This window comes from Corynebacterium sp. HMSC059E07 (assembly GCF_001814395.1).
In the GTDB taxonomy this organism is placed as follows: domain Bacteria; phylum Actinomycetota; class Actinomycetes; order Mycobacteriales; family Mycobacteriaceae; genus Corynebacterium; species Corynebacterium hesseae.
In genome coordinates, this window is record NZ_KV816329.1 from 208,600 (window position 1) to 249,092 (window position 40,493).

Consider the following 40,493-nt stretch of genomic DNA (forward strand, 5'->3'; position numbering starts at 1 on the left):
CCTTGCTATCTTGCCGGGCCACGGCCCAACATCGACGATGCGCCGCGAACGCGCGACTAATCCGTTTCTCCGTGCGGCGGGGGATGTACTCTAAAGGGCGTGAGTGATAAGAAGCAGTTCAAAGCCCTGTCCGCGCCCAAGGGTGTGCCGGACTACGTTCCGCCGCAATCGGCCATCTTTGCCAAGGTTCGTGAGACCTTCGTGCATCAGGCACATCTGTCCGGCTTCCAACACATCGAACTCCCCGTCTTTGAGGACACGTCGCTGTTCGCCCGCGGCGTGGGGGAGTCCACGGACGTCGTGTCGAAGGAGATGTACACCTTCGCCGATCGCGGCGACCGCTCCGTGACTCTGCGCCCCGAAGGTACCGCGGGTGTTATGCGCGCAGTTATTGAGCACAACCTCGACCGCGGTCAGTTGCCGGTCAAGCTCAATTACTTTGGCCCCTTCTTCCGCTACGAACGCCCGCAGGCTGGCCGCTACCGCCAGCTGCAGCAGGTCGGCGTCGAGGCCATTGGTGTCGATGATCCAGCGCTGGACGCGGAAATCATCGCGCTAGCGGACCGCTCCTACCGCAGCCTGGGGCTTAGCCAGTTCCGTCTGGAGCTGACCAGCTTGGGTGACCACGACTGCCGCCCGGCCTACCGTGAGAAGCTGCAGGAATTCCTGTTCAAGCTGGACCTCGACGAGGAAACCAGGGCTCGCGTGGAGCTGAACCCGCTGCGCGTGCTCGATGACAAGCGCCCGGAGGTCCAGGAGCAGCTTGTCGACGCCCCCCTCATGCTCGATCACCTCAATGCCGAGTGCCGCGAGCACTTTGAGACGGTCACTGGCTTGCTCGATGACATGGGCGTGCCCTACACCATCAACCCGCGCATGGTCCGCGGTCTTGATTACTACACGAAGACCTGTTTCGAATTTGTCCACGATGGCCTCGGCGCGCAGTCCGGCATTGGCGGCGGCGGCCGCTACGACGGGCTCATGGCTCAGCTCGGCGGACAGGAATTGTCCGGTATCGGCTATGGTCTCGGCGTAGACCGCACGGTTTTGGCTCTGGAAGCCGAGGGCGTGGAGCTCGACGGCGTCGAAGAGCGCGTGGCCGTTTATGGCGTTGCTTTGGGCGCTGCGGCGAAGCAGAAGATGGTCAGCATCATTAATGACCTGCGCAAGGCCGGCATTTCCGCGGACATGTCCTTCGGCGACCGCGGCCTCAAGGGCGCGATGAAGGGCGCTGATCGCGCCAACGCCCGCTTCGCACTCGTCCTCGGTGACCAGGAGCTAGAGTCTGGCACCGTGGCGCTGAAGGATCTGCGCGCGCACGAGCAGCACGACGTCCCGGTGGGGGACGTCGTCAAGCAGCTCAGCGCAGTGGTTTAGCACTCCACCTGCGAGACGGTGAAGCCCATCGTCTTCGCCAGGCCACCGAGCGAGGTCTCCTTGTACTTGGAGAGCATGTCGCGTCCGGTTTCGGCCATGGTGCGCACCGCGTTATCGAGGGTAACGTGGTGCGTGCCCTCACCCATGAGCGCAAGGCGCGCGGCGTTGATGGACTTGACCGCGCCGATGGCGTTGCGCTCGATGCAGGGAATCTGTACGAGGCCGCCGACGGGGTCACAGGTCAGGCCGAGGTTGTGCTCAAGGGCGATCTCGGCGGCATTTTCCACCTGTTCCGGTGTTGCTCCGAGTAGTTCTGCCATGCCAGCAGCTGCCATGGAGGACGCTGAGCCAACCTCGCCCTGGCAGCCCACCTCGGCGCCGGAAATCGAGGCATTGGACTTGATGATGATACCAATGGCACCTGCGGTCAGCAGGTAGCGGCGGGCATCGGAGCGGGTGAAATCGGCCTGGAAGTCACGCGCGTAGTGCAGCACGGCGGGGATGATGCCACACGCGCCGTTAGTGGGGGCGGTGATGACGCGGCCGCCGGCGGCATTCTGTTCGTTGACGGCAAGCGCGTAGAGGTTGACCCATTCCATCGCGGACAAGCCACAGGACTCGTCGTTTTGCTTGGCCAGAAGTTGTTGGTACATGCGTGGCGCGCGGCGGTTCACGCGCAGGCCACCGGGAAGGATTCCCTTGGAGGAAATGCCCTCGGTCACGCACTCGCGCATGATATCCCAGACCAAGTCAAGGTGCTGGTAGACGTAGTCGAGACCGCCTTCTTCGCGGTGCAACACGGCCTCGTTGGCGGCGACGATTTCCCAGATAGCTTTGTCATTGGCCGCGCACAGGTGAAGCAGGTGTTCGCCGGACTGGAACTCATAAGGAACGGTGTCTTCAGCGGTGGCCGCGGCGACACCGGCTGGCACACCGGTGTCAGTTTGGAGCTGGGCATCGTATTCCTCGCGGGACAGGATAAAGCCGCCGCCGACGGAGAAGTACTCTGCATTCTCGGCGAGTACCCTGCCGTTCTCGTCCCAGGCCGTAAAGATGAGGCAGTTCGGGTGTTCCGGCACCGGTTCGTTGTTGAATTCGATGCTGTACTGCACTTCGCCTGCGGGGCCAGAAATGGTGCCCTCGGTGGGGATAAAGGCATCGGCGCGTGGCTCTGCGTCGAGTGGCACGGACAGCGGATCCCATCCGGCGAGGCCCAGAATCACGGCGCGATCCGTGGCGTGGCCGCGGCCGGTAGCGGATAGGGAACCGCGCAGTACGGTGTGGACCTTGGCCGGGTGTTGATCAAGCGCCTCGAGGAAGGCCTTAGCCGCGCGCATGGGGCCGACTGTATGGGAGGAGGAGGGGCCGATTCCGATGGAGAAGATATCGGTCACGCTAATTGTCATGTGGGGGTGAAACCTCCTTGGGAGCGTTAGATAAGTGTCGCCTTACGATAGTACCGAGAGCCCTCCGCAACCGCTTAGCTCGGCTGCCCGTCGTGGCGGGAAAGCAGCGCGCGGAATCCTGAAGGGTCTGGATCGACGTCCTGTGATAGCTCCCCCTGGGGCGCTTCCTCCGCTTCGCCGAGCCTCCCGGCAAGTCCAGAGACCCGGTCGAGCGGGCGCACCATGAGGTCCGCTAGCTCCTCGGCGGCGCGTTCTATGCGTTTGTCATTGCGCGCGCCTTCTGCAGTGCCAAAGTCTTCCGTGGCCTGGAAGATCCCGGTGGGGACCACTGTGGCATGCAGGTAGTTAAGCAGCGGGCGCAGAGCATAGTCGAGCACAAGCGCGTGCCGGCTCGAGCCGCCAGTGGCAGCGATGAGCGTGGGCAGTCCCTCCAGTGAATGCGGCTCTAAAGTGTCGAAGAACATCTTGAACAAACCCGAATAACTGCCCTGGAACACCGGGCTGACGGCGATGAGACCGTCCGCCTTGGTCACAGCAGTCTGTGCGGCATGGAGGCGGGGTGTGGGTGAAACCCAGTTGGTCATGGCTTCTGCCAACTCTCCGGCAAGCTCGCGCAGCTCGACGACGGTCACGTCGACGCCTTCACCTCGGGCACTAACGCGGGCGGTGGTGGCGGCGGAGAGGGCGTCGCCAAGCGCACGCGTCGAGGAGGGTGATGAGAGTCCAGCCGTAACGAGTACGAGAGAGCGCAACTACTTCTCCTCTCCAGGGTTGACCAGCGCGTGCGGGGCATAAGCGCCGAGCGTGGCATGGGTGGGCGGGTCAGAAGGTACATGATCTGGGCGGCGTTCCTCAAAGCGGCGGCGAAGCTCGGGCACCACCTGGGTACTAAGGATTTCGATTTGCTCGAGCACCACCTCCTGAGGCAGTCCAGCGTGGTCGATGAGGAAGAGCTGGCGCTGGTAATCACCCACCCAATCTGCGAACTGTAATGTGCGCTCCACTACCTGTTCTACGGTGCCTACGGTGAGCGGGGTCTGTGCCGTGAACTCCTCCAAGGAGGGGCCATGACCGTACACCGGGGCACTGTCGAAGTAGGGGCGGAAGAAGTCCTTTGCCTGCTGCTCCGTGGGCGCGATGAAGACATGCCCGCCGAGGCCCACGATGGCCTGGTCGGCGCGGCCGTGGCCATAGGACTCGTAGCGATTGCGGTAGAGGTTCACCATCTTCGCGGTGTGCTCCTTGTTCCAGAAGATGTTGTTGTGGAAGAAGCCATCGCCGTAAAAAGCTGCCTGTTCCGCAATCTGTGGGGAGCGAATGGAGCCGTGCCAGACAAAGGGTGGGATGCCATCGAGAGGCGCGGGCGTGGAAGTAAAACCCTGCAGCGGGGTGCGGAACTTTCCTTGCCAGGACACGACGGGTTCGCGCCAGAGGCGGCGCAGCAAGTGGTAGTTCTCCACTGCGAGGGGAATGCCCTCACGGATGTCCTTGCCAAACCACGGGTAAACCGGGCCGGTGTTGCCGCGGCCTAGTATGAGGTCGACGCGCCCATCTGCCAGGTGCTGGAGGAATGCGTAGTCCTCGGCGAGGCGAACAGGGTCGTTGGTAGTGATCAGCGTGGTGGCAGTGGAGAGTTGAAGGTTCTTAGTCTGTGCCGCAATGTATGCCAGGTGGGTGGTGGGTGCCGAGGGCACAAAGGGTGGGTTGTGGTGCTCGCCGGTGGCGAAGACGTCGAGGCCCACCTCTTCTGCTTTGAGGGCAATCTCCGTGATAGCGCGGATGCGCTCGGCCTCGGTGGGGGTGCGTCCGGTGGTCGGGTCCTGGGTGACATCGCCGATGCTAAAGACTCCAAATTGCATGACATCCTCCTTTCTATGTCATGTCAACAAGGTTAGGGAGGGGAGTTATTCCCATTCGACTGCAGCAACCAATGTCGCGAGGTCGGCAGGCGTAGCAATGGATACCGGGCGCTGGGAAGGTTTGCCGTGCTCGGTGAGGAGGACCGCGCCGGGGTGGGTGCCGTCTGCCGCAGGGTCGGTGAGGGCGTCGATGACCTCTTGCGCGCTGGCGGTGCGGGGCAGGAACTCTGCGCGGTCCTTGCGCTCTGCGAATTCCAGCACAGTGCTAATCGACGCCGCGTTAATCACACCGTCGTCACCGAGATCTGCCGCAACCCATCGGGCAATGACGTTGGTGGTGAGAAGCGCCTGGTAAGTCCCAGACTCATAGATTGGGATCTGGGAATAGCCGGTCGTGTCAATAAGCTTCAAGGCCTCCATGATCGGGGTGTCAGGGGCAAGGGTGGTCACGTTACGGCTAGCGAGCAGAGCCTGCGCTGTGGGTGGATCCGTGAGCAGGCGTTGCAGGTTTTCGAGCTGCTTGATGACGTGAGGGTGTGGGGTAGCGATGGGCTCACCGCTGAAGTAGCGGCCATGGGCGATGGCGTTGCGGAGGTTGCTAAAGTCCTTCAGCTGTTCTGCTTGGCGCTTGCTTAAAAGGTGTTTGTCGTGGGCGCGATCAACAATCCACCAGAAAGAATCAGAGTTCTTTGCCCCGATAGCTTGGCGGAGGAACTGCTCAATGTCATTAAAAGCGGAAAAGAATCTGGCCAGGGAGTTGTCGCTCATGCCGCCTAAGTGTACGGGTTCTCGGATATGTGCTTAAGGCTCAAGCGATAAGAAAAATCTCGCCGTGAGCAACCCCGGTGGTCGGGGAAACTCACGGCGAGAATGCGGTATGCGCGATGCGTTGACCTTTAGAAGACGACGCGCAGGATGGCCACCGTCGCCGCAGCGATGGCGGCGGCCGCCGGAAGGGTGATGACCCATGCCAAAGCGATGGGCTTCATCAACTTCCAGTTGGCGGCGTGGTTCACAATGCCGACACCAAGGACGGCACCGATGAGGATGTGGGTAGAGGACACCGGCAGGCCCAAGAGGGAAGCAGCCATGACGACGGCAGCAGCGGCCAGCTCGGCAGCGAAACCGGAGGAGGGGTGCATTTGAGTGAGGCCAGAACCCACGGTCTGGATGACGAAGCGGCCGATGAACCAAAGGCCGGAAACCAAGGCGATGCCCATGGCTACCATGACCGGCAGCGGCACGGAAACTTCATCGGAGATCTGGTTGGTCTGCAAGACATCGAAGACTGCAGCGAAGGGGCCGATGGCGTTGGCGATGTCATTGGAACCGTGCGAGAACGCAAAGGCGGAGGCGGTGAAGACCTGCATCCACGAGAAGAGGAGGAAGGTAGAGCGCTTCAGGGACTTTTTCTTCAGGGAGCGGGCAAAGATGAAGACGGCCATCCAGACTATGGCTCCAACCATGCCCATGACTAGGAAAGTTTCTAGGGCGGTGACATCGATGCCGGTGTGCTTCAGGCCCTTGAAGAGCAACATCGCGGAGATGATCACGGCACCCAGAGCTGCGAGCAGTGGAACCCAGTTCTCGAGCGCGCGGTGTGCATTGACATCCTCGAGATCCTTGTTGAGGTTGTGCAGATCGCGGTAGTAGTCGGACTCGAGAGCCTCTGGGTCGTAGTCCTCTTCGGCGGTAAGGGCGGCGTCGCGAGCCATCGCATTTGTATAGGAGATCTGCTGCAGCTCGTTCATGCGCTCGAAGCGGGTTTTGTGTTCCTTGCGCAGCTCGGCGCGGCGAAGTTTGATGTCACGCAGGCGTTCGTCCGCGGCGTCGTTGTACACCAAGATGGAAGACTTGATCCACTTGAAAAGGAGGTATGCGGCAATACCGCCGAGAACCGGAGAAAGCACCCAGGAGAAAGCGATTGTGCCGATTCCGCCCCATTGCACCATGTCCATGCCGCCCTTGCCGGTGATGAAGCCGACGGTCAGAGCGGCGCCGACGATGCCGCCGACGATGGAGTGGGTGGTAGAAACCGGCCAGCCCATGCGGGTGGCTACCAAAAGCCAGATGGCAGCGCCGAGGAGTGACGCCATCATGATGTAGACAAATTCCATCGGGTCGAGGCCATCGATGGCATCGAGGTCCACGATTCCGGAGCGGACCGTATCAGTCACCTCGCCGCCGGCGAGGATGGCTCCGGATACCTCAAAGACCGCCGCGACAGCGAGGGCCTGCTTCATGGAGAGGGTTCCCGCGCCCACGGAGGTACCGAAGGAGTTGGCGACGTCATTGCCGCCAATGTTGAAGGCCATAAAGACAGCGAAGATAATTGCTGTAACAAGGACTACCTTGTTGGTTCCCTCAGCAACTTCTCCGTTGCCCCAAATGATGAAAAAGATCAGGGTGACAGCCGTGATGGCGCCGAAGAACAGGTGCCAAATCCAGTCCTTGTTCTTGCCATTCATCGACTCAAGATCAGGCATCGTCGGCGTGGCGGTGCTCAAAACGTCGTTCCTTTCATGAAGAGAACGCTGCGTGATGAGACAGCGTGAGCAGGCCGCGGGCGGGGCGCATTCGGCGTTGGCGCGGGCAGCACCATACCTACCGCGGTGCAGGTGATAATGACATCACGCGCAGTTCTTTTATGCTTTTAAAGACAGAGCGGAACCCACCACGAACCGGCGGGAACTTGACTACCTTAAAGCATTAAGGTGTACGGCAGGTAAACACCTGGTGTATGTGAATCTAATTTGGGCTAATGTGGCACATTTGGGGGTGGTGCGACCTTGGGGTGGGCGCTTCTTAAGACCCTAAGACTTGTAAACCTCACGGCCCAAGGTGTCGCACTGCTCCATTTTGCCGGAATTATAACCGGCGAGGAACGACTGCGCGCGGTCTTCGGAAGAGCCATGCGTCCACGTATCGGGGCGTACTTCGCCGCCTGAGCGGCGCTGAATGTTGTCATCGCCCACGGCGCGTGCAGTGTTGACGGCATCAGTCACCTGCTGCTCGGTAATGGTTTCGAGCAGGGCATCGTCACCCTTGTCGGCGTAGTGCGCCCACAGGCCGGCATAGCAATCGGCTTGCAGCTCAATCTTCACCGCGTTGGAATCCTCGCCGGGTTCGTTGTAATTCGACAGGCTGAGAGTTCCTTCCAGCTTTTGAATGTGGTGGCCGAATTCGTGGGCCACGATATACATCTGGGCTAGCGGGGCATTCTCACCGCCGAAATTGCGGAGCTGGTCGAAGAAGGCGGTGTCGAAGTAGGCCGACTCATCCGCCGGGCAATAGAACGGGCCCGTGGCGCCCGAAGCCTGACCGCAGCCAGACATGGTGGTGTTGTTGAAGATGACGCGGCCCGGTTCGACGTACTTGATGCCAGCCTGATCCGGCAACTGCTGGGCCCAGACCTTGTCCACGGACTGGGCTGCAAACATGACGCGGCAATCGTCATACTTGTTGCCGTCTTCAGCGGTTTGGCAGTGCGCAAACGCGTCCTCCCCGCTTTCTTCGGGGCCGACCTGGGCCTGGTCGGCCTGGGGATCGCTTCCGGTGATGGCGCCGGGATCGCCGCCGAGAAGGAGATAGAGGCCGATGAGAAGGAGTGAACCAATGCCGCCGCCGGTAGCGATCATGCCGCCGCGGCCTCCACCGCCGGAGCTTGCTCGCTTACCATCAAAATTGGCGCCAGATTTAAAAGTCATGCTCCAGATTTTGCCACATGCTGGTGGTGGTGTCTGCTCGATAGTGGGTGCACCGCCATGCGCGCGGTGCTCACCCTAGCGCTGAGCAAGTCCGGTGCGGGCGGTAGACTTGGGCCGTTCAAGTACTTGCATCCCTCGGCGCGTGCTGTCTACGCGTGGCGTGAGTGGGTGTGAGCGTCAACGATGAGAAGGGATTGAACGAGAGTGCTGCGTACACATTTGGCAGGCGAACTGCGCAAGGAGTTGGCGGGGGAGACCGTCACCCTGACGGGGTGGGTCGCACGCCGTCGCGACCACGGTGGTGTTATCTTCATTGACCTGCGTGACCGCTCCGGCGTTGCCCAGGTTGTTTTCCGCGAGACCGAGGTAGCTGAGCGCGCCCACGATCTGCGTTCCGAGTACTGCGTCAAGGTCACTGGCGTCGTGGAGCCCCGCCCGGAGGGCTCGGCCAACCCGAACCTGGCCTCCGGCGAGATTGAGGTCAACGTCACGGACCTGGAGGTACTCAACAAGTCCGCAGCGCTGCCGTTCCAGATTGATGATCCGTCCTCCTCCGGTGAGGTCGGTGAGGAGACCCGCTTGAAGTACCGCTACCTGGATCTGCGCCGTGAACGCCAGCATGAGGCACTGCGCCTGCGCTCGGCCGCGAACCGCGCTGCCCGCCAGGTCCTGGACAGCCACGATTTCACTGAGATCGAAACCCCGACCCTGACTCGCTCCACCCCGGAGGGCGCCCGTGACTTCCTCGTGCCGGCGCGCCTGAAGCCGGGCAGCTGGTACGCACTCCCGCAGTCCCCGCAGCTGTTCAAGCAGCTGCTCATGGTCGCCGGAATGGAGCGCTACTACCAGATCGCTCGCTGCTACCGCGATGAGGACTTCCGCGCTGACCGCCAGCCGGAGTTTACGCAGCTCGACGTCGAAATGTCCTTCGTGGACCAGGATGATGTCATTGCTCTGGCAGAAGAGATCGTCTCCGCCCTGTGGAAGCTCATCGGCTACGAAATCAAGACCCCCATCCCGCGCATGACCTATGCCGATGCCATGAAGTACTACGGTTCCGACAAGCCGGACCTGCGCTTCGACATCAAGATCGTGGAGTGCACGGACTTCTTCAAGGACACCACCTTCCGCGTCTTCCAGAACGAATACGTCGGTGCCGTCGTCATGGAAGGCGGAGCCTCCCAGCCGCGCCGCCAGTTCGATGCATGGCAGGAGTGGGCAAAGCAGCGCGGTGCGAAGGGCCTGGCCTACATCACCGTTGCCGAGGACGGCACCTTGGGTGGCCCGGTGGCCAAGAACATCACGGATGCCGAGCGCGAGGGTATTGCCGCCCACGTCGGCGCCAAGCCGGGCGATGCCATCTTCTTCGCTGCCGGCGAGACCAAGGCTTCCCGTGCGCTGCTGGGCGCAGCTCGCGGTGAGATTGCGAAGAAGCTCGACCTCATCAAGGACGGCGACTGGGCCTTCACCTGGGTCGTCGACGCACCGCTCTTCGAGCCCTCCGCCGATGCCACCGCCTCGGGTGACGTGGCTTTGGGCCACTCCAAGTGGACTGCAGTCCACCACGCCTTCACTTCGCCGAAGCCGGAGTACCTGGATAACTTTGACCAGAATCCGGGAGAGGCCCTGGCTTATGCCTACGACATTGTCTGCAATGGCAATGAGATTGGCGGCGGTTCCATCCGTATCCACGACCAGGATGTGCAGAAGCGCGTCTTCGACGTCATGGGCATCGGCGAAGAAGAAGCGCAGGAGAAGTTCGGCTTCCTGCTCGACGCCTTCCAGTTCGGTGCTCCGCCACACGGCGGCATCGCTTTCGGCTGGGATCGCATCGTCTCCCTGCTGGGTGGATTCGAATCGATCCGCGATGTCATCGCCTTCCCGAAGTCCGGTGGCGGCGTCGACCCGCTGACCGATGCCCCCGGCACCATCCCCGCCGCGCAGCGCAAGGAGACCGGTGTGGACTTCAAGCCGGAGAAGGCTGCGAAGGCAGCCCAGGGTGAAAAGGCTGGGAAGGAGTCCTAAAGGCCCCACACCATGGGTGTACCTCATTGGGTCGACAACAAGTGGAAGCAGGCAAGCAAGTGAATCCGACGGGACACGAGTCCATGAATAATTCTGTGGCTGATGCCGTGGTAGCAGAAGCCTCACAGATGATTTCGCGGCGCTATGGCGGGGAGCCTGAGCTGAGTGACGTTGAGCAACTCACCGGCTCGGGCAATGCCGTGGTACTTCGTGCTCGGACGACTCCCAGCGCCTTCTTCCCGCATCGTTCGGTCGTCATCAAGTACAACCCGGTCACCGGGCACACTATTGATGACGCCGCGCTTCTCCGTGAAGTGGTGGCCTATCAGTTCACCACGGCGCTGTCTGAGGAGGTTCGTCCAGGACCTGTGTTGCTCGCACACGACGTGGACAAGCGCATTCTCGTGCTGTCCGACGCCGGCGAAGGCGACACCCTGGCGGACACCCTTGCGCGCAGCGGTGATGAAGACCGCGGCGAGCTGCTCAGGGCTCTGGGCAGCGCGTTGGGCAAAATGCATGCTGGGACCGCCGGGCGCGAAGAAGACTATGACGCCCTGCTCAAGCGCCAGTTACGTCGGCATCCCGAATACGCTGAGCACCAGGCATTGCGCGATGATTCCTTGCAGAGCTCCATTCTGATTGGTGCGGACATCCTCAGTGAGGCAGGACTGGAACCGCCGGAACACGTCCGCACATTGGCCCGTGCCGCCATGCAGAGTCTGAGTTCTGGCCGCAACCGCGCTTTTACTCCCTTCGACCTGTCCCCAGACAACATCATCGTCGGCTCAACGCTGACCTTCTTGGACTATGAGTGGGCCGGTTTCCGCAACGTCGGCTTTGACGTGGCCTGCGTGGTGGCCGGCTTCCCGCAGTTTCTTTTCTCTCGGCCGATCACTGATGCCGAGGCGGGGCTTTTCATCCATGCCTGGCAGCGCCGCATTGTCGATGTCTGGCCGCAGCTCGCCGATGAGAAGACGCTGCACGAGTTGCTCGTGTCCTGCCTCATTGGTTGGGCTCTGTCGAGCGTGACCACGATGTACGCCGGCGGGATCGAAGGGGTTGTCGCGTTGGCGGAGGGCAACGCTGAGATCTACCGTGACCCGCACCGTTCTCTGCTTCGGCGATCCGACCATGGTCCGTTCAGCGAGGATGAAATACTGATTCGGCGCGATCTTTATGAGACCTTCGAAGCGCTGTCGCGGTTTGCCGCGCAATGTAGCAATGACGGGTGCTCCGCGGTCGCCGAGTTCGGGCGAGCCGTGGCCTCTCGACTCCAGGAGTCCTGATGGGGCAGGAGTCACTCTTCGGCGATGACCAGTCAGCGCCAAGCCTGCCGGGTGGCCCCGATATGTTTGCAACCCACCCCGGTTCGCCGCTGGCCGCGCGCATGCGGCCGCAAAGCCTCGACGAAGTGGTGGGGCAGAAGCACCTCCTGGAGCCGGGAACCCCGCTGCGTAGGCTGGTGGAAGGCTCAGGCGAGGCCTCCGTCATCCTGTACGGGCCGCCGGGAACCGGAAAGACGACGCTGGCCTCACTCATCGCATCTTCCTTGGGAGATAACTTCATTGGGCTTTCCGCCCTAGACTCCGGCGTGAAGCAGGTTCGAGAGGTGATCTCCCATGCCCGCCGTGAGCTGATTCAAGGGCGCCGCACCGTGCTGTTCATCGATGAGGTGCACCGCTTCTCCAAGACTCAGCAGGACGCGCTGCTCGCGGCCGTCGAAAATCGCACCGTGCTGCTCGTGGCCGCCACTACCGAAAACCCTTCCTTTTCCGTCGTGGCGCCGTTGCTCTCGCGTTCCTTGTTGCTGCACTTGGAGCCGCTGGACGACGCCTCCCTGCGCACCCTCGCCGAGCGCGCATTGACCAGCGAGCGGGGATTGGCGGGAAGGATCACCGCAACGGACGATGCTCTAGACCAGCTGGTGCTGCTCGCCGGGGGCGATGCTCGGCGCACACTGACCTATCTTGAGGCGGCGGCCGAGGCAGTGCCCGATGGCGGTGAACTCACCGTTGAGGTTCTCAAAGAAAACGTCAATCGCGCGGTGGTGCGCTATGACCGCGACGGCGACCAGCATTATGACGTGGTCTCCGCGTTTATTAAGTCCATCCGCGGTTCCGACGTGGATGCCGCGCTGCATTACCTGGCCCGCATGATCGAGGCAGGCGAAGACCCGCGTTTCATCGCCCGCCGGCTTATCGTGCATGCCTCCGAAGACATCGGAATGGCTGATCCCACCGCGCTGCCCACTACCGTGGCCGCAGCGGAGGCCGCGGCCCTTATCGGATTACCCGAGGCGCGTATTCCGCTGGCTCAGGCGACAATCCATCTCGCTACGGCACCGAAATCCAATTCCGTTATCAACGCCATCAACGCGGCCCAGGCCGACGTTCGTGCCGGCAAGAGCGGGCATGTGCCCGCGCACCTGCGCGACGGCCATTATGAGGGAGCGAAACGCTTGGGCAATGCGGTGGGCTATCAATACCCGCATGATGATCCGCGCGGTGTACTGTCCCAGCAGTACTTGCCCGAAACGCTTGCGGATGCAGAGTATTATCACCCCACCGACCATGGCGCGGAAAAGCGTGTGCGCGAGTACCTGGGAAGGCTGCGGGACATCATCCGGGGGCGGCGTCGCTAAGCACAGCACCGGACGGGTAAAGTTGAGCGCTGACTAGAAACCATTCAACAGTGAAGGAATTTTGCTCGTGAAGACTCATGAGATCCGGGAACGCTTTACCCAGCACTTCGTCAAGGCCGGCCACGAGGCCGTCCCCAGCGCGTCGCTGATCCTGGATGACCCGAACCTGCTCTTCGTTAACGCCGGCATGGTTCCCTTCAAGCCCTACTTCCTGGGCCAGCAGAACCCGCCTTTTGCTAACGGCACGGCGACCTCTATCCAGAAGTGCGTGCGCACCTTGGACATCGAGGAAGTGGGCATCACCACCCGTCACAATACCTTCTTCCAGATGGCAGGCAACTTCTCCTTTGGCCAGTATTTTAAGGAAGGCGCTATTAGCCACGCCTGGAACCTGCTGACCACCTCCGTCGACGAAGGCGGTTTGGGCCTCGACCCGGAGCGTTTGTGGGTCACGGTCTACCTCGACGATGATGAGGCAGCCGATATTTGGCACAACAAGATCGGCGTGCCTACCGAGCGTATCCAGCGCCTCGGCATGGAAGACAACTACTGGTCCATGGGTATTCCCGGGCCGTGCGGTCCGTGCTCTGAGATCTACTATGACCGCGGGCCGGAATATGGCCAGGATGGTGGCCCGATTGCGGATGATAACCGCTACATGGAGATCTGGAACTTGGTCTTCATGCAGAACGAGCGCGGCGAAGGCATCGGCAAGGGCAACTTCGAGATCGTGGGCGAGCTGCCCAAGAAGAACATTGATACCGGCATGGGCATCGAGCGCGTGGCCTGCATCCTGCAGGGCGTGGACAACGTCTACGAGACGGACCTGCTGCGCCCGGTCATCGACGTAGCCGAGGAGCTTACCGGTGCGAAGTACGTTCCGGATGCTCCGAAGGAAGACCTCATTCGCTTCCGCGTGGTGGCGGACCACTCGCGTACCGGCATGATGCTCATTTTGGACGGCGTTACCCCCGGTAACGAGGGTCGCGGCTACATTCTGCGTCGCTTGCTGCGCCGCATCATCCGCTCCGCCAAGCTGCTTGGCGCGAAGGGTGAGACCATGGAGCGTTTCATGAACACCATCATGGACACCATGACCCCGTCCTACCCGGAGATCGCCGACAACCGCGAGCGTATCCTGCGCGTTGCCGTGGCGGAGGAGAAGGCCTTCCTGAAGACGCTGGAGTCAGGCACCAAGCTTTTCGACGAAGCCGTGGAGGAACTGAAGAGCACCTCTCGTGCGGCCACCCCGAAGGTCCTCTCCGGCGAGAAGGCTTTTGAGCTGCACGATACCTATGGTTTCCCCATCGACCTGACCTTGGAGATGGCTCAGGAAGCCGGTTTGACCGTAGACATGGAAGGCTTCGACGCCGCCATGGGCGAGCAGCGCCGCCGCGCCAAGGCCGATAACCAGGCCAAGAAGCATGGTCACGCAGACTTGTCTCTGTACCGCGATTGGGTGGATAACCACCCGACGTTGTTCACGGGCTATGAGACCCTGGAATCTGAGGCCAAGGTCATCGGCCTTGTGCGCGATGGTCAGAAGGTAACCGAGGTCGAGGCAGGAGATACCGTCGAGGTAATCCTGGACCAGTCGCCGCTTTATGCTGAAGCCGGTGGCCAGACCGCCGACCATGGTCGAATCTTCGCGGGCGAGACCCTCCTTGAGGTCAACGATGTGCAGAAGATTGGCAAGAAGCTGTGGGTGCACAAGGCTACGGTGACCGCCGGTGGGCTTGAGTTGGGCAACGGCGTGACGGCTGCCGTCGATGAACAATGGCGCCACGGCGCCGTGCAGGCGCACTCGGCGACGCACCTTATCCACGCAGCCCTGCGCCAAGTGCTAGGCCCGACTGCAGTCCAGGCTGGTTCCTTGAACCGACCCGGCTACCTGCGCTTTGACTTCAACTACACCGACCAGCTCACCCAGGAGCAGCTCGATGAGATCGCTTTGGTGACGAACCAGGCGGTGGACCAGCACTTCCCGGTCAATACCATCGAGACGTCTTTGGAGAAGGCCAAGGAGATGGGCGCGATGGCCCTCTTTGGTGAGAACTACGGTTCCGAGGTCCGTGTCGTGGAGATGGGCGGCCCGTTCTCCATCGAGCTCTGCGGTGGTACGCACGTGAAGAACACTGCAGAAATCGGCCCGGTCTCTGTCCTCGGTGAATCCTCCGTGGGCTCGGGCGCGCGCCGTATCGAGGCTTATTCGGGCCTGGATGCATTCCGCTACTACTCGAAGGAGACCGCCCTTGTGGAGGGTGTCTCCCGCGAGCTCAAGGTCCAAACTGAGGATCTTCCGGAGCGCATCGCGCAGCTGACGGAAAAGCTCAAAGCCGCTGAGAAGCAGATTGCGGAGCTGCACAAGGCCCAGCTCATGTCGCAGACCGCGGAGATGATTTCTGGTGCGACCACCGTTAATGACTTCACCCTCGTATCGGTCAAACTTCCTAACGGAGTAAACGGCGGTGATCTGCGCACGTTGGCCTCGGATATCAAGAACCGTCTCGGTGATGTCGCCGGTGTGGTTGTCCTGGCATCGGAGAACGAGGGCGGCAAGCTCCCGTTCATCGTTGGCGCCACTAAGCCTGCCGTCGAGCGCGGCGTCAAGGCTGGTGACTTCGTCAAGGTTATTTCTGGCTATGTTGACGGCAAGGGCGGCGGAAAGCCCGATATGGCTCAAGGTTCCGGCGCCAACGCTGAAGGTCTCCAGCAGGCCTTCGACGCCGTCCGTGATGAGCTCGAAGCCCACTAACGAACGCGCCCTAGTTGGCGTGCAGTTGTAGCTGACTCGCAGAATCAGGAGGAGCACGATGGCCGTAGAGCCCGACAAACCAGGCGTGGACGATCCCGGCCCGGGGCGCCGTTTGGGCCTCGACGTCGGTACCGTCCGCATCGGCGTGGCGGTCTCTGACCGGGACGCGCGCTTGGCCATGCCGGTCGAAACCGTCCGGCGTGAGACCGGGTTTAAAGACCGTGACAAGGGTGATATCGACCGCCTGCTTGAGCTGATTTACGAGTATGACGTGGTTGAGGTAGCCGTTGGTTTGCCGCGTGATCTCAAGGGCAATGGTTCATCAAGTGTTAAACATGCCAAGGAAATCGCGTTTCGTATCCGCCGCCGCTTGGCAAAAGATGACAGGATGAAAGAACCTCCGCCCGTGCGTATGGTGGATGAACGCCTTACTACCGTGGTCGCCTCCTCCGCATTGCGGGCCTCTGGCGTATCAGAGAAGCGAGGTCGCTCGGTGATTGACCAAGCAGCCGCGGTGGAAATTTTGCAATCCTGGCTGGATGCGCGCCATTTCGCGTTGAACGGCCACAGCCCTTCAAACGTAGGAGACGAAGTACGTGAGCCGTAAACCTTCACGCATCGGACGCTCGATGGAACCCCAATATGTCAAGCGCCGTCAGCGCGGCATGGCCGTGCTCATTGCGAGCTTGGTCCTGATCATCGGTGGACTTGGCTACATTGGTTTCCGCCTGTTGGGAGGGGGCAGCACCTTGGACTATGAGGGGCAGGGCAATGGAGTAACCCAGCTTGTTCAGGTTCCGGAGGGCTCGTCGATGAGCGAACTGGCACCTGAATTGGCGGAGAAGAACGTGGTGAAGACGCCCGAGGCTTTCTCTTCTGCAGCCAACTCGAATCCGCGCGCGAGCCAAATCAAGCCTGGTTTCTACCGCCTTCAGGAGGAGATGAGCGCGAAGTCTGCCGTCGAAGCGCTGCTTGATGAGGGCAACATGGTTGACCTCCTCGACGTGCAGGGCGGAGCTACGCTTCTCGACGTCAACGTGGTCGGCGGTGATGTCCGCTACGGTATTTACTCGCTGATTTCTCAGGTCTCCTGCAAGGAAGGCGAATGCGTATCCGCCGAGGAGCTGGAGAAGATCGCGGCCACGGTGGATCCTGCCGAGCTGGGTGCGCCGGATTGGGCATTGGAGGAAATTCGTGCCCGCGGTGAGGACCCCAAGCGTATTGAGGGCCTTATCGCTCCGGGCCAGTACGTCCTCGATCCGAACATGGACGCCCAGGAGATCCTGACGGATCTCATCACACGTTCGACGAAGAAGTACAACGACACCAATATCGTTGACCGCGCCCAGGCAATTGGCCTCAAGCCCTACGAGCTTCTTACTGCAGCTTCGCTGGTGGAGCGCGAGTCCCCGGCCGGTGAGTTCGACAAGGTCGCCCGTGTAATCCTCAACCGCCTTGATGAGCCGATGCGCCTCGAGCTGGACTCCACGGTCAACTATGGCCTCGAGGATGTTGAGCTGGCCACTACCGATGAGGATCGCCACCGCGAGACTCCTTGGAATACCTACGCGAAGGATGGTCTCCCAGACTCGCCGATTGCTTCTCCTTCGGAGGAAGCCATCGGGGCCATGGAGAACCCGGCGGAGGGCAACTGGCTCTTCTTCGTCACCGTCGATGACAAGGGCACCACGGTGTTTACCGATAATTACGACGAGCACCTCGCCAACGTCGATGACGCTGTTCGCTCCGGCATCCTTGACAGCCAGCGCGAAGGCGCTGGCGAGCCGCCGGCCGGCGAGCCACCGGCTGAGGAGCAGTAACCTGATGCCCCGCGCCGCAGTTCTGGGCAGCCCTGTCGCTCATTCCTTGTCCCCGGTCCTCCATAACGCAGGCTATGAAGCTGTGAATTTGGAGGATTGGGACTACACCAAGATTGAGGTGACGGACCTAGCTGCCTTCCTCGCCAATGCGGGGGAGGAGTACCGCGGCTTTTCGGTCACCATGCCGCTCAAGTTCGACGCACTCGCCTGCGCGAACATTGTCAGCGAACGCGCGGAGCTCATCGGCTCCGCGAATACCCTGGTGCGCACCGACGACGGGTGGCGTGCGGATAACACGGATACCGAGGGAGTTCTGGGCGCGCTCGACGAGCTGCTTGGAACGTCCCAACCGTCGACGGCACTGCTCATCGGAGCAGGTGGAACCGCACGGCCTGTCCTGTGGGGCCTAGCCCAGCGCGGTGTGCAGGACGTTACGGTGCTCAATCGCTCCGACCGCATCGCCGAGCTGCGCCCGCTGGCTGATGACCTTGGCCTCACCCTCCACGCGGCAACGTTCAGCGATGATCTCGCGGGGCTTGCGCGTTCGGTAGATCTCGTGGTCTCCACCGTTCCCTCCGCCGCCGTGGAAGAGCACCTAACGCAGCTGGCCAAAGCTCCGGTATTTGACGTTATCTATGATCCGTGGCCAACTCCGTTGACCGTTTATGCCGCTGCCGACGGCTACCCGACAGTCGGCGGGCATGTCATGCTGGCTAACCAGGCCTATTCGCAGTTCGAGCAGTTTACAGGGCACACCGCTCCACGGGCAGAGATGCTGGCTGCATTAAACAAGGCGCTCAAGCTATCCTGATCGGTTCCCCCGAACCACCGCGTGCGCCTTGTCTTACCGCGCGGTAGGCTGCGGGCTATGGGGGATGTGCTTTTCTTGGCGTGGGGGTGCGCCTTAATTGTTTATGACCTGCGTTTTAAGCGCTTGCCTAATTATCTGACGCTGCCGGCCGCGGCTTTATCGCTGTGTTGGTTCAGTTTGGCGGGTCTGCTCTGGATAGGGCTCTACGTGTTAGTGGCCTGGTTTAGCCGTGCCGGAAGCGTGGGCGGGGGCGACCTCAAGCTAGCTCTGCCTCTGGGAATGGTGACCGCCCACGCAGCGGGCCTACCAGGGGTTGTGTTGGCGATGATGGGGGCGGCGCTCAGCACGGTGTTGTGGGGAATCATCACGCGGGATAGGGTGCCTGCGCATGGACCCGGGATGCTGTTTGCTGCGGCTCTCGTCGTGTTCTTTAGCCCCAACACGGTGTGATAGTTGGCCTAGTGGCCACGAAAGAAGCCCTGGCATGCGATAATGGTCCGCATGCTTCGTTGGACTACCGCAGGTGAATCTCACGGTCAAGCGCTCATTGCACTCATCGAGCACATGCCGGCCGGGGTTCCCGTTTCCCAAGACGACATCGCTCTCCAGCTCTCTCGCCGCCGCCTTGGCTATGGGCGTGGCGCGCGCATGAAGTTTGAGGCTGATGACCTCACCCTGCTCAGCGGCATCCGCCACGGCTTGACCCTGGGCAGTCCTATCGCCATCATGATCGGCAACACTGAGTGGCCAAAGTGGACTACCATCATGTCGCCCGATGCCTTGGATCCGGAGGATCCGGAGTCCGCTAAAGCTATGGCTTCCGGTCGCGGCGCCCCGCTGACTCGCCCGCGCCCCGGCCACGCTGATTTTGCTGGCATGGTGAAGTTTGATCACTCGGAGGCGCGCCCCATCCTGGAGCGCTCTTCCGCGCGTGAGACCGCCCCCCGCGTGGCTGCAGCCACCGTCGCACGCAACTTCCTCCGTGAAACATTGGGCGTCGAAGTGCTCTCCCACGTGATCTCGATTGGCGCCTCCGAGCCCTATGAAGGCCCGTCGCCCAGCTTTGCGGAAATTGAGGCCATCGATGCTTCTCCGGTACGGGCCTGCGATAAGGCCGCAGAGGAATCTATGATCTCAGAGATTGAAACCGCTAAGAAGCAAGGCGATACCCTTGGCGGCATCGTTGAGGTCATCGTGGAGGGCCTGCCAATTGGCTTGGGCTCGCACACGTCAGGGGAGGACCGTCTCGACGCACAGCTTGCCGCTGCCTTGATGGGCATTCAGGCCATCAAGGGCGTTGAAGTCGGTGATGGTTTTGCTGAAGCCCGCCGTCGCGGAAGCGAGGCTCATGATGAGATGGTCCGAACCGATCGCGGCGTGGATCGAGAAACTAACCGGGCGGGCGGTCTAGAAGGTGGAATGACCAACGGCCAGACGCTGCGCTTGCGCGCGGCGATGAAGCCGATTTCCACAGTTCCGCGCGCCTTGAAGACGGTGGATATGGCCACAGGTGGAGCGGCGACCGCCATCCATCAGCGCTCCGATGTGTGTGCGGTTCCGGCTGCTGGTGTTGTTGCAGAAGCAATGGTGGCGTTGGTCCTCGCGCGCGCCGTGTTGGAAAAGTTTGGTGGAGATAGCCTCGCTGAGACTAAGCGGAACATCGCCTCCTACCAAGACTATGTGGCAAGCCGCCTGGATTGGGGTGAAGCATGAGCTCCCCACACGTCGTCTTAGTTGGGCCTCCCGGCTCTGGAAAGACTACGATTGGTCGCCGCTTGTCACGGGCGCTGAGTTGTGACGTTGTTGATTCTGATGATCTGATCGAGGCCCGCTACAGCAAGGCCTGCGGAGAAGTGTTTTCTGAACTGGGTGAGCCGGCATTCCGTGAGGTAGAAGCAGAAGCGGTGCGCGAGGCACTGGCCACCACTGGGGTCGTGAGCCTCGGCGGCGGAGCAGTGCTGACCGAATCTACGCGTGCTTTGCTCGATAACCTGACCGTCGTATTCCTCGATGTCACTCCGGAAGAAGGCGTAAGCCGCACGTTGGGTGATGCGAACCGCCCCGTGTTGGAATCTGCAGATCCATTGGCGCACTATACCCAGCTTTTGGAGGCGCGCCGCCCCCTTTACTCGGAGGTAGCTGATTTGAAGGTGCGCACCGGTGTGCGCTCCCCGCAACAGGTAGTGGGCGATATTTTGAGTTTCCTTGAAACCCTCTAAATCGCCGGCTGTTTTGCTTTAACCTCATGATGAAGCCGCACAATTACTGCTAGCCCAGCCAAAGGAGTACTACTCATGCACACTATTCCGGTTAATGGACCTTCACCTTATGAGGTCACAATCGGCACTGGTCTGAGCGCAGAAGTCATTGGGCGCGCGGCGGACATTGGAGCGGCTAAGGTGGCGGTCATTCACCAGCCGCCGCTCGCGCAGGCTGCCGGTGACCTCGCCGAGCAAGCCCGTGCACAGGGAATTGAGGCAACTCTGGTCGAAGTGCCCGATGCAGAGGCAGCTAAGCAGCTCGATATACTTGCCCGGCTTTGGGATACTTTCGGGGAGGCTGGTTTCAGCCGTCGGGACGTCGTTATTGGTCTCGGCGGCGGTGCCGTGACCGACTTGGCAGGCTTTGCCGCAGCGACGTGGATGCGCGGCATCCCCGTAATCCAGGCGCCGACCACACTGCTCGCGATGGTGGACGCGGCCGTCGGTGGAAAGACAGGTATTAACACTGCCGCAGGCAAGAACCTTGTTGGGGCTTTCCACGAGCCGGACTCAGTCTTTGTCGATCCGGACCACCTGCGCACCCTACCTGCCGACGAAATCGTCGCCGGTTCCGCAGAAATCATCAAGACTGGCTTCATCCATGATCCGCGCATCATCGAGCATTACCTTGCGGATCCTGCTGCTTGCCTGGACCCCGACGGCCTGCTGCCCGAGCTCATCCAGCGTTCCATCGCGGTCAAGGCGCACGTGGTGGGCCAGGACTTAAAAGAATCGGGGCTGCGCGAAACCCTCAATTACGGCCACACCTTCGGCCATGCGGTGGAGCGCCGCGAAAACTACACCTGGCGCCACGGCCGCGCGGTAGCAGTGGGCATGATGTTCATCGCCTACTTGTCCCACGCACGCGGGCTTATCGACGCCAACCTGGTAGCCACCCACCGCGACATTCTCACCCGAATTGGGTTGCCCACAACCTATGAGCAGGGCCATTTCGAACAGCTGCTGGATGGCATGCGCCATGACAAGAAGAATCGCGGTGGACACATCCGTTTTGTGGCCCTCACGGGAATCGGGGAAACCACGCGCTTGGAAGACGCTACCGTCGACGAGCTGCGCGCAGCCTATGCACAGCTCGCCTCATAAAAGCTTAAGGAGTTTGCCATGACCATTCTCGTTCTCAACGGCCCGAACCTCAACCGTCTGGGCAAGCGCCAACCAGAAATCTATGGCAGCGAAACCCTAGAGGACATCGAGCGTCGCGTCCGCGCAGCGGCGGGGGAGGAAGAGATCGTCTTCTTCCAGTCCAACCACGAGGGCGAGCTCATCGAGCAGGTGCATTGCGCCGCCGACGAAGGCTGGCCCGTCATCATCAATCCGGGTGGGTTTACGCATACGTCGGTGGCACTGCGCGATGCCCTAGCGGAAGTAGCCGATGGTGCAGGTTTCGTTGAGGTACACCTATCTAATGTGCACGCGCGGGAAGCATTCCGTCAGCACTCCTACCTGAGCCCGATAGCACGCGGTGTCATCGCTGGGCTTGGCTCTTATGGATATGTCGCGGCACTGGGGTACTTCCTCGCAAATTAGCTATCATGGAGTATCGCTTGAAATGAATGGAGTGGTTCTCATATGGCATTAGCCGATACTCGTTATAGCAACCGCCGCCGCAAGCTCATGACCGAGCTCTCTGGTCAGCGCGTCGACGCGATCATCGTCACCCATTTGACGCACGTGCGCTACCTCACCGGCTTCTCCGGTTCGAATGGTGGTCTACTGTTGCGCAAGGACCTCTCCGCGCTCATGGCCACGGACGGCCGCTACACCACACAAATTGCGGAAGAGGTCCCGGATATCGAAGCCACACTCGGCCGCGATGTGGGCCCGCACCTGCTGGGGCAGGTTTCTGAGGACCTTCGCGTTGGCTATGAAGCCGACTATGTCACCGTTTCACAACTTGAGCGGCTGGAGAAAGCAAAACCGGAGGGCGTTACTCTGGTGCCTGTCACCGGCGTGGTAGAGAAGATTCGCCTCGTCAAGGACAATGTCGAGCTTCAAAAACTCGAAGAAATCGCAGCTTTGGCAAACCAGGCGCTGACCGAACTCGTCGAGGCCGGGGAAGTCGCCGCTGGACGCACGGAGCGCCAGGTAGCCGCCGACCTTGAATACCGGATGCGCATGCTTGGTTCGGAACGCGTGAGCTTCGACACCATCGTGGCCTCCGGCGAGAACTCTGCAAAGCCCCACCATGGTGCGGATGACCGCGAACTGCGCAAGGGCGATCTGGTAACGATTGACTTCGGTGCTCACCTCCGCGGCTTTAACTCAGACTGCACCCGTACCTTCGTCATCGGTGAGGTTTCTGATTTCGCCCGCGAAATCTATGACGTTGTCCTGTGCGCCCAGGAAGCGGGTGTCAAGGCAGCGGTGCCAGGTGCCAAGCTTGTCGACGTCGACGCGGCCTGCCGCGACATTATTGCCGATGCTGGCTATGGTGACTACTTCGTTCACTCCACCGGCCACGGCATTGGTCTCGACGTGCATGAAGGGCCTTATGCGGCCACAACCGGAAAGGGTACGTTGGCTGAGGGCATGACCCTGACCATTGAGCCCGGCATCTACGTCCCAGGCAAGGGAGGAGTGCGCATCGAGGACAGCCTCATTATCACTTCAGGTGCCCCGAAGATCATTACGGCTTACCCGAAGGACCTTCAGGTGCTTTAGCTAGCACCCCTTGGCGCCGTACTTGATGCGCGTACGGTATGCTTAGACACTGTTTTCATAGTTTCGACTACAAGTTATTTGGGAGAGTCATTTCATGGCAGATACCACTGATTTCAAGAACGGCCTCGTTCTGAAGATCGACAACAAGCTGCAGCAGATTGTTGAGTTCCAGCACGTCAAGCCCGGCAAGGGCCCGGCATTCGTGCGCACCAAGCTCAAGGACGTGGTCTCTGGCAAGGTGACCGACAAGACCTTTAACGCTGGCGTGAAGGTGGAGACCGCCAACGTCGACCGCCGCGACATGACCTACCTGTACAACGATGGTCAGAACTACGTGGTCATGGATGATAAGACTTTTGAGCAGTTCGAGCTTCCGTTTGATAAGTTCGGCGACGCTGGCAAGTTCCTGCTGGAGAACATGCGCGTTCAGGTGTCCTTCCATGACGGTGAGGCTTTGTTCGGCGAGCTGCCGATCTCCGTTGACCTGAAGGTGGAGCACACCGAACCGGGCCTGCAGGGTGACCGCTCCAATGGTGGCACCAAGCCGGCAACGCTCGAGACTGGTGCCGAGATTCAGGTTCCGCTGTTCATTGAGATCGGAAACGTTCTCAAGATTGATACCCGTACCGGCGAGTACCTCTCTCGCGTCAACAACTAAGATGACCCAACCAGAGCCAAACTATAAGCGCCACACGGCGCGCTACCGAGCACGTCGCCGCGCCGCGGACATTCTTTTCGAAGCTGAATCGCGCGACGTCGATCCGGTAGCCATCGTTGAGGACCGCGTAGAGCTGGCCCGCGACCCTGAAAACGGCGTGGCGCCGGTCGCGGACTACACCCGCGAAATCGTCAGCGGAGCTGCCGAAGAACTGGATGCCATCGATGATGCGATCGCCCGCTACCTCTCCAGCGAGTGGTCGCTCGAGCGCATCCCGGCTGTCGATCGTGCGATCATGCGCGTAGCGGTATGGGAAATCCTCTTTAACGCGGATGTGCCTAACGCTACCGCGCTCGTCGAAGGTGTGGAGCTTGCCTCGGAATACTCCAATGACAAGGCAGCACCTTATATCCACGCTGTGTTGGATGACGTCATCCAGGCCCAGTCTGCGGATAGCCCAATGGACTCGGCATCGGCCGAGGAATCTGAAGAACCCGCTGAGACTGCGGAAGACGAAGGCGACTCCGAGTAGAGCCCACGTCTTTCCCTGAATCCCGAAACTCCGGCCAACTAACCTTTGTGGACTGGCCGGAGTTTTGTCTTGGCCGAGGTCAAATAGAAAACTGCCCTAGCTGCCAATGATCCTGAACCTGCCTGCGGCAGGAGCAAAGGTGTTGGCAACTAGGGCAGTTGCGGTAGTGATTCTGCGTGCTAGAGCAGCGAAGAGAGGAAATCCTTAGTGCGCTGGTGCTGCGGATTGTCCAAGACTTGCTCGGGGGTTCCGGTTTCAATGACGCTGCCGCCGTCCATGAAGACGATGTTGTCGGCGACTTCACGTGCAAAGCCCATCTCGTGAGTAACGACGAGCATGGTCATGCCATCGGCGGCAAGCTCCTTCATAACGCGGAGGACTTCGCCGACCAGCTCGGGGTCGAGGGCGGAGGTGGGTTCGTCGAAAAGCATCAGCTTTGGATCCATGGCCACAGAGCGGGCAATGGCGACGCGCTGCTGCTGACCACCGGAAAGCTGCACCGGGTACGCATCTGCCTTGTGCGCGAGGCCCACCTTTTCCAGCAGTTCCATCGCTTTCTTCTTTGCCTGTTCTGGATTCTGCTTTTTCACCTGGACGGGGGCCTCGATGATGTTCTCCAGGACTGTGCGGTGGCTGAACAGATTGAACTGTTGGAACACCATGCCGATGTCTTGGCGTTGAGCGGCGGCTTCCTTTTCGGAGATTTCATAGAGCACGCCGTTGCGTTCACGGAATCCGATGAGTTCGCCGTCGACGTAGAGGCGGCCGGCCGTGACCTTCTCTAGGTGATTGCAGCAGCGAAGGAAGGTTGATTTTCCGGAACCGGAGGGGCCCAGTAGGCAGGTGACCTCGCCGGGCATGACGGTGAGATCGATGCCCTTGAGAACCTCGAGCTGACCGAAGGATTTATACACATTCTGTGCAGAGATCATTGGGGTGGTCATTAGTTCTTTACCTCCGGGATGACAGACACGTTGCGGGGAATGGTTCCTTCAGCATCCGCCAGCGCAGCCAGCTGGCGGCCGGTGAGCTCGCGGGTGGCGCCACGTTCGAAGCGGCGCTCCAAGAAGTACTGGCCCACCATAAGAAGCGAGGTGATGGCCAGGTACCACGTCGCTGCCACCATGAGTAGCGGGATGGGCTCGAAAAGCGCAGCGGAGATATCCGTGGCGCGGCCGAAAATCTCTGCGGTGTAGGGAATTGCCACCACAAGGGAAGACGTCTTCAGCAAGGAAATGAACTCATTACCGGTCGGCGGGATGATGATGCGCATGGCCTGCGGGAGAACCGTGCGGCGCATGGTCATCCACCAGCCCATACCCAGGGCCTTGCTGGCTTCCTTCTGGCCCTCGGGAACCGAAGAGATGCCGGAGCGGACGATTTCCGCCATGTAGGCGGCTTCGTTTAGGCCCAAACCGAGCACGGAGAGCAGGAATGCATTGGTGAGTACCTCCGTGAGAGAAATCTCCGTAAACCCGAGGTTGATGGATTGGTAGAGCGCGGAGAGCAGGCCCCAGAAGACGAGCTGCACGTAGATCGGGGTTCCTCGGAATAGCCACAGGAAGATCCAGGACACACCCCCGAGCACGGGGTTGGGGGACATACGCATCACGGCGAGAGCGGCGCCGCCCACGACGCCGATGATCATCGCCAGAATCGTAATCGCGATGGTGTGCAGCGCGGCGGTGGCGATGCGAGTGTCGAAGAGGTATTGGAAGTAAGTGCCCCACCCGAAGGCCTCGTTGCGCGCCGAAGAGATGATGAACCACACAGCAAGGAGAACGAGGAGGGCGGCGAAGACCCATCGCCACGGGTGGCGAAGTGGCCGGGCTTCGATCTTTGGTGGGGTAGCCGAAGCCGCAGAATCCGATGCTGCTGGGAGAGAGGAATTAGTCATTGATCGGCCTTTCATTAATCATTGCGTGTTCGACGAGTCCCTCGGTAACGCCCCATTTTTCGAGGATTTCTGCGTAGGCCCCGGTGTCAATAAGGTGCTGGAGCGCGGCTGCCACGGCAGGTCCGAGTTCGGAGTCCTTAGGTACGGCAAACCCATAGGGAGCGGCGTCAAACATTTCGCCGACCATGGACATACGCCCGTCCGAGCGGTTGACCGCCCACGCAGAGACTGGTGAGTCCGCCGAAAGCGCGTCCGCGCGGCCCATGAGTACCGCGAGGGCGGCGTTGTCACTCGTGTCATAGGGAAGGATGGTCAGGTCCCCATCGCAGGCTTCTTGCTTCGGACGTAAGTCGTCCGTCTCGGACACGGTGGTGCGCTGCACCGCGACGGTGAGGCCACAGGGATTCGATGGATCAACCTTGTTGGGGCCGTCGGTGAGCTCCGCCCACTGAATGCCGGCGTAGAGGATATCGACGAAATCGAAGTTCTCACGGCGCTCATCGGTATCGGTAAACCCAGACCCGCCAAGATCAATCTGCCCGGACTGGACTGCCGGCAAAATCATGGAAAAGTCCTGCTCCACCGGCTGGAATTTGAGGCCCATCACTTGAGCGACTGCATTGGCTAAGTCCATTTCAAGACCGATGAGTGAACCATCGGAATCCTTGAACTCGAAAGGCGCAAACGGTGGGTTTGTGCCTACGGTGAGGACCCCATCTGCGTCCTGGTACATCGCGGCGATCTCGGGTACTTCGTCCACGTTAGGCTCTGACCAGCCTTCTGGCAGCGCCGGCTCCTCGTTGGTGACGCAACCGGAGAGGGCAACAGAGGCCAGCGCTCCGACGGCGCCCACGACGGCCTTCTTCTTATTCATGCTTTAACTCTCTTGATAACTTGCGGCTTTGCGCCTATCCACGACGATGAAAATGGCGACGATAATGCCGCCGAGCGCGAACATGAGCAGGATAAGCGGTGTTGAAGCATCCTGGTCCGCGCCCCACGGCCACAATGCGCGAAGTGAGCCCAGCATAAAGCCGGCCATGGCGGCGAGGGTCGGATCGCGGTGGGTATCGAGTAGGTAATTCAATACCTTGACGAACGCGGCAAGGCCGCACACCGCGCCGAGGGCGAAGACGCCCACGACGGTCATGTTCCGGTCAGAGACCGCGCCGATGACCGGCTGGTAGAGGCCCATTGTCAGCAAGATGAGTGAGCCCGAAACGCCTGGGAGAACGAGCGCGCAGACGGCCACCATGGCCGCCAAGAACACCACAATCAGGCTGGGGTCTTCGACAGGAGTTGAAGTAAAGCCGGTAACAAAGAAGATCGCGACGGTGGCGATGATGAATGCAGCGATGGACGCGGGCGTAAACCGCGACATCATGCTAATTGGAACGATGATGGACACGGCGACCATGCCGAGGAACAATGCGCGGGACAAGGACACTTGCCCTTCCACAAAGTTGTGGAGCAACGTGGAAAAACCGAAGACGGCAAGGAACATGCCGGCGGCGACTGAGACGAGGAAGCCCCATTCAACCTTTTTGAAACGGCCGGAAATGAGATCATTGGCGTTGTGCAAAGCGCGTTCATAGATGCCTACGATGAGCGCGACGGTGCCTCCGGAAATTCCGGGGACCAGCTCGGCCATGCCAATGAGGGCGCCGCGAATGGCGTTAAGAATATAGTGCATAAACCGAAAGTAACGTTGACAGTCTCCTCGGTGGGGATGCCGTGCCGAGGGAGAGGGATGAGCAGATGACTCCTTATTCTCTCATTGTGCGACGTGCTTATGCAAACTATTCAGACCATAGAAGGTTATACGTTGACTACATCGGCAAGCGCTTTGCTACTTCGCCATAGATTGAGCCCAAGATGGCGAAGGCGGCGAGGCCTACGAGACCGTCGAGAAGCACGGTGTAGAAGGTATTCAACTGCGGGTCATCGGAGGAGGCTGCGGACTTGCGCAGCTCCTGGTAATAAGAGGAGCCTTCCACCTTGGAAGAAACTTCCTTGTCGGTGCTGGATTCCGCAGCGGTAGCAACAGTGGTACCGCCCAGAGTAAGGGCGGCTGCGGTGCTCAAGGCAATGATCGTGCGACGCATGATGACGGGTTCCTTTCGGTTGAAAACACTAATACCCCACAACATTCTCTGTTGCGGGGTGGAATTGTGCCCCTGGTGAGACTCGAACTCACACTACACGGGTTTTGAATCCGTTGCCTCTGCCAATTGGGCTACAGGGGCGCACAAGCAACGATACTAGCGCAGCTGACCAATGGGAACCTAATTGCCTGCCTAAGGGCAGCGTCGGTGCTGATTGGCGCAACACGTTAGGATGGGCCGGGTGACTACTTCTCAGCCCCGACTCTTGCTCATCGACGGCCACTCCATGGCCTTCCGCGCATTTTATGCACTGCCCGCGGAGAACTTTTCTACCTCGGGCGGGCAGCATACGAATGCGGTCTACGGATTCCTTTCCATGCTGGCGAATATCTTGGCGGAGGAGAAGCCGGACTTCGTCGCGGTAGCCTTCGACGTGGGCCGCAAGACCTTCCGCACGGAGATGTTCCCCGACTACAAGGCACAGCGCGAAGCCGCCCCGGAAGAGTTCCGGGGGCAGGTTGAGCTCATCCGTGAGGTTTTGGAGACGCTGGGAATCACTACGCTGTCGCGCGAGAACTTCGAGGCCGATGACATCGTGGCTACGTTGTCCACGCAGGCGGGCGCGGACTATGAGACCTTCCTGGTCACCGGTGACCGCGACTATTTGCAGCTTGTCGACGACTCCACGACCGTCCTCTATCCCATGCGCGGGGTGTCCAAGCTGCATCGCTTTACTCCAGAGGCAGTGGAGGAGAAGTACGGTCTGAGCCCGCAGCAGTACCCAGACTTCGCGGCCCTGCGTGGTGACCCCTCCGATAACTTGCCCTCCGTGCCAAAGGTGGGGGAGAAGACCGCCACGAAATGGATTACCCAGTATGGCTCCCTCGATAGCCTTATCGAGCATGCCGAGGAGATCAAGGGAGTGGCGGGCCAGAACTTCCGCGACCGCATCGAACAGGTCAAGCTCAACCGACAGCTCACTCAAATGGTGACGGATATGGACCTGGAGGTGGGCCCTGCGGATCTGGAGTTTAAGGGAGCGGTCGCTAGCGAGGTCGCGGCTCGCTTCGACGAGCTGGAATTCGGCACCAACCTGCGCGAGCGGGTCCTCAACGCCGTCCCGCACGACGCCGCCGCGGAAGCTGCTGCGGCTGAGGAAGCCCCGGACGTCACGGTTACCGTGGTGGACACACCGCTGGCTGAGTGGCTCGAGGGTAAGGAAGACGTAGCAGTCTTCGTACAAGGTGATGGGACCCCGGGCGCGGGTGATGCTGCGGCACTGGCACTGGTCGATTCCTCCTTTGAGGGCCGCCAGATTGAGTTGGCAGATCTCGATGCTAAGGATGACGCCGCGCTGGCCGCGTGGCTGTCATCAGACGCGCCGAAATACCTACACGAGGCGAAGGCCGTCTGGCACATGCTGGCCGGCCGGGGGATTGAACTGTGCGGAATTGCCCACGACACCGCCCTTGCCGCCTACCTCTTGCGTCCGGGGCAGCGCACGTATGCGTTGACGGACGTGTACCAGCGCCACCTACAGAAGTCCCTTGGAGCGGCCACGGAGCAGCTCTCCATCCTTGATGAGAACCCTCTGGTGGATCAGGCCGCTGCCATTATGGAATTAGCGGCAGAACTAACGCGTCAACTCCAGGAGATTGACTCCTTCGAGCTCTATGCCGACCTGGAGTTGCCGCTGGTCAGCATCCTTGCCCGCATGGAGGCCGCCGGTATTGCGGTCGACAGGGATGTCTTAGAAACTCAGCGTGATGCCTTCATTGAGCAGGTCAATGAACAGGAACGCGCCGCCCGCGAGCTGGCCGGTGATGATTCTCTCAACCTGAATTCCCCGAAGCAGCTGCAGTCGGTGCTCTTCGATACCTTTGACATGCCGAAGACGAAGAAGACCAAGACCGGCTATTCCACCGCGGCTAAGGAAATTGAGCAGCTTGCTGCAACGCATCCGCACCCCTTCTTGGATCACCTGCTGGCCCACCGCGAGTATCAGAAGATGAAGACAACGCTGGAAGGTCTCATTAAGACCATTCAGCCGGATGGCCGCATCCACACCACGTTTAACCAAACGGTGGCATCGACGGGCCGCCTGTCCTCGACGGAACCGAACCTGCAGAATATTCCGGTGCGTACTGAGACAGGACGCCAGATCCGATCTGCTTTTGTGGTCGGCGAAGGCTTTGAGACCTTGATTACGGCCGACTACTCCCAGATTGAGATGCGCGTCATGGCGCATCTCTCCGCAGACCCCGGGCTTATTGAGGCCTATCGTGAGGGCGAAGACCTGCACAACTACGTTGGCTCCAAGGTTTTCGATGTACCGGTGGATGAGGTCACCTCGGAGCTGCGCCGCCGAGTCAAGGCTATGTCCTATGGCTTGGTCTATGGACTTTCCGCTTTTGGCCTATCGCAGCAGCTGGGTATCCCGGCGCGCGAGGCTAAGGAGATTATGGAGAGCTACTTTGAGCGTTTCGGCGGCGTGAAGCGCTACCTCGACGAGGTGGTGGTGCAGGCCCGAAAGGATGGTTATACCTCCACGGTCTTTGGGCGCCGCCGCTACCTGCCGGAGCTAAACTCCGATAACCGCGTGGCCCGTGAGAACGCTGAGCGCGCTGCCTTGAACGCGCCCATCCAGGGAACTGCTGCGGACATCATCAAGGTTGCCATGATCCGCGTGGATAAGGCCCTTGAAGGCATGGCCTCGCGCGTGCTGCTTCAGGTTCACGATGAGCTTGTCGTGGAGGTGGCTCCCGGGGAGGCAGAAGACGTGCAGCGCATCCTTGAGCGCGAAATGGACAAGGCTATCGAGTTGACTGTGCCACTCGAGGTGTCCGTTGGCGTGGGCAAGAACTGGGATGCCGCAGCGCACTAGGGGCTTAGGTCAAGCCCACCGCGCGCTCGTCCTCGGTGGGCGTGCGGCGCTCGACTAAACACCCGGCGAGTAGGTCGAAGGGGGTTTGGCCCAGCACAAGGACGCTGAGGCCAAGGATGGCCAAGATGGTTGCCTCAACATAGGGGAGCCCTGTCAGTGCAACAAGAGTAAGGAGTAGCCAGCTGTTGCGAATTGCTGCGCTGGCGATTCCGGGATGCTCAGCGATGACTTCTAGCTTCAGTGACCACTTGCCCAGAGAAGTGTGCTTAATTGACTCCGCCCACACCCGGTAGACGTAGAAGACGAGGGCGAGCGCGATGATGTCGTAGATAGCTCCTGCTCTGCCGTTCAATACTCCGTCGGTGCTGAGGTTGATTGCCCATTTGATTACCACGATGACAGCGGCGGCGAGGAAGGCGTCAATCCACCAGGCCACCGTGCGGCGTAGGAAAATCCCGAGGCGTTCTAAAAGCATGGCTGCCAGCTTAGTTCGCTGCGGGCGGCACACTCCGCACCAGGGTGGGCAGGCGTCCGGGCTATCGTGCTTCGCACACGAAGATGGCGGTGCCAGGGAAAATTTCACCTCGTTCTGGAGACCACTGGCCCCACGTGATGTCGAGGCCCTCTGGCCACTCGGGTTCGATGAGGTTGCAAATCTCGAAGGAACCGCGAACCTGTAGTGCTCGCACCCAATCACCCATCGTGCGGTGAAACTCGGCATAGCTAAGCTCACCGTTGGCATCCTGCTCGAGGTAGGCGCGCTCAAAATAGGACAGCTCTGCTGTGAGGTTCTGGGGATCGTCGGGGAAGACCCAGCGCATTGGGTGCGTCACAGAAAAGACGAAGCGTCCACGTGGACGCAGGACACGGTGGACCTCGCGCAGCGCCGCGTCCAGGTCTGCTACGAAGGGCAAGGCGCCGAAGGCGGAGAAGACGACGTCAAAGGACTCGTCTCGATAGGGAAGCGCTAGGGCATCAGCTTGGACTAGTGGTAGCTCGGGCGCGGCATGGGAGAGCATTCCCGACGAGAGATCAAAACCCGTCGCAAAGTGCGTGCGTCCTTGCAGCCATTGCGTGCACGGCGCAGAGCCGCAACCCAGCTCGAGAACGGTGGCGGAGGAGACGTCACCAAGCAGCTGCGCCTCAGCCTCATGCAGCATTTCCGGGCACCAGTAGAAAGAGGATAGGTACTCGGGATGCTCCGCGTGGTAGGAATCGGCGTCACGATCCCAAAAATCTCGGTTGGCAGAGGATGCCGAAAACGCTGCTGCAGACATTCTTCCTTTCCCAATTCTTTTTCCATGGCGCATTTGCCGTTTTAGCTGCGAGGATGTAGGGTTATACGGGCGTGTCTATGACTCGGGACGCGCTGGGCTACTGTAGGAGAGCTCGGCACGGCTGCGAGTCGGGATTGAAATCCATCTTAAGCCTTGCGCATTCGCGCTGCTTAATGACGCTTTTCAAGAGACGCGTAACTGTCCAATTACGATCTCCTACGTTTATTCGGAGCATAACTACATGCCAACTTCTAACACCCCTCAGGTTGCGATCAACGACATCGGAACCGCAGAGGACTTCCTCGCAGCTGTCGACGCCACCATCAAGTACTTCAACGATGGTGACATCGTCGAGGGCACCGTGGTCAAGGTTGACCACGACGAGGTCCTGCTCGACATCGGTTACAAGACCGAGGGCGTCATCCCGTCCCGCGAGCTCTCCATCAAGCACGACGTCAACCCGGATGAGGTTGTCGAGGTCGGCGACGAGATCGACGCACTTGTTCTCACCAAGGAGGACAAGGAAGGCCGTCTGATCCTGTCCAAGAAGCGCGCACAGTACGAGCGTGCTTGGGGCGCCGTCGAAGAGCTGCACGCCAAGGAAGAGCCGGTCACCGGTACCGTCATCGAGGTTGTCAAGGGTGGTCTCATCCTGGACATCGGCCTCCGCGGCTTCCTCCCGGCTTCCCTCGTTGAGATGCGCCGCGTCCGCGACCTGGAGCCGTACATCGGCCAGGAGCTCGAGGCCAAGATCATCGAGCTGGACAAGCAGCGCAACAACGTTGTCCTGTCCCGCCGTGCATACCTCGAGCAGACCCAGTCCGAGGTCCGCTCCGAGTTCCTGCACCAGCTGCAGAAGGGCCAGGTCCGCAAGGGCGTTGTCTCCTCCATCGTCAACTTCGGCGCCTTCGTCGATCTCGGCGGTGTCGACGGCCTGGTTCACGTTTCCGAGCTGTCCTGGAAGCACATCGACCACCCGTCCGAGGTTGTCACTGTGGGCGACGAGGTCACCGTCGAGGTTCTCGACGTCGACCTGGACCGCGAGCGCGTGTCCCTGTCCCTGAAGGCAACCCAGGAGGATCCGTGGCGCGTCTTCGCCCGCACCCACGCTGTGGGCCAGATCGTCCCGGGCAAGGTCACCAAGCTCGTTCCGTTCGGCGCCTTCGTTCGCGTCGAGGAGGGCATCGAGGGCCTCGTCCACATCTCCGAGCTGGCTCAGCGCCACGTGGAGGTTCCGGACCAGGTTGTCAACGTTGGCCAGGAAGTCATGGTCAAGGTCATCGACATCGACCTCGAGCGTCGCCGCATCTCCCTGTCCGTTAAGCAGGCAGACGAGGACTACACCGACGAGTTCGATCCGTCCAAGTACGGCATGGCTGACTCCTACGACGAGCAGGGCAACTACGTGTTCCCGGAGGGCTTCGACCCGGAGACCAACGAGTGGCTCGAGGGCTACGACGAGCAGCGCCAGGCTTGGGAGGCTCGCTACGCAGAGTCCGAGCGTCGCTTCAACCTGCACACCGCTCAGATCGAGCGCAACCGTGCTGCAGCCGCTGAGGCCGCCGAGTCCGCTGCCAACTCCAACTACTCTTCCGAGTCTCAGGATGCAGCTCCGGCATCCGATTCTCAGGCAGAGGTTGGCGGCTCCCTCGCTTCCGACGAGCAGCTTGCTGCTCTGCGCGACAAGCTCGCTGGCAACTAAAAGCTAAGTCCTCTCGGATAGGCTCCGCCGATTAGTCCGAGACGATCTAGTTCTTGCAGAAAGGCCGCTTCTCCCCGCTGTGGGAGGGGCGGCCTTTCGCGTATCCTAAGCCGGTATGAAACTCATTGGACTCACCGGCGGAATCGGCAGCGGAAAATCGACTGTGGCGCAGCTTCTCGTGCGCCACGGCTGGGAACTAGTGGATGCCGATCAGATAGCCCGGGACATTGTTGAACCGGGTCAACCAGCGCTTACAGAACTGGCGCAGGCTTTCGGGGAAGACATTCTCCAAGAAGATGGGAGCCTGGACCGGGGGTTACTAGCTTCCCGTGCCTTCTCTAGTCGCGAGAAGACCGCTGTGCTCAACTCGATTACGCACCCGCGCATTAACGAGGAAACCCAAGCCCGCTTCGACGCAGCGCGGCAGGCTGGTGCCGATTTCGTGGTCTACGATATGCCGCTCCTCGTGGACAAAGGACTCCACAAGGATATGGACGCCACCATTGTTGTTGACGTTGACGCAGAGGAGCGTGTGCGCCGCCTGGTGGCATACCGCGGGCTGGATGAGGAGGACGCGCGCCGCAGGATTGCGGCGCAGATTCCGGACGACGTGCGGCGTGTTGTCGCTGATTTCATCATTGACAACAACGGCCCCCTCGAAGCACTGGATGAGCAGGTCGAGGGGGTCGCCGAGAAGCTGCGCGCCCGCCTAGGTTAGGCACGCAGCTTCCTAGCAGCAACTTCCTGGCAGAAGCTCCTAGCGCGTTGCTACGACGTCAGAGACTGCGATGTGGTCGTTGTTCTCCATGTCCTCGCCCACGAAATCAAGGTCAGTGCGCATCAGCATGGTTTTGTAATCGTGCCACGATGTCAGCGTGTAATACAGGTGCTGGTCATCCTGGTTTGGCAGGACGAAGGGCGCGTACGTGTCGTTGAGTGGCTCGCCGCTGACAACCTCGGTAGTTTTCGCGCCCACGAGCATGCGACGCGGTGACCATGGTCCTTCAGGGCTATCCGCGGTGCGCATGACGATGCCCTCTCCCTCCACTCCATACATGGTGACGTACTTGCCCAAGTAGTGGTTGTAGGCCACGGAAAGCTCGGAGACCTTGCCGTCGAGCACCTCGGTGGCCCGCGCGGGATCCTTCACCCATGAGCCATCCGAGTAGTAGCTGAAGGCATCTTCGTTGGGGAATTCAGACTTCAGTGCGCGGGACAAATATGCCGGGCCACGGCGGCCGTTTCCCGTGGAGTAACGGTAGATATAGTCGTCGTGCTCGATGAAGGCCGATTGCTGCAGCTTTTCGAAACCTGGACGGTAGTTTGCGCCGCCGGGAATGGGAGCGTTCGTCCCGTGGCTAGCGTTAGTGCGTGTGGCCTCCGGTACCGCGCGCCACGTGACTCCGCCGTCGGTCGACTTCACGGTCCCACCAAAGTTGGTTGACCAGCCGGTTTTCGGGTCGTGCCAAGAGCGCACGGACATGTAGTCGATGTAGTGCACGCCGTCGACCACGATGCCCGCCGTGGGGATGGTGGTGCGCTCGCCGTTGGTATCTTGATCTCCCACCTTCTGGGAGGGGATGAACTCCTTTGCACGGCCATTGGCGGACCATCCGGAATTAGTCAGCGCCTCCTCCAGACGCAGGCCATCACCATAGTCGTGGTCGCTCGTGCGCAAGAGGAGGTTGGAACGCCACCCATCACCGTCGCTCGAACAATCCATGGAATCGCCGAAGACGTAGTAGGAGCGGCCCGCGTTGTCAGAGTAGGCAATGCCGAGGTCGGTTCCGGAAATGTCGAATTTTTGGTCGGTGCGGTTCGGGGAACCGGAACCGGTGATGAGCTGCATGATTTGGGTCGGTCCGCCGGTGATTTGGCGCTGGTTATAGTTGCTGCGCTGTGGTGCTGCGGAGTCACCTGAACTGCTCGAACGAGAGGAGCTACCCAGCAGCGCGTCGAGCCCTCCTAGCGAAGAGCCACCTCCCGGCCCGGAGGCCTCGGGCTTCGACGTGAAGCTACCGGACTTCGAATAGGCCGTACACGGAGAAGCTTGGGCGGTGGGCGTGTGGGACACGATAGCGACGGGCACGAGACCGGCGATGGTCACTGCGCTGGCGAGGGAACGAAACTTCATGCCAGCCGATTCTAAAGGAGAGCGGCAACTTTTAAAGCATATGGTGGCTAAAATTTACCTTGTGCTCGTGCCCCGTTCATCTTGAGTGCTTAATCTGCCCCTCCATGGGAACCTGGGACGTTGGGCCTTTTGATAATCACGCCGCGTGCGAAGTGCTCGCGGAAATTCGTGATGGCTCTTTCGACCTCGACACGTTTAAGAAAAGCTGCGTGGATTCTCCCATCGATGTTGACGACGCCGAGGTCGTCATCGCCTTAGGCGCACTGGCGACGTCCCCGGCGGACAAACTTCCCGCTGGAGTCAGTGTCGAATCCGTTAAAGCGCTGCGCACACCGCAGACTCGGGCCTGGCTGCGCAAGAAAATTAACACAGCGATGGAGCCCAATAATTCCCCGATCTATGCACTGTGGGAAACCACGGGTGAGTTAGATCTGTGGCTGCGCACGACGCGTGCTGTATTGCCCTAAACCGTTCTCTCTTGCCTCACACAGTGGCTGGGTTGTTGAGCTGCCGGGACCTAGCAGGTTTAGGCTTCGGCGCGTTAGACTGGTCGGCATGGCTTTTGCTGCTGAACACCCTATCCTGCCGGTCTCGGAACACCGCCCCGTCGGTGAAATCGAACGGCGCTCGGCCGATTTTCGTGTTGAATCAGAGTACCAGCCCGCAGGCGACCAACCCGCCGCCATCGCGGAACTGGATGAGCGGCTGAGTCGCGGCGAGCGCGACGTCGTCCTCATGGGTGCCACGGGTACCGGTAAGTCCGCTACTGCCGCGTGGCTCATTGAAAAACAGCAGCGCCCAACACTCGTGATGGCGCCGAATAAGACGCTGGCGGCCCAGTTGGCAAATGAGCTGCGCCAGCTCCTCCCGCACAACGCCGTTGAGTACTTCGTTTCTTACTACGACTACTACCAGCCGGAAGCCTATATCGCGCAGACGGATACCTATATTGAGAAGGACTCCTCCATTAATGAGGACGTGGAACGCCTGCGCCACTCCGCCACCTCGGCGCTTCTTTCTCGCCGCGACGTTGTCGTGGTGTCCTCTGTGTCCTGCATCTATGGCTTGGGCACGCCGCAGTCCTACCTCGACCGTTCGGTCGTGCTGGAGGAAGGGGAGGAGATCGACCGCGATCGCTTCCTGCGCCTGCTCGTGGATATCCAGTACGAGCGCAATGACGTAGGTTTTACGCGCGGAACCTTTCGCGTCAAGGGCGATACCGTGGATATCATCCCCGCCTATGAGGAGCGCGCGGTGCGCATCGAATTCTTCGGCGATGACGTGGACGAGCTCTACTACATCCACCCGTTGACGGGCGATGTTCTCGAGCGAGTCGACGAGGTGCGAATCTTCCCCGCGACTCATTACGTGGCGGGTCCAGAGCGCATGGCGCGGGCCATCGAGGACATCAAGGAAGAACTTGCGGAACGCCTCGCCGAGCTGGAGAACCGCGGCAAGTTGCTCGAAGCACAGCGCCTGCGAATGCGCACCGAATACGACCTCGAGATGATCGAGCAGGTGGGCTTTTGCTCCGGCATTGAGAACTATTCGCGCCACGTTGACGGGCGCCCCGCCGGTTCGGCGCCGGCGACGCTCTTGGATTACTTCCCAGAGGACTTCCTCACCATCATCGATGAGTCCCACGTGACCGTCCCGCAGATCGGCGGCATGTTTGAGGGTGATATGGCCCGCAAGCGCAACCTCGTGGAGTTTGGCTTCCGTTTGCCGTCTGCTGTGGATAACCGTCCGCTCACCTTTGATGAGTTCGAAGAGCGCGTGGGGCAAACGGTCTACATGTCGGCCACGCCTGGTGATTTCGAGATGACGGCCTCCGGCGGCGAGTTCGTGGAACAGGTCATTCGCCCCACCGGCCTGGTGGATCCCAAGGTGACGGTCAAACCCACCAAGGGCCAGATCGATGACCTTATCGATGAGGTCCGCGCCCGCACCGCTAAGCAGGAGCGTGTATTGGTCACCACCTTGACTAAGCGCATGGCAGAAGACCTCACTGATTACCTTCTGGAGCATGGCATCAAGGTGCGCTACCTCCACTCGGATATCGATACGCTGCAGCGCGTGGAGCTACTGCGGCAGCTGCGCTTGGGTGAATTCGATGTGCTCGTTGGTATTAACCTGCTGCGCGAGGGCCTCGACCTTCCCGAAGTCTCACTCGTCGCTATTTTGGACGCAGACAAGGAAGGCTTCCTGCGTTCCACCACTTCGCTCATCCAGACAATTGGCCGCGCCGCCCGAAACGTGTCCGGTGAGGTCATCATGTACGCAGACAAGATTACGGACTCGATGCAGGAAGCCATCGAGGAGACTGAGCGCCGCCGTGAAAAGCAGATTGCCTATAACAAGGAACACGGCATCGACCCGCAGCCATTGCGCAAGAAGATCGCTGACATTTTGGACCAGGTCTACGACAACGCCGATGAACAGGAGCAGGGGGCGGACCCCACGGCAATCGTCGAGAAGCCCGATGTGTCTTCCATGGCTGCCGACGAGGTGCAGGCGCTTATCGACGACCTGACGACCCAAATGCGCGAAGCCGCCCGAGAGCTTAAATTCGAGCTGGCGGGGCGCTTGCGCGATGAAATCGCGGACCTGAAGAAGGAGCAACGTGGACTCAAAGAGGCCGGGATTTAACAGTCTGGGCCGGCGTACTGAGACCTCGTTAGTGCACTGGGCGGGTAACACCACACTCAGTGCCGGCAGCCGTGCCATACTGTTAGGGATTAACCACTAGTTATAAGGAGAATCATGCTGAGCTACAACGTCATCGCCGTGGGAACCGATGGATCACCGACATCCCTGCGTGCCGTCCGTTCTGCCGCATCTATGGCGCGTGCTTATGATGCGACGTTGATCATCGTGTCTGCTTTCTACAACCACTCCGGTTCGATGCTCGGCGCACCGAACGCAGAGGACGCCCGCGTGCCCGTTGTCAGCGAGGAAATGTCGGAGAATTTCCTCAACAATGCCGCGGAGATCGCGCACGGCGAGGGCGCGAAGCGCATCGAGATCATCGCTAAGTCTGGCGACCCTGTGAACTCACTCATCGAGGTGGGCAAGGACTATGACGTCGACTTGTTCGTGGTGGGTAACAAGGGAATCCATTCAGTTCGCGGCCGGGTATTCGGTTCCGTTGCGACGGAGCTAACCCGTAAGGCCCACGCGGATGTTGTGGTGGTCAACACCACTGAGTAAGCGCCGGGACCCAGTCGGGTGCACAGCACACGCGCTGATCGACGCGAACACGCCAGCGTTGTTAGACTAGCGGGTGCGCAAAAGCTTTTAGAATTTTGTTTAGCGGTGGCCTCAAGGTTGGGGCCCAGCGAAGAAAGGTCATCATGAGCGATTACAACAAGATCGTGGTCGGTACCGACGGTTCCAAGTCCTCCCTGCTCGCAGTGGAGCGCGCCGCCAAGATCGCCGCAGCCTTCGATGCCACCCTCATCATCGGTTGCGCCTACTACGAGAACCAGGAGCAAGCCTCCAAGACACTGCGCCAGGATTCAGTGACGATTCTCGGCGATGAGAAGGCTCAGGCCAACCTCGCCTCCGGTAAGGAACACGCAGAGAAGTTCGGCGTGACGAAGGTGGAGACCGCTGTGCGTCCGGGCACCCCGGTTCAAGCCCTGATGTCGATCGTCAACGACAACAAGGCTGACCTGCTCATCGTTGGTAACCGCGGAATTAATTCTTTGACCGGCCGTCTGCTCGGTTCGGTTCCGGCGGATGTCGCGCGTCAGTCTGATTGTGACGTCATGATCGTCCACACCGTGAACTAAGCCTTCTCGGGCTACGGCGCGCACACGCCCCAGAAACTTCTTCGTCGGAAGTCTCTGGGGCGTGTTTGCGCGTTGTGGTGCTTTTCTAAGAGCCGAACCGAAGCTTGCGATAGGCGCGGGCGAGGGCGTTACCGGGCTCTTCCGGTTTCGGGGTGCGTAGCGGGGT

Annotated in this window: 38 protein-coding genes and 1 tRNA gene (1 of these 39 running past the window's edge); 24 read left to right on the forward strand and 15 right to left on the reverse strand. The window is 60.4% G+C overall.

Features of this window, described 5'->3' with window-relative positions:
• Positions 1-94, forward strand: partial view of an MBL fold metallo-hydrolase gene (locus HMPREF2967_RS09980; protein ID WP_070686275.1) — the 3' end only. 551 nt of this gene lie to the left of the window's left edge; only the last 94 of its 645 coding nucleotides appear in the window; the start codon falls outside the window, past its left edge; the stop codon is at positions 92-94.
• A 5-nt stretch (positions 95-99) separates the two neighbouring features.
• A complete protein-coding gene (hisS, locus tag HMPREF2967_RS09985) occupies positions 100-1,377 on the forward strand; it encodes a histidine--tRNA ligase (RefSeq protein ID WP_070686277.1) in 1,278 nt (425 codons plus the stop codon).
• On the opposite strand, the gene HMPREF2967_RS09990 is transcribed toward hisS, so the two are convergent.
• The 6 genes from HMPREF2967_RS09990 to HMPREF2967_RS10015 form a co-directional block, all read right to left on the reverse strand.
• Positions 1,374-2,783, reverse strand: a complete 1,410-nt coding sequence (locus tag HMPREF2967_RS09990) for an L-serine ammonia-lyase (protein ID WP_070563276.1) — start codon at positions 2,781-2,783, stop codon at positions 1,374-1,376. The two genes, hisS and HMPREF2967_RS09990, sit on opposite strands and share 4 nt — an antisense overlap.
• 74 nt (positions 2,784-2,857) lie before the next feature.
• A complete protein-coding gene (locus HMPREF2967_RS09995; protein ID WP_070596724.1) occupies positions 2,858-3,535 on the reverse strand; it encodes an FMN reductase in 678 nt (225 codons plus the stop codon).
• Positions 3,536-4,642 (reverse strand): LLM class flavin-dependent oxidoreductase, encoded by a 1,107-nt coding sequence (locus tag HMPREF2967_RS10000; protein ID WP_070686279.1) that lies wholly within the window; start codon positions 4,640-4,642, stop codon positions 3,536-3,538. It lies immediately after the preceding gene.
• Positions 4,643-4,687: 45 nt separating this feature from the next.
• Positions 4,688-5,410, reverse strand: a complete 723-nt coding sequence (locus HMPREF2967_RS10005; protein ID WP_070686281.1) for a CBS domain-containing protein — start codon at positions 5,408-5,410, stop codon at positions 4,688-4,690.
• A 128-nt stretch (positions 5,411-5,538) separates the two neighbouring features.
• Positions 5,539-7,128 carry an inorganic phosphate transporter gene (locus tag HMPREF2967_RS10010; RefSeq protein WP_198531047.1) on the reverse strand — a complete coding sequence of 530 codons (1,590 nt, stop codon included), beginning with the start codon at positions 7,126-7,128 and terminating at the stop codon, positions 5,539-5,541.
• 327 nt (positions 7,129-7,455) lie between these two features.
• Positions 7,456-8,349 carry a KPN_02809 family neutral zinc metallopeptidase gene (locus HMPREF2967_RS10015; RefSeq protein WP_070686285.1) on the reverse strand — a complete coding sequence of 298 codons (894 nt, stop codon included), beginning with the start codon at positions 8,347-8,349 and terminating at the stop codon, positions 7,456-7,458.
• Between the two features lie 204 nt (positions 8,350-8,553).
• On the opposite strand from HMPREF2967_RS10015, the gene aspS reads away from it, so the two are divergent.
• The 15 genes from aspS to nusB all read left to right on the forward strand — a co-directional run bounded on the left by aspS (position 8,554) and on the right by nusB (position 24,534).
• Positions 8,554-10,374 (forward strand): aspartate--tRNA ligase, encoded by a 1,821-nt coding sequence (gene aspS / locus HMPREF2967_RS10020; protein ID WP_070563035.1) that lies wholly within the window; start codon positions 8,554-8,556, stop codon positions 10,372-10,374.
• An 83-nt stretch (positions 10,375-10,457) separates the two neighbouring features.
• Entirely contained in the window at positions 10,458-11,660 is a 1,203-nt protein-coding gene (locus HMPREF2967_RS10025; protein WP_070686329.1) for a phosphotransferase family protein, read from the forward strand.
• Positions 11,660-13,015 carry a replication-associated recombination protein A gene (locus tag HMPREF2967_RS10030; RefSeq protein WP_070686287.1) on the forward strand — a complete coding sequence of 452 codons (1,356 nt, stop codon included), beginning with the start codon at positions 11,660-11,662 and terminating at the stop codon, positions 13,013-13,015. Before HMPREF2967_RS10025 ends, HMPREF2967_RS10030 begins: the two co-directional genes overlap by 1 nt.
• Positions 13,016-13,082: 67 nt before the next feature.
• Positions 13,083-15,770, forward strand: a complete 2,688-nt coding sequence (alaS, locus tag HMPREF2967_RS10035; protein ID WP_070686289.1) for an alanine--tRNA ligase — start codon at positions 13,083-13,085, stop codon at positions 15,768-15,770.
• A 58-nt stretch (positions 15,771-15,828) separates the two neighbouring features.
• Positions 15,829-16,377, forward strand: coding sequence for a Holliday junction resolvase RuvX (gene ruvX, locus HMPREF2967_RS10040; protein WP_070529855.1), 549 nt, complete (start codon positions 15,829-15,831; stop codon positions 16,375-16,377).
• A 22-nt stretch (positions 16,378-16,399) separates the two neighbouring features.
• Positions 16,400-17,590 carry an endolytic transglycosylase MltG gene (gene mltG / locus HMPREF2967_RS10045; protein WP_070686291.1) on the forward strand — a complete coding sequence of 397 codons (1,191 nt, stop codon included), beginning with the start codon at positions 16,400-16,402 and terminating at the stop codon, positions 17,588-17,590.
• Between the two features lie 4 nt (positions 17,591-17,594).
• A complete protein-coding gene (locus HMPREF2967_RS10050; protein WP_070686293.1) occupies positions 17,595-18,401 on the forward strand; it encodes a shikimate dehydrogenase in 807 nt (268 codons plus the stop codon).
• Positions 18,402-18,458: 57 nt separating this feature from the next.
• Positions 18,459-18,851, forward strand: coding sequence for a prepilin peptidase (locus HMPREF2967_RS10055; protein ID WP_070686295.1), 393 nt, complete (start codon positions 18,459-18,461; stop codon positions 18,849-18,851).
• A gap of 51 nt (positions 18,852-18,902) precedes the next feature.
• On the forward strand, positions 18,903-20,114 hold the full coding sequence (aroC, locus tag HMPREF2967_RS10060; RefSeq protein ID WP_070686331.1) for a chorismate synthase: 1,212 nt from the start codon (positions 18,903-18,905) through the stop codon (positions 20,112-20,114).
• A complete protein-coding gene (locus tag HMPREF2967_RS10065; RefSeq protein WP_070686297.1) occupies positions 20,111-20,620 on the forward strand; it encodes a shikimate kinase in 510 nt (169 codons plus the stop codon). The genes aroC and HMPREF2967_RS10065 overlap by 4 nt, the downstream gene beginning before the upstream one ends.
• A gap of 75 nt (positions 20,621-20,695) precedes the next feature.
• A complete protein-coding gene (gene aroB / locus HMPREF2967_RS10070; RefSeq protein ID WP_070686299.1) occupies positions 20,696-21,766 on the forward strand; it encodes a 3-dehydroquinate synthase in 1,071 nt (356 codons plus the stop codon).
• 18 nt (positions 21,767-21,784) lie between these two features.
• Complete coding sequence (gene aroQ, locus HMPREF2967_RS10075) at positions 21,785-22,210, forward strand: type II 3-dehydroquinate dehydratase (RefSeq protein WP_070686301.1); 426 nt, start codon at positions 21,785-21,787, stop codon at positions 22,208-22,210.
• Between the two features lie 42 nt (positions 22,211-22,252).
• Positions 22,253-23,344: a M24 family metallopeptidase gene (locus HMPREF2967_RS10080; RefSeq protein ID WP_070522207.1), complete on the forward strand. Its 1,092-nt coding sequence runs from the start codon at positions 22,253-22,255 to the stop codon at positions 23,342-23,344.
• A gap of 94 nt (positions 23,345-23,438) precedes the next feature.
• A complete protein-coding gene (gene efp, locus HMPREF2967_RS10085) occupies positions 23,439-24,002 on the forward strand; it encodes an elongation factor P (protein ID WP_070522210.1) in 564 nt (187 codons plus the stop codon).
• Between the two features lies 1 nt (position 24,003).
• Positions 24,004-24,534, forward strand: coding sequence for a transcription antitermination factor NusB (gene nusB / locus HMPREF2967_RS10090; RefSeq protein ID WP_070686304.1), 531 nt, complete (start codon positions 24,004-24,006; stop codon positions 24,532-24,534).
• A gap of 179 nt (positions 24,535-24,713) precedes the next feature.
• Here nusB and HMPREF2967_RS10095 read toward each other — a convergent pair whose 3' ends face one another.
• From HMPREF2967_RS10095 to HMPREF2967_RS10120, 6 genes are all read right to left on the reverse strand, one after another.
• Entirely contained in the window at positions 24,714-25,478 is a 765-nt protein-coding gene (locus HMPREF2967_RS10095; protein WP_070522216.1) for an amino acid ABC transporter ATP-binding protein, read from the reverse strand.
• Positions 25,478-26,431, reverse strand: a complete 954-nt coding sequence (locus HMPREF2967_RS10100) for an amino acid ABC transporter permease (RefSeq protein ID WP_070686305.1) — start codon at positions 26,429-26,431, stop codon at positions 25,478-25,480. The genes HMPREF2967_RS10095 and HMPREF2967_RS10100 overlap by 1 nt, the downstream gene beginning before the upstream one ends.
• Positions 26,424-27,305, reverse strand: a complete 882-nt coding sequence (locus HMPREF2967_RS10105; RefSeq protein ID WP_070686307.1) for an ABC transporter substrate-binding protein — start codon at positions 27,303-27,305, stop codon at positions 26,424-26,426. Before HMPREF2967_RS10105 ends, HMPREF2967_RS10100 begins: the two co-directional genes overlap by 8 nt.
• 3 nt (positions 27,306-27,308) lie before the next feature.
• The gene (locus tag HMPREF2967_RS10110) at positions 27,309-28,124 is read right to left on the reverse strand and encodes a DUF368 domain-containing protein (protein ID WP_070596731.1); all 816 of its coding nucleotides are present in this window, start codon (positions 28,122-28,124) and stop codon (positions 27,309-27,311) included.
• 136 nt (positions 28,125-28,260) lie between these two features.
• On the reverse strand, positions 28,261-28,536 hold the full coding sequence (locus HMPREF2967_RS10115) for a hypothetical protein (RefSeq protein WP_070529889.1): 276 nt from the start codon (positions 28,534-28,536) through the stop codon (positions 28,261-28,263).
• A 67-nt stretch (positions 28,537-28,603) separates the two neighbouring features.
• Positions 28,604-28,677 (reverse strand) — tRNA-Leu (locus HMPREF2967_RS10120).
• 91 nt (positions 28,678-28,768) lie between these two features.
• On the opposite strand from HMPREF2967_RS10120, the gene polA reads away from it, so the two are divergent.
• Positions 28,769-31,420 carry a DNA polymerase I gene (gene polA / locus HMPREF2967_RS10125; RefSeq protein ID WP_070686308.1) on the forward strand — a complete coding sequence of 884 codons (2,652 nt, stop codon included), beginning with the start codon at positions 28,769-28,771 and terminating at the stop codon, positions 31,418-31,420.
• Positions 31,421-31,424: 4 nt separating this feature from the next.
• Here polA and HMPREF2967_RS10130 read toward each other — a convergent pair whose 3' ends face one another.
• The gene (locus tag HMPREF2967_RS10130; protein ID WP_070523222.1) at positions 31,425-31,895 is read right to left on the reverse strand and encodes an RDD family protein; all 471 of its coding nucleotides are present in this window, start codon (positions 31,893-31,895) and stop codon (positions 31,425-31,427) included.
• Positions 31,896-31,956: 61 nt separating this feature from the next.
• The gene (locus HMPREF2967_RS10135) at positions 31,957-32,697 is read right to left on the reverse strand and encodes a class I SAM-dependent methyltransferase (protein ID WP_070523219.1); all 741 of its coding nucleotides are present in this window, start codon (positions 32,695-32,697) and stop codon (positions 31,957-31,959) included.
• Between the two features lie 241 nt (positions 32,698-32,938).
• On the opposite strand from HMPREF2967_RS10135, the gene rpsA reads away from it, so the two are divergent.
• Entirely contained in the window at positions 32,939-34,399 is a 1,461-nt protein-coding gene (gene rpsA / locus HMPREF2967_RS10140) for a 30S ribosomal protein S1 (protein ID WP_010190105.1), read from the forward strand.
• A gap of 115 nt (positions 34,400-34,514) precedes the next feature.
• Complete coding sequence (gene coaE / locus HMPREF2967_RS10145; protein WP_070523216.1) at positions 34,515-35,117, forward strand: dephospho-CoA kinase; 603 nt, start codon at positions 34,515-34,517, stop codon at positions 35,115-35,117.
• Positions 35,118-35,156: 39 nt separating this feature from the next.
• On the opposite strand, the gene HMPREF2967_RS10150 is transcribed toward coaE, so the two are convergent.
• A complete protein-coding gene (locus HMPREF2967_RS10150) occupies positions 35,157-36,533 on the reverse strand; it encodes a DUF4185 domain-containing protein (protein WP_070686310.1) in 1,377 nt (458 codons plus the stop codon).
• Between the two features lie 104 nt (positions 36,534-36,637).
• Here HMPREF2967_RS10150 and HMPREF2967_RS10155 point away from each other — a divergent pair, with 104 nt between their 5' ends.
• The 4 genes from HMPREF2967_RS10155 (at position 36,638) to HMPREF2967_RS10170 (ending at position 40,327) form a co-directional block, all read left to right on the forward strand.
• A complete protein-coding gene (locus HMPREF2967_RS10155) occupies positions 36,638-37,000 on the forward strand; it encodes a DUF4259 domain-containing protein (RefSeq protein ID WP_193634440.1) in 363 nt (120 codons plus the stop codon).
• Between the two features lie 88 nt (positions 37,001-37,088).
• Entirely contained in the window at positions 37,089-39,182 is a 2,094-nt protein-coding gene (gene uvrB, locus HMPREF2967_RS10160) for an excinuclease ABC subunit UvrB (protein WP_070529903.1), read from the forward strand.
• A 114-nt stretch (positions 39,183-39,296) separates the two neighbouring features.
• A complete protein-coding gene (locus HMPREF2967_RS10165; protein ID WP_070523204.1) occupies positions 39,297-39,743 on the forward strand; it encodes a universal stress protein in 447 nt (148 codons plus the stop codon).
• 143 nt (positions 39,744-39,886) lie between these two features.
• Entirely contained in the window at positions 39,887-40,327 is a 441-nt protein-coding gene (locus HMPREF2967_RS10170) for a universal stress protein (protein ID WP_010190091.1), read from the forward strand.
• The last annotated feature ends 166 nt before the right edge of the window (positions 40,328-40,493 follow it).

Excerpts from the sequence above, each read along its gene's own strand:
- HMPREF2967_RS09990 (WP_070563276.1), bottom strand. The coding sequence starts at position 2,783 with ATGACAATTAGCGTGACCGATATCTTCTCCATCGGAATCGGCCCCTCC.
- HMPREF2967_RS10000 (WP_070686279.1), bottom strand. The coding sequence starts at position 4,642 with ATGCAATTTGGAGTCTTTAGCATCGGCGATGTCACCCAGGACCCGACC.
- HMPREF2967_RS10005 (WP_070686281.1), bottom strand. The coding sequence starts at position 5,410 with ATGAGCGACAACTCCCTGGCCAGATTCTTTTCCGCTTTTAATGACATT.
- HMPREF2967_RS10010 (WP_198531047.1), bottom strand. The coding sequence starts at position 7,128 with ATGCCTGATCTTGAGTCGATGAATGGCAAGAACAAGGACTGGATTTGG.
- HMPREF2967_RS10015 (WP_070686285.1), bottom strand. The coding sequence starts at position 8,349 with ATGACTTTTAAATCTGGCGCCAATTTTGATGGTAAGCGAGCAAGCTCC.
- HMPREF2967_RS10025 (WP_070686329.1), top strand. The coding sequence starts at position 10,458 with ATGAATAATTCTGTGGCTGATGCCGTGGTAGCAGAAGCCTCACAGATG.
- HMPREF2967_RS10030 (WP_070686287.1), top strand. The coding sequence starts at position 11,660 with ATGGGGCAGGAGTCACTCTTCGGCGATGACCAGTCAGCGCCAAGCCTG.
- ruvX (WP_070529855.1), top strand. The coding sequence starts at position 15,829 with ATGGCCGTAGAGCCCGACAAACCAGGCGTGGACGATCCCGGCCCGGGG.
- mltG (WP_070686291.1), top strand. The coding sequence starts at position 16,400 with ATGGAACCCCAATATGTCAAGCGCCGTCAGCGCGGCATGGCCGTGCTC.
- HMPREF2967_RS10050 (WP_070686293.1), top strand. The coding sequence starts at position 17,595 with ATGCCCCGCGCCGCAGTTCTGGGCAGCCCTGTCGCTCATTCCTTGTCC.
- HMPREF2967_RS10055 (WP_070686295.1), top strand. The coding sequence starts at position 18,459 with ATGGGGGATGTGCTTTTCTTGGCGTGGGGGTGCGCCTTAATTGTTTAT.
- aroC (WP_070686331.1), top strand. The coding sequence starts at position 18,903 with ATGCTTCGTTGGACTACCGCAGGTGAATCTCACGGTCAAGCGCTCATT.
- HMPREF2967_RS10065 (WP_070686297.1), top strand. The coding sequence starts at position 20,111 with ATGAGCTCCCCACACGTCGTCTTAGTTGGGCCTCCCGGCTCTGGAAAG.
- aroB (WP_070686299.1), top strand. The coding sequence starts at position 20,696 with ATGCACACTATTCCGGTTAATGGACCTTCACCTTATGAGGTCACAATC.
- aroQ (WP_070686301.1), top strand. The coding sequence starts at position 21,785 with ATGACCATTCTCGTTCTCAACGGCCCGAACCTCAACCGTCTGGGCAAG.
- HMPREF2967_RS10080 (WP_070522207.1), top strand. The coding sequence starts at position 22,253 with ATGGCATTAGCCGATACTCGTTATAGCAACCGCCGCCGCAAGCTCATG.
- efp (WP_070522210.1), top strand. The coding sequence starts at position 23,439 with ATGGCAGATACCACTGATTTCAAGAACGGCCTCGTTCTGAAGATCGAC.
- nusB (WP_070686304.1), top strand. The coding sequence starts at position 24,004 with ATGACCCAACCAGAGCCAAACTATAAGCGCCACACGGCGCGCTACCGA.
- HMPREF2967_RS10095 (WP_070522216.1), bottom strand. The coding sequence starts at position 25,478 with ATGACCACCCCAATGATCTCTGCACAGAATGTGTATAAATCCTTCGGT.
- HMPREF2967_RS10100 (WP_070686305.1), bottom strand. The coding sequence starts at position 26,431 with ATGACTAATTCCTCTCTCCCAGCAGCATCGGATTCTGCGGCTTCGGCT.
- HMPREF2967_RS10105 (WP_070686307.1), bottom strand. The coding sequence starts at position 27,305 with ATGAATAAGAAGAAGGCCGTCGTGGGCGCCGTCGGAGCGCTGGCCTCT.
- HMPREF2967_RS10110 (WP_070596731.1), bottom strand. The coding sequence starts at position 28,124 with ATGCACTATATTCTTAACGCCATTCGCGGCGCCCTCATTGGCATGGCC.
- HMPREF2967_RS10115 (WP_070529889.1), bottom strand. The coding sequence starts at position 28,536 with ATGCGTCGCACGATCATTGCCTTGAGCACCGCAGCCGCCCTTACTCTG.
- polA (WP_070686308.1), top strand. The coding sequence starts at position 28,769 with ATGGGCCGGGTGACTACTTCTCAGCCCCGACTCTTGCTCATCGACGGC.
- HMPREF2967_RS10130 (WP_070523222.1), bottom strand. The coding sequence starts at position 31,895 with ATGCTTTTAGAACGCCTCGGGATTTTCCTACGCCGCACGGTGGCCTGG.
- HMPREF2967_RS10135 (WP_070523219.1), bottom strand. The coding sequence starts at position 32,697 with ATGTCTGCAGCAGCGTTTTCGGCATCCTCTGCCAACCGAGATTTTTGG.
- rpsA (WP_010190105.1), top strand. The coding sequence starts at position 32,939 with ATGCCAACTTCTAACACCCCTCAGGTTGCGATCAACGACATCGGAACC.
- coaE (WP_070523216.1), top strand. The coding sequence starts at position 34,515 with ATGAAACTCATTGGACTCACCGGCGGAATCGGCAGCGGAAAATCGACT.
- HMPREF2967_RS10150 (WP_070686310.1), bottom strand. The coding sequence starts at position 36,533 with ATGAAGTTTCGTTCCCTCGCCAGCGCAGTGACCATCGCCGGTCTCGTG.
- HMPREF2967_RS10155 (WP_193634440.1), top strand. The coding sequence starts at position 36,638 with ATGGGAACCTGGGACGTTGGGCCTTTTGATAATCACGCCGCGTGCGAA.
- uvrB (WP_070529903.1), top strand. The coding sequence starts at position 37,089 with ATGGCTTTTGCTGCTGAACACCCTATCCTGCCGGTCTCGGAACACCGC.
- HMPREF2967_RS10165 (WP_070523204.1), top strand. The coding sequence starts at position 39,297 with ATGCTGAGCTACAACGTCATCGCCGTGGGAACCGATGGATCACCGACA.
- HMPREF2967_RS10170 (WP_010190091.1), top strand. The coding sequence starts at position 39,887 with ATGAGCGATTACAACAAGATCGTGGTCGGTACCGACGGTTCCAAGTCC.